Genomic DNA, 44255 nt, shown 5'->3' on the forward strand with positions numbered 1-44255 from the left:
ACTGTAGCATAAATCGGGCAACGCTGAGGAGCGACCCAACGCTTGCTGCGGCTTATACGATGAATGGCGAGCCTTGTTGTTCGCCTTTTTTCTTTTCATCGGTAAGTTCTTGCGGATAAACCTTGGGAGTCTGAGGGCAGAGCCCTCAGGGCTTTTATGCAACAAACCTGTCTGCAAAGTATATCATTATCTGGCTATACGCCATTGCCCAGTCCCTTGAAGGCTGCGTCCACTTCTTCGTAATTTCTTTTGCTGAAAGGAATACCACCTTCCGAATCGAGTCATCGGTGGGGAAAATGGATTTTGCTTTCGTAAACTTCCGCACCATTCTGTGATATGCTTCCACTGCGTTTGTCGTATAAATCAAATGCCTGATCTGTTCGGGATAGCTGAAAAAAGTGGTAAGTTCTGCCCAATTAGTATCCCAGGACCGCAAGATGGATGGGTACTTCTTATCCCATTTTTCCCTGAATTCCTCTTTTGCATACTCGGCATCGTCAAGATTCACTGCTCCGTAGATTTTCTTCAGATCTGCGCATATCTGCTTCCTGTCCTTGTACTGCACAAACTTGGTTGAATTTCGTATTTGATGAACAATACACAATTGCTGCTTAGCCTTTGGAAATACTGCATTTATCGCTTCACCGAGCCCTCTCAAATTATCATGGCAGGCAATGAAGATGTCCTGCACACCGCGCTTTTTCAGGTCAGAACAGATTGACGCGTAAAAGCTTGCACTCTCGTTTTCGCTAATCCAGATGCCCAAAATATCCTTCTGACCGTTCATATCTATACCCAAAACTGAATAGACACATTTGTTGATGATCTGGTTGTCCTTGCGGCTTTTGAACATTATCCCATCAAAGTATACGATCGGATATAGCAATTCCAACGGCCGGTTCTGCCATTCGTTTACTTCCGGTAGAATTTTATCTGTTATTTTGGAAATCAGCGTCTGCGGTATCTCTGCCCCGTAAATCTCCCTCAAATTGTCCTCGATGTCGCGCTGGCTCATCCCTTTGGAATACATCGCCATGATTTTCTGTTCGATTTCATCCGTCCTGGTCTGCCGCTTTTCGAGGACTTTCGGGTCAAACTCGCCGTTGCGGTCGCGGGGCACGGCAATTTCACTTTCGCCGTAATCGCTGATGATGGTCTTGTGATTGTAGCCGTTACGGCTATTTCCGGAATTGTTTCCTTCGATACTGTTTTTTTCATAGCCCAGGTGTTCCTCCATCTCAGATTCCAGCATCTGTTCGATTGTACCGGCGAACAACCTTTTAAGTTTTGACTGAATATCACCTGTACTTTGGCAGTCCTGCATCAGCAGACTAACCAATTCCATTTCCTTGTCCGTGAGAATGTTCTTTGACTGTCTCATTTTCATAACCTCCGTTTTGTTTGTTATGGAGATTATTGACATTTACACGGATTAATATTCAGCCTCGATTAGATAAATTATTATAAAGTAAACTTATTGTGGGCGGTTATCTCAAAAGAGGTAGCTGCCTTTCTTACGTATCGAGTAGGCATAATATTAATAATTAGAAACCTCCAATATCAACCCCATTGCATAAAATCCGACCACTTATGCCAAATGCCTTTCAGCCCGCATTGTGGGCTGATGTAATCCGAGGGGAGGTCGCTTGCGACCATCCCTCTTTAACCTGCTATAATTTTCGACCCCATGGTCCACACTAAAATCGGTAGCATAACTCCAGTGGTTCACGAAATGGTGGAATAAGAAACGGAATCGAAGAATACTCTTATCAAAGATAAGTCTCATTCTGAAGAATGTTAATAGCAAAAGGGCTTAAAAGACTTTCTTTTCAGCGTAAGCATGCGAATAAAGGTTGTCGGAAAGCCGTGTGCGGGAAATCCACACGCCTAGTTCTGTGGGGTCTGGGCTGCGAATTGCGCAGCCCTTCTACCCGGAGCGGGTGAGAAATATCACCCGTCTACTCTATCAGCACCAGAATCAATATGGGAATTCAGCACAATTTGTTCGGAAAAGTATCGAAACAAACAGTCGCCAAATTGCCCTCAAATTCCTTCTCAATCTGTGCATGGGTATTTACCCTACGCTGCTTGAAAATGGAAAGCAGAGGTAACACGTCGCTGACAGGGGTAAGGATTTTCAACCAAAGAACTGATGTAAAAATCAGCTCAATCAGCAGAGAACAGAGCTGGGGCTAACGGCGTACATAACAATCCATAATACTTTGGGCTGAGAAACTGAAAAAGCATGGAATAATCAAGGTTCTAACAGATAAAAAACATCTGTTAAGACCTTTTTTTATTTTCGGTTGTTAAATCCCATTTATAATTTCCATATTATGTGAGGAAGCACAAAAAGCCTCAACAAAATAAAGAGTAAAAAAGGAGAGCCCGTATGGAACAGCTTAGAAGCGTTATCGAAATGCTGAAAAAAATCAATTCCAAAAACAGTTCAGTCCTGGACTCATGTAAGGAAGAAAAATTGCAGAAGGATATCGAATATGAGAATCTTTTTCAGTCTTACTGGTCGTCCAATCTCAGAGTCAGCAATGTTGTAGTGCTGTTGGAAGCCATTGAAAAAGAACTGTCGGCCATAAAATTGTAAAAAAAATTAAAAAATTTTTAAAATCAGTTGTAAAGTGCTTTTTATTTTTACCATATATAGTGTAAGAGAAAAAACCACAATATATTGATCAATATTTATATATTAATCAATATGTATTGTATTCCCTGAAAATCACACAGGTATGGCTAAAAAAATTAAAAGGGTAGGATCAAATGAATATTACAGAATACGACTTGAGCAAGACAACCAGGGAAGCTGTCATACCGTTTTATTCAAGCCTGGAGTATATAGAAGAAGAACTGAAGCGGCTGGACCTGAAACTTATATTATATATCCAGAGCTGCCTGGATGCCGGTACTATAAACTCCGATATGCCGGAACTCACATCCGAAGATGAAATATTTACTTTACTGAAGGGTTTCAGCACCTATGGCAGTGATAAGGAACAAATTGAAAACCAAATCAGTCAGCTGGACATACTGATTGCCGAAAGGTTGGAAGCCGGAAGGGAGCAGGGCAGACACATCTCTCTTCAATACCTTTCATGGATATACGGACTTGGAGAATTTGAGCAATTTTGCATAATTGCCTGCCTGGCGCCTGAAGTCGATCAAAAATACCAAAAGGTATACGGTTTCCTGCAAAATGATATGACAGAAAAAAAGCCCACCATTGATATGCTGGTCCAAATATTCCAGCTTGAGGAACAGGAAAGAAATCTTATCCGGAGTGTATTTGATATTCAGGCGCCGCTTGCCGGATATCTTATGGAACTGCACAATGAGCTGTCGGACAGTTGGATACCCTTGATCACCAGGCATTTGAAACTGGATGACTGGGTTGTAAACTATCTGCTTGATATTAACATACCGGATGCCCAGCTTGTACAAGTGGCGGAATTTATTATGCCGGCCGGCAAATGTAAGTATGGCACATCTCCTGCAGTAGAAAACAGTTTTTCGTCCGAACTGGGAGATAGAATAATCAGGTTTGTTGACTATTACCGGGATACGGGCAGAGAAGGACTTAATAAGGTTTTTTATTTCTATGGCCCCCAGGGGGTAGGGAAAACAGAACAGGTTATTGCTATCTGCGACCGCCTGGGACTGCCGCTGATTATGGTGGATGTGGAGAGAATGCTGCTGGCAGATGGCTTTGAGGAATTATTCAGGCGGCTGGAGCGTCAGGCAAGGGTGAGCAATGCAGCCATATGTCTGAAGAATGCCGATCTCCTGCTGAAAGAGGCAAATCATCAGAGCAAACAGAACAGACTCCTTCAAAGGCTTCAAAGTCTTATACCTTTGACCTTCATTCTGGGACATGCTCCATGGAATCCGACAGATACAAGCAATACCGCTGCCTTTGCAGGAATCGAGTTTCCGTATCCCAACGGGACAGAAAGAAGGAACTGCTGGGAACAGCAGAGCCGGGAATATAATTTGGATGATGATGTCGATCTGGATAAATTTTCGGAAAATTTCAGGTTCACCCAGGGTCAGATCAAAACGGCGCTCAGGCTTGGCGAAAGCAGCTCGGTATGGAACCTGGCCGAAAATGGAAGGATTGGGAGAGAAGAACTGTACAATTCCTGTTATGCCCAATCCAATAAGAAACTTGGCACCCTGGCCACTAAAATAAAAGCGCTTTACACCATGGAAATGCTGGTACTGCCCGAGGAACAAATGGAACAGATGCAGGAGATATGCAACCAGGTGAAATACCGTTCACTGGTATATGAAAAATGGGGGTTTGAGAAAAGGTTATCTCTTGGAAAAGGTTTGAATATTATGTTTTCCGGGCCTCCGGGCAGCGGCAAAACAATGGCGGCAGAAGTAATAGCAAATGAAATCAGGCTTGAAATTTACAAAATCGATGTATCACAGGTAGTCAGCAAATACATAGGTGAAACCGAAAAAAATCTTGAAGAGATATTTAAAGAAGCTGAAACTTCAAATGCCATACTGTTTTTTGATGAAGCCGACGCACTTTTTGGAAAACGTTCGGAGGTAAAGGATGCCCACGACAGATATGCAAATGTGGAGATCGGTTATCTGCTGCAAAGGATGGAAGAGTATGACGGAATTGTAATTCTGGCCACTAATTTGAATCAAAATATTGATGAAGCATTCCTGCGGAGACTGCATTTCAATGTGAACTTTCCCTTCCCTGACAGGGAACAGAGGAAACTTATCTGGCAGGGTATATTTCCTGCAGCGGCTCCGGTAGACAGGGATCTGGACTATGACTTCCTGGCAGAAAAATTTGTACTGGCAGGGGGGAATATAAAAAATATTGCATTGAACGCTGCTTTTTATGCAGCCCATGCATCGGGCAGCATAGGCATAAAGGATATAATGCTGGCTGCCAAACGGGAATACAAAAAGCTGGGCAAGACATTTTTAATGTCGGATTACGCCCCATATTATCAACTGATTGAGGTGAAGAAATAATGCCTGTGGAATCGCGCACAGTAATAAGAGATGTCAGTGCAAGCTTAAAAGCTTTGATCAAGGCAAATGTACCCGAACTGAATGATGACAGCTATATCAGTTTTGGTTCGCCAAGTGACATAGATTCATCAAATATCTGCCTCTCGATGTGTTTATATTATCTTACCGAAAGCCCAAGTATGAGAAACAGTGAAAAAGAATCTCTGGCAGACACAATTTTGTTTTATAATCCACCCGCGTATCTGGACCTTTTTTACTTAATGACACCTTATGCAAAAGACAGGGATACCGAACTTCTCATACTTGGAAAACTGTTTCAATTGTTTCACGAACATGCAGTACTAAGCGGAGACGACTTAAAAGGAAATCTGGCGGCTTGCGGAAACGAGAAAATAAGAATTTCCTACAATAATCTGTCATTACAGGATATTAAGCAGCTATGGGAGGTTTTTCCCGGAAAACCTGCAAAGCTCAGTTTGTCCTATTTGATTTCTCCGGTCAAACTGCCGTCCGAAAAGATAATTACAATACCAAGAGTTCTTGAAAAAGATCTCAATGTTCACAAAATTTAAGTTTTATAGGCCTTAATAAAAACGGGCCATAAAAATCAGTTATAACAAGGAGGACTTGAAATGCCAAATTATTTATCACCAGGGGTTTATGTAGAGGAAGTTTCCAGCGGAGTAAAACCGATAGCCGGTGTTGGAACAGCGGTAGGTGCTTTTATTGGACTTGCCGAGAGAGGCGTAATCGGCAAAGCAATACTTGTAACCAACTGGAGCCAGTATGTAAGTGAGTTTGGAGGCTTCATACCAAATGCTTACCTGGCATATGCAGTTTACAATTTCTTTGCTGAGGGAGGCACATCCTGCTACGTTGTAAGAGCAGCTTCATCCGATGTCAAAAATGCGGTTAAAGTGGTAACGGATACCGAAGGTGACAATCTTCTGGAAATAAGTGCACGTTCCGAAGGAGACTGGGGCAACAGACTTTCCTTCACCATCGAAGAACCGTCAAATGGACAGCCGGCAGGTTTCAAACTGACCATCAAGTATACCGAGCTCAGTTCATTTAACGATGAATATGTTGGTGAGGAGGTAGAGGGAGAGATAGTCGAGATCTTTGACAATCTGCTGATATTCAACTGCGAGGATAAGATCAATGATGTTTCATCTTTTATAAAAATACGCCCGCTGGTTGACCTTACAATTCTGGAAAACCGTGATAAGAAACCGCAACTTACAACTGAGTTCGTGGATCTGGAAGAAGGAAAGAACGGAATATCCTCAGTTGAATACCTTGACCCAATAAATCAAAAAATTGGAATCCATGCTTTTGATATTATTGATGAAATCAATATTTTAGCTGCTCCTGATGTGGCAGATCTGGCCGGTAGCCGCAATATTATTCTGGAGATGCTGAACTATTGCAGATTGAGAAAGGATTGCTTCTTTGTTGCAGATGCTCCTCACGGGCTGACACCGCAAGAAGTCAAGAACTTCAAGGAAGGTGTGTCGGAAAGATTTGCCGGTAATGCCTTTAACAGCTCTTATGGCGCTTTGTATTATCCCTGGGTCTATATCAATGATCCGCTCACAGGGAAGAAAAAGCTTATTCCCCCATCGGGATCAATAGTGGGAACCTATGCATACGTTGACTCTTCAAGAGGCGTTCATAAGGCTCCGGCAGGAACAACCGACGGTTATCTTGACACTGTTGTAGGGGTGGAAAAAATTATAACAAAGGGAGAGCAGGAACTTCTGAATCCTATAGGAATAAATGTTATCCGCTCCCTGCCGGAAGGTATCTGCATCTGGGGTGCAAGAACACTTTCTTCCGACTCGGAATGGAGATACATAAATATCAGACGTCTGATGATGTACATTGAGGAATCGGTAGACAAGGGAAGCCAGTGGGTAGTTTTCGAACCAAATGAACCATCTCTGTGGGGAAAAGTAAAGAGAAATCTTTCAGCCTTCCTGACCAGGGTATGGAGAGACGGCGCATTATATGGATCAACACCTGAAGAGGCATTCTTTGTGAAGGTAGACGAGGAAAACAACCCTCCTGCCGTAAGAGATGCAGGCCAGCTGGTAATTGAAGTGGGTGTGGCTCCTGTTAAACCGGCAGAATTCGTAATAATCAAAGTCAGCCAAAAGACGCTGGCCAAATAACAACCAGAGAGGAGATTAAACCATGGCTACAGGCAAGAGAATAGATCCATACAGGAATTTTAGATTCAGAGTCGTTATAGACGGTATTCAGGTAGCTGCATTTTCAGATGCCACAATACCGGACACATCGACAGAAGCTGTTGAATACAGGGAGGGGACAGATGCACCTCACTCCAGAAAACTGTCCGGTCTCGCCAAATTCGGAAATGTAACTCTTAAAAGAGGACTTACAGATTCAATGGAGTTGTACAACTGGCGTAAAGCGGTTGTTCAAAAAGGTGCTCTCAACAACAGAAAGAGCCTATCCGTCATACTTGTGGATGAAGAAGGCAATGAAAAGGCACAGTGGGACGTCGTCGAGGCATGGCCTATCAAATATGATGTCAGTGCATTCAGCGCAAAGGGCAACGAAGTCAGTGTCGAATCAATTGAATTGGCTCATGAAGGAATTACCAGAGTCAAATAAAAGGAATTATTTCTAAGAAGCTATATGCAGTTTTGTGTTTATTGAAATGATAACATACTCGCAAAAGTTTATACAATGAGGTAGCAGGTCATATTCAATAACTATTTTATCAAGCTTCTTTTGCCCCTAAAATTGAAAGGCTTGGTTCAAATGTTTTGCAAGCCCTCCACATCAACCCTGGAGGGCAGGCAAAATACCTATAATTCTTATTAATAAAGTGAGGTTGCTCAAATGGATTTTTTACAGACCGAATTTAATTTTACCCTGCCCAAAGGATATGTGGATGAGACAGGTACGGTACATAAACAGGGAATTATGAGGCTTGCGACAGCAGCTGATGAGATCATGCCGCTGCGGGATGCCAGAGTGCAGCAAAATCCGGCATACTTGTCCATAATACTGCTCTCCAGAGTTGTGACAAGCCTGGGTTCGCTTAAGATGATAACACCAAGAGTGATTGAGGAATTATATACGTCGGATTTCTCCTATTTACAGGAGTTGTATAACAGAATCAACCAGAACGGTGCAAATGTTATCAAAACCCAATGTCCCAAATGCGATCACAGTTTTGAGATAGAGGCTGAGACGCTGGGGGAATAACCGGCTACCCTCTCGACCGCCTCTACGAGGAGGTAGCCTTTTTGTCCTATTACCTGCACTGGGATTACAAAACGGTAATGGGCCTGGAACACTTTGAGAGAGAACGTTGGTGCAGGGAAGTCAGCCAGATTAACAAGAAACTCAATGGAGATGAAAATGAAAAAGATTTCTTCGGAGTATAGGAATATCGAATTTTCTTGAGGTTTAGGAGGTTACCATGGAATATAAAATGGTTAACGTTGAGCAAAGAAGGAACTGGGTTCCTGGAAGCAGGAAGGATCCTTACCTCGCCTTTAACTTTGTAGTTGAAATAGACGGGGTCACCGTCGGCGGTTTTACTGATGTTTCGGGTCTGAGCATCGAGACCCAGGTTGAACGGAAAACCTTCGGAGGCGAAAATCATAAGGAATATGCGTTTCTGACACAGACAAAATACAGTGACATAACTCTGAAGCATGGGGTAACAAGTGATGATTACCTGTGGAACTGGTACCAGCAGGTAATAAACGGTGTAATAACCAGAAGGAACGGTTCCATCTGCCTGCTTGATTATTCTGGCAATCCAAGCATCTGGTGGGATTTCCTGGACGCATGCCCCATAAAGTGGGAGGGACCTGCTTTCAGTGCAGGCAGCAGTACTGTCGCCGCTGAAAGTATTGTATTGACGCATAATGGAATTCAGATGCACAGATAAAAAAAACATGTTATACGGCCTCCGTCAGGAAAAGTATGCTTGCATACACGGATTGTAAGGTTGCATACATGGATTGTAAGGGTTGGTAAACATGCTGAAAATAAAGAAATTAAAGCCGGCGGGAAGCATACCTGCATCATTAAACAAGCAAATTGATAAATATTTTGCACATAAAATATTTGAAAAATACGGGATCAACAGGTTCAGGAAGCAATTCGGCAGTTTAGTTTTCAAGATGGGTACAAGGGATTATGAAAAAACCAGTCCAATAAAAATGGAAAGTATATCCGGAGTGGTCAATAATCACAGTTGGTACTTAAATGAATATAAACCCATTATAAATATTCAAGTCGGGAGAGAGCCGGTTTATTTGAAAACAATTAAGGAAAAACCGGTACCCATTTATATATATTCGGAAAAGCTAATGAATAAGCCCGCTTTTCCGGGCGAGCAAACCGGAGGAGAAAGACTTCCGGACAGGACAGTATATATTAAAAATACCGGTCGGGCTCAAAGTGTTAAAACTTCAGAGCATACAAGGGAAGCTTCACATTACCGCACCGTAAATATTTACACTGGCCGGCCGGCAGCCGATGAGAATACCTTACCGGATTACAAAATATTGCCAGGCAGCAGCATATTGCAATATAATACGACAACTCTGCAGAGAAATTCATACCTGCATACCGGAATAAGGAATTTTAACGGCGGCACAAAGGCATATTACACAAACATACCTGCCGGGCTCAAGCCTTTTCAAAATGAAAAAGCAGCACCATTTACACACCGGGAACCGCCGGTACAAAGGTACGGCACAGAAAACGGCAAAGATACTCCGGATGAATATAAAAGCACAGTTGAGCCTTTGTTTTTCAAACAATGGGAAATGCCGCACCAAAATGTTAAACCTTATCATCAAATATTTAACTATACGAAGTTCAATAATATAACAGAGTTTTCAAACCATTACAGGATCAATAAAAACACACTGCTGCAAACTGAAGAGACATACAGTAGAGTGATCCGGGCCGGGTATGAGCGTCTGAGCCGTACTGATATCCGGAAGGACACGGTTTTGAAAGAGTTATATTACAGCGCGGTGCCGTTAACAAGGGTCTGGGGAAAGCAGGACCCGGAAGCGGCCCACAGGCAGGCTCATATGCCGACACAAAAAAATACGCCCGGGTTTTTACCCGAAAGTAAAAATTCCGGTTTGATACTATATAAACCCAAAATGGAAAAACCTGCTGCGGCAGAAAATCAGTTTGCCGGGGATATACTGCCGGGAAGGAATGAAGTATATACAAAGGCCCTGACCGCCTCTTCATACGGCAAAAGGACCAATATTGACAGTCCTGAGGAAATAAATCAGCTTGCCGAGAAAGTATACGGACTGATAGAGAAGAGGCTGGGAATTCAAAAAGATCGGAGGGGTATTAGATAATGGCACAAAAGGCACAAATAATTCCATTGGATTTGGCCGGTGCAGGTCCAATTACGGTAATGTTCAACCCAAATGAATACACTGTTTCCTTTGAAGGAAAGTATACCGGGGAAAATGACAAAAAGCAGTTCATACGTACAGAAACTCCGGAGTTTAAGGTATCACTGTTTTATGATACCTATGAAAGGCGGAGGGATGTAAAGCTTGAGACCGCAAAGATCACCTCTCTGCTGGATCCCAAAGTACCCGGCAAAAGCACAAAAAAACCTCCCGTATGCCTGTTTATATGGGGAAAGTTTACATACCGGGGTGTTCTCAGCAAAATTGATCAGAAGTTTACAATGTTTTTAGAAGACGGAACTCCTGTGAGATCACTGCTGGATGTCACATTCATATCTGATGAACCCGAAAAGAAGGTGGAGATAGCAGAAGGCAGGGAGGCCTGCAGAAAGCTGTGGATAGTCAAGAGTGGTGACAGGCTGGACCTGATTGCCAATGAAGCACTGAAAGATCCCATGAAATGGCGCATAATCGCCGAGGTCAACAAAATAATAAATCCGCTTGGTTTCCCCGATAAGAACGATTTCGGAAGGACTCTGGTTATACCGGATTAAGGTGATGGATTATGGGCAGTGTTGCAAACTATAAAATAAAGTTAAACGGTACTGATTTTCCAGGGGACCTGATGAATGCGGTAGAAGCGGTAACTGTAGAGGATGAGATAAACCTGCCTGCAATGTTTTCCATCAAGCTGAACATGGTAGACAGCAATAATGGAAAATGGCGCGGCATAGATCTGAAAACCTTCAAACCCGGAGATAAAATAGTCGTATCAATGGGGCTTGACAGGGTGGAAACCATGGTCAGCGGTGAAATCACATCACTGGAACTAAACCTGTGCAGCCACTCGATTTTGGAAATAAGGGGTTATGATATGCTTCACAGGCTTAGAATGGGTACCAGAAACAAGGTTTTCACAAAGAAAAAAGACAGTGATATAGCGGGAGAGATAGCAAAGGAGCACGGATTATCCCCCCAGGTGGACGATTCAAAAACTGTTTACCCATATGTTTTTCAAAACAATCTCAGCAATTACGAGTTCTTGTTGAAGAGGGCTGCATATCTGGATTACGAGTTATATGCCGACGATAAGAAAATGTATTTTGTAAAATCACGGGCGGCAAAAGCGCCTGAACTTCCGGACTTTACTTATAGGAAGGATTTTGAGGAATTGACGCTGGAGCTGAAGACATTGACACGCGGAAGCCAGGTGGTGGTCCGGGGCTGGGATATAAAAGAAAAGAAGGAAATGGAAGCAACGGCCAAAAAGGGCGATGAAACTACAAAAATGGATGGAAAGGAATCGGGCTTTGATATTTCGTCAAAAGCCATCGAAGAGTCGCCGGTAGCTGTCTGGGTTGAAAATCTCATTGATCTGAGCGAGGCGCAGAGTGCTGCAAAAGCGGCCTATAACAGCCTCCTGAAAGAATTTATATCGGGACATGGCAAGTGCTATGGCAATCCTCTGGTAAGGGCCGGAAAGTCGGTTAAGATTTTGGGAATAGATGAGCGATTCAGCGGAAGCTATTATATTGTTTCAACTATTCATAACATAGATAAAACGGGATATATGACTACATTCAAAGTAAAGAGGACTGGAATATGAGTGAGGGCATTAGTATTTCAAATTTTACTGATTATATAAAAAGTGAAGAGAAGATTTTTGGCGTGATGATCGGCGTCGTTGTTAAGAATGACTCGGCCAATGATTCCGACAAGCCCGGGCCCGGCCTTGTAAAGGTCAAGATACCTCTATTGGGCATGCAGGAATCAAACTGGGCAAGAATTGTTTCATTCATGGCCGGAAAAGAGAGAGGTGCTTTTTTCCTTCCGGAAGTAGAGGATGAAGTTCTGGTGGCATTCGAAAACGGAGATGTTAACCGGCCCTTCATAATAGGTGCCCTATGGAATGGAAAAGACGCTCCGCCCGATACCAACAGCGACGGAAAAAACAACACCAGAGTGATCAAATCACGGAACGGGCATATTTTGCAGTTTTCAGACAAGCAGAACGAGGAAAAGATAACGCTGAAATCCTGCAAGGGACATATCCTTGAGCTGGATGACAAAAATGGTGAAGAGAATATAAAGGTTATTGACAAGTCAGGCAATAACAAAATTGTTATCAGCACAAAGGATAACAAAATAACCGTAAACTCTGACAAGGACATTGAGTTTTCGGCCAAGGGCAAATTTTCTGTAAGCGCAAAGGAAATTGAAATGAAATCTTCGGCTGCAACAAAGTTTGAAGCTTCTTCTTCAATGGACGTAAAAGCATCGGCAAATATGACTATCAAGGGAGCTACGGTAAATATCAATTAGCTTAAAAGGATAAATTTTAGTTACTGACAGACGAAAGGAGGGGTATTTATGGGACAACCGGCGGCAAAGCAGGGGGATCAGGTTACGGCAACAGACATACATATTGTGATGATACCGGTAGGTTCCGGTAAAGTACCGGTCCCTTTGCCCCATCCATTTACGGGGATTATAGACGGAGCCCTGAGCAGTAATGTGAACATAATGGGGAAACCCGCTGCTACGGTGGACTCTACTGCAACCAATACACCATCGCACGTCCCCAATGGCGACAGCTTTCAGAGGTCCCCCAGCAATAAGGGGACAATAAAAATGGGAAGCGCCACTGTAAAAATAAACGGGAAAATGGCGGCCAGAAACGGGGACACCGCCATGACCTGCAATGATCCCTCCGATCTGCCGGTAGGGAAGGTAATTGCGGCAGGAACGGTACTCATAGGAGGTTAACGTATGAAGCTTATTTTTCTTTATATCCTTTTACAGGTTAAGCGATAAATTAATAAATATGGGAGGTTATTATGGAGGTTATAGATTTTTTAGGGAAGGGCCTGAAATATCCCTTTTCCGTAAAGAAAGCCAAAATGCGTACTTCGGAAGGCGAAGAATCAATAAAAGAATCTATTATGCTCATACTGGGTACCGCCAGGGGAGAACGGGTAATGAGGCCGGATTTCGGGTGCAGGCTGAATGAGATGGTGTTTGCCTCCAACGATTTGAATACTGCAACATTGATTCAGACTTACGTGGAGGAAGCACTCCTCAACTGGGAGCCCAGAATAGAAGTACAATCTGTAACGGCCACCATGAGCCGCCAGGAACCGGTAATAGAAATCAATATTGAGTATATTATCAAATCCAGTAATAGCAAGGGAAATCTGGTATATCCATTTTATCTTGAAAGTGTGGGGAAATAATGACTACTATTTTACCAAAAATTGACCAACGCAGCCAGGAGGAACTGGCAAATGAAATAAGACGTCTGCTGCTGTATCATTGTCCGGAATTTGAAGATATAGAAGAAATCAAATCGGACAAGCAGGCAGATGCATTGATCAACATATTTGCAAATATGACGGGACATGTGATTGAAGCATTGAATAAAGCGCCTGAAAAGAATTTTACAGCCTTTCTCAATTTGATAGGAGTCAGCCCCATTTCTCCAAAGGTGGCTAAGGCGGCTCTGGTGTTCAAACTAAAGGAGGATTGGGAAAAAAACGGCTTTATTCCCGCAGGGACAAAGATTTCAGCGCAGCCGGAAAATCAGGAGGAAGTGGTTTTTGAAACTGAAGATGATCTGACAGTGATCCGTCCCGGTCTTGTGAAGGCAGCAGGCATAGATCCTTCAAAGGACAAATGGAGTGATTTGGATTTCCTGCTGTCGGCCGAAAACACCGGCGGTAAGGCAAAACTGTTCAGCGGAGAAACGCCTGTCCTGCACCGCGTCTACATAGGACACAATAACCTTTTAAATTTAAAGGATGCGGTAATCAACCTGAAAATGAATATCAAGCAGAACGGAAGTGTAAATACTCCGGCAGATATTGACTGGTTTTATTTTAATGAAAAGGGTGAAGCCGTCCCGTTAAAGGTAGAAACAGGCGTTCGGCAGTCGGCTTTTTCTGCCAGCGGGGATATATCTTTTTCGAAAGCCGAAGGAATTTCTCAAAAAACCATTTCCGGTTATGACAAAAGCAATGAAATGAAAGACTGGACATATTATTGGATATTTGCCGAATTGAAATCTCCTCTTCTGAATGCCGATTCCATTCCCGATATAGAGAGCTTCAAAATCAGTGCTGACATTCAGGTGACCGACTTAAGATCAAAGTCAGCTGTATTTAATTATGCTCCCATAGATCTGACCAAGGATTTTTATCCGTTTGGTGAACGGCCGTCATTTAATGATGCCTTTTATATATCCTGTAAAGATGCTTTTTCAAAAGAAAGTGCCAGAATAACCGTCAATTTGAAACTGTCGGAAGGGGTGGCCTCTCCTCAGGCCTCTGGCATAATTATTGCATTGGAACACTGGAATGGGATTAAGTGGACCCAATTCGGAAAAATTGGCAATACAGGAGAAAAGGGCAATGTTACCAGGGATGAAACCGAGGCATTCACCAAAAGCGGAAAGCTGGAATTCAAATGCCCCAAGATAGACCTGTACAATTTGAACGGTGAGGAGGACTACTGGATACGGTTCAGAATAATAGCCGGAAATTATGGGACCGACAGCACAATAAATTATGACACCAGGCCGGTTACAATACAAAACGAAGAAGTAAATCTCTCTCAGGTGGTGTATACCCAGGCCAGTTTTCTTCCCCCTTCAATCAAAGAAATATTATTTGACTATATATATACATCCAGGTCAGAATGCCCTCAGGCTGTAATTACCGAAAACAATTTCCTGTTTGTTGACAGAACAAATGAGTGTTCGGCCGAGGGGAAAACCTTTAAACTGTTTTCAACCTGTACTGATACTGATCCGGCTTTATACCTGGGATTTGACAGGGATATAAGCAATTTGCCGCTGTCATTGTTTTTCCCGCTGACCGGAGATCAGGTAGGGCATAATCCTGTGGTAGCCTGGGAGTACTGGAACGGCAGAAAATGGCTTACATTGAGTGTAAATGATGCTATCAGGGATTTTACAAGAAGAGAGATACAGCAATTGGTCATACCTGCCGACATAGAAAAGACTCCGCTTTTTGGAGCCAGGCAGTATTGGATACGTGCAAGGCTTGAAGAGGGTTATTTCGAATCACATCCTGAAATCAACACAATATATTCAAATGCCGTATGGGGGGCGAACGCAAGTACCCTTAAGGAGCAAATAATCGGTTCGAGCAACGGTGAACCCGATCAGATTTTCCAGTTTGCCCGTACACCGGTTTTACCGGGACAGGTGGTAAAAGTGCGTGAAACATTGGGACAAAGTGATCCGGTAATCTGGGAGGAAGTGCAGAGTTTTTCGCTTTCAGGACCGGACGGCAGGCATTATATGCTTGATTCCGGCAGCGGAACTCTTACTTTCGGAGACGGAAAAAGCGGTATGATACCGCCTGCAGGAAAGGAAAATATAATCTCTGACTACAGGTATGGCGGCGGGGCACGCGGAAACGTACAGGCAAATACCATTAAAAAGATGTGGGATAATTTTGCCGGAATAGATTCATTAACAAATCCCCTGGCTGCCGACGGAGGCTTTGACCAGGAGGAAACCGGGGAATCAAGAATACGTGGGCCCCACACTTTGAAAAGCTGGGACCGCGGAATAACCTGTGAAGATGTGGAATGGCTGGTGCGTGAAGCCGCCCCTCAGATTGCATTGGTTAAATGCTTTCCCACAATGGACCGGGAGCTGGATTTTACACCGGGTAAGGCAACGGTAATCGTGGTTCCGGAATATAATGATCCAAAACCCGTTCCAAGCCAGGAATTGCTTAATGAAATAGACAGATATCTCTCGGAAAGAATTGCAGCTGTCCTGAATACCGCCAATTACCCCCGCCTGGATGTAATAGGCCCGGATTATATACGTATAGGGGTTGAAGCAGCTGTAAAATACTTTAATTCCGAGTCGTCAAAAATGATAGAGGGACAGATTATCGATAATCTCAGAGAATTTTTAAATCCTCTGCGGGGCGGGCAGGAAAAAACAGGCTGGACCCTTGGAAAGAATTTGTATATATCCGAAGTTTGTTCAGTAATAAAGAATACACCCGGTGTTGATTACATTTCGGATATTACCGTTAAAGCTTCGGTCCAATGCTGCACGCTCAATCTGGAACAACTTAAGGACGGGCCGTATAAACCTGATATTCCATACCCCACATACAGCGCTGTTAAAAGTAAGGATAACAGGATAGTATTCGCTCTCGCACAGAAGCTGGAACCGGGCAAGCCCGTGAAGACTCTCCTGGTTAAAGGGTTCAGGGAGGGACATAAAATAGAACTGAAGTGCAGGAACTATCCCACTGAAAAGCTGGTTATAAAATCTGTTGACGGAGATGTCCTTGAGTGTATCACAGATGAGGGAGGTCCTTTAACATCCGACTACCCTGTAGGCAGTGATATTGAAGTAGCCGTAACACAGGATCTGACAATACGCTCCTTCATATTAAATGAAATAAAGGCCGGTCAGGAAACCTTCTTTATCAAAATGGCTGTTCCGGAACCCCGCGATATTGTTTATTTAAGCCGTAATGATGAATATACAAATACAGTGCCTCTGAAGATTACCGAGGTGCTGTCGGGGGATGTTTTCCTGGAAGAGGATGAAATTGTTTTCAGCGGTGTTCATCTTATAAACAAAAAGCCCGACCTTCAATTTCCCTATCTTTTAAACAGGGATACCGGAATAATTCATGATGTCAGCAATATAACCGACCAGTGCCACATAACGGAAATTCTTAAAGAGGACAGAAGGTACCTTGAAAAGGCAAGTGATGTGACAGGCGCGGAACCCTGCAGCTACTGCATGACTTCCCGGGATTGACAACCGGTAAATACATTTGATTTACAATAAAAAATAATGTGAAAGGAGGTAGACAAATGTCGCTGCCATTACAGAACCTGGACGACGTCACTTTTGAAGAACTGGTGAAGGAAGCGAAATCCCTGATTCCGGTATATACTTCCGAATGGACAAATCACAATCCCTCTGATCCCGGTATAACACTGGTTGAATTGTTTGCATGGTTATGTGAAATGATTATCTACCGTATTGATCAGATTCCGGAAAAAAACTATCTGCGCTTCCTCAAGCTGCTTGGAATACAGCTTGCCGAAGGTGAGGAACTGGCCTCGGGAATCCGGCGCGGAGTCCAGCAGCTTTCGGAATGCACCAGAGCCGTTACTGTTGAGGATTATGAAATGCTGGCATACAGGGCATTAATGGAGAAACCGGATATTAAGGAGAATTTTCCCGATATATCCGCAAGGACCATATGTCTTGCCAACAGGGATATGGAAAACAAAAAGGCCGAGGATGCCGAACAATTCGGACATGTTTCGGTAATTCTCATCGTGTCTACTCAGAATCAGTCTGATTTGATGAAGGAGACATATAATATCAAGCAGTATGTAAAACAGTACCTTTCGGAAAGAAAGGTTCTTACAAACCGTGTTCATGTGGTGGATCCCGATTATCAGGACATCAAAATAAACATGCTGGTAGCCGCCAGGGATAAAAAACTGGCCGATACCATCCGAAGTGTCATAGAAGAGCATATAGACCCCATACAGGGCGGTGAAGGAAAGAAAGGCTGGCCTCTTGGACGAAACCTCTATAAATCCGACTTATACTATCTTGTGGAGCGGATTCCGGGGATTGATCATGTAAAGCAGATAGAGCTGGAGGCTCCGGCTCTCAAACCTCACCAGCTCATTAAATTAAAAGAATTAAATATCGAGGTGGAAGCATGAGTTATGAGGAGTACAGCAAATATACCCAATACCTTCCCAGAATATTTCAGAAGGGAAATACCCAGACCGATGACACTTATTTTCTTGGCCGGTTTTTAAAAGCTTTTGAACAAATTCTGGCTGGAGGAACAGAAAGACAGGAAACTTTCGGTATAGAGGAATTGGTGGACAGATTCGACAAATATCTTGATCCGGCCCTGGCTCCTCCGCAGTTCCTGCAATGGCTTGCAGGATGGGTGGCTCTTGAGCTGGAGGATGCGGCGGAATTTTACGGGACAGAGGACAAGGAGCAGAAAGACTCCCTGCCCACCCAGCTGCTTCCGCTGGAGCAGACACGTTCAACCATAAACAGGGATATGATAAGTGCCATTGTCCAGCTGTATAAGAAGCGCGGAACCTGCAATGGCCTGCTGGAATACCTCCAGCTATACGCAGGAGATGAAACCACCATATCAATTGATGAATTTCAGGAAACCTCCAGAATAGGGAACTCCAGAGAGATCGGGCGGAATACCATGGTTGGCAGTTCATCACCCTGCTTCTTTTCAGTGAATGCAATAATTCCGGCCCACAGCAGGAGTATGCTGAACAATAAGGTGGCTTTGATGCGCAGGGTCATAGAAAGTGAAAAACCTTTTTATGCAAATTACAAGCTTAATGTTGAAATACCTTCAATGAGAATAGGAATTTACTCAAAAGTCGGAAGAGATACTCTTGTTGGAGGTATGATAGAAGATTAGGCAATCGGTAGGTTAAATAATTATGAATATCCGGAGGAAGTGGCAATGGGTAAAGAATTAAAAAGAATGCGCTATTTTGACGGACTCCTGCTGGAAGCAGAAGACTACAAGCTTGATCAGGAATATCAGATGAGGCTTCAGCAGCTGCATAACCGGTATCTGCATACCTGGGGTATTGTAGCCGGTCTTGAGGTTGAACCGTCGGTGAAGTATTTACAAGTGACCGTCAAGGAAGGAATCGCCATAAATCAGACGGTGACGGCAAATGGTGAAAGTACCAGCCAGTATATTTATATAACGGACAATCACCCCGACAGGGCTATAGACTTATCAGATTATAGCTCGGGAGAAGATTTGTATATTTATGTAAGTTACGAAGAAGAGTTTTTGGACAAGGATGATCTGGAAAAAGGCAAGGGTAAAGAAATACACATATCGGAACGGGGACGTATCAAAATTGCCAAGGCCAAACCGCCTGATCAGATGGCAAATGTAATTCTGGCCAGAGTATGCATGCAATGGATTGACAATAAAAAATACCTGGGGAAGGACTGTATATTTGATTCGGAGTCAGACGGCACTCCGCTGAGAAGATACGCCGGTCCTGCGGGCAGTGTACTGGCTATAGAGAAAATAATATTCAAATTGAGTGAAGATATAGCCGGAATGCCATCTATTAAAGCCCTGGACAGGGGCAGTGCAGGCATAGGGCTTGAGGTTAACGCACCAAAGGCAAATTTTACCGGCTCGGTCAACGTTATGGGTGATCTCATAGTCAACGGAAAGCTGCAAAATGATGATGCCAAGGAAAATGAACTTCTGGTTTCAAATTGCTTTGTCCAGGTTAACAGCAAGCCCTCCGAGGGTGAATGGACAAGACAGGATGGCGGACTGGAGGTCTACAGAGGTGATTCCACCGATTACCCTGATGCAAGGCTGGTGTGGTCGGAATCCGAAAAACACTGGAAGATCGGGTATGGTGACAATATCTGGGATATAGCCTACGGACCCATATGGGAAAGGCTGATAAAAAATGATATGGCGGATGACCTCCACAGGCATTCGGTACTGAGCTATGAGGGAGGAAATGCGCTGGAATCGGACAATTCCGGGAACCTGTCAGTCAAAGGGAATCTCTGCCTTAACGATAAGAACATCTTGCTGAGAGCCTCTGATAATACGGCTCACGGCCTGGGCTGGTTCGGCAGCGACAAGCTGTTTGCCGGGATAAATGTGGACGGCCCGGTTTTGTATGGCTTGAAGGGCGGAATACTTGGAACCTCTGATGGCGGGCAAAAGCCGGTAATATCCTGGAACAGCCAGGGAAACGTGGGCATAGACACTCAAAGTCCCACGGATGACAAACTTGAGGTCACCGGAAGTGTACGGATATTGAGCCAGTCCAACCCTCTGAGGTTCACATCCATGTGGTCGGGGCTGCCGGACAATAATAAAAACTGTGCCGAGATAAGCAATGATACAAATTATCATAAGGCTCTGATAATAGCAGGAAACCAGTCGGCCGGACAGACCAGAAAAGTAGCCATATGGGACAGGCTGGATGTAAACGGCTTTTTATATGTGAACGGCAACATGCAGCTGTCACAGGTGCTGACTCCCAGTGCGGGAAACGGCAAAAACGGTATTATATTCCCAAGTGACCCCGGAGGAGGCTCGGGCGATACCGCATGGTTGAAATATTATGCCAGGAGCGGTGAAGCCTGCACTCTTGAAATAGGTATTTCCAATGATGCAAACGACAATATTGCTCTGATGCCATCGGGAAATGTGGGTATCGGCACCCTGAATCCGGGGGATAAATTGGATGTAAACGGTTGGATGAGGGTCCTGAGCGGGTCCAATCCGCTGCGTTTCACCTCTTCCTGGAGCGGATTTCCGGATCAGGCGGCGAATCAGGCAGAAATAAGCAATGATACCTCAAATTACAAATCTCTGATGATTGTGGGCAACAGGTCAAGCGGAACCAGAAAGGTATCCATATGGGACAAATTGGACGTTAACGGCAATCTCCTGGTCAATGGCGATGTCCAGTCCATATGTGCAATCATCCCCAGTGTCGGAAAAGGGGATAATAACGGAATAACCTTCCCCAAGGACTATTACGGAGGTACCGGGGATGCGGCCTGGATCAAATATTATTCGGATACCAGCCGCGGCGGCGGAGAGAACATGACCCTTGAAATAGGAATTTCAAATGATCCCGGGACAGGCGGATATTATGGCGGAGGAGACCGTATAAGGCTCTATGCCAGCGGAGGAGTTTATGTGGATGGTTATTTCTATTACAGTTCCTCCCGCAATCTGAAGGAAAATATTTCAAACCTTCAAACAAAAAAAGCCAAGGAGATTCTTGAGGGAATGAATCCTGTGAGCTTCAATTTCAAGGGGGATCACGAAAAAACAACATTGGGCTTTATAGCTGAGGAAATGCCAAATGCAGTGGCTGCCAAAGATCAGAAGGCCATCAGCCCCATGGAAATCATCGCTGTTCTCACAAGTGTGGTAAAGGATCAAAGGAAGGCTATAACCAAACTGCAGCAGGATCTGGAACAGATAGCTGCCCAGAAAAACTAATAAAAAGGAGGACTTACGGATGAAAGAACAAATCGAGTTGAGAATCAATGAACTGAAAGCTGAGCTGGAGGCCGGACAAAAGGTGATGGAAGAATTGGAAAATCAACGTTCCAATATTACATACACACTGCTTCGTATAAACGGAGCAATACAGGTGCTTGAGGAGATGGTGCACAAAGAAGAGGCCTCTGCTTCCTGATAAATGGCTTTATGCAGAGTATTTTGCAGTATTATGAGTATCCGGAGGAAGAGGCAAATGGGAAAAGAATTAAAAAGAATGAACTACTTTGACGGACTCCTTTTAAAAGCAGAAGACTATGGCCAGGATAAAGATTATATACGAAGGCTTCAGGGATTCCATAACCGCTATCTTCACACCTGGGGAATAATATGCGGTCTTGAAGTCAGGCCGGTAATCGACAGCAGCATGGAGGTACTTGTTACAGAGGGAGCTGCACTGGATTTAGTTGATGAGAAAAGCGGGGCCGACGTCAAAGAGAGTACAAGCAGGCAAATACTGATATATGAGGGGCACCCGGACAATCCCCTTGATCTTTCCGAATATGATGCAGGTGACAATATATATATATCCGTCAGCTACTGCGAAACAGGAGCCGACAGGGATAATGAAAAAGGTCAGGGCGAGGAGATCCATATATGGGAACGGGGGCAGCTCAGTCATAGCAGCACAAAGCCGGCCGACATCAAAAAAAATGTCCTGCTGGCAAGGGTGGTACCCAAAATTGTGCGGAAGGAAACTGAAAACAGTGATGGTTCAAGTATCGTATATGATGAAGTGATTATAGACAGTACATGTATTTTTGATACCGATACCGACGGCACTCCCCTGCGGGTGTATGCAGGACCCTATGCACGTGTACTTGAACTTAAAAAGTTTATATTCAAATTTGGTGACAAGATAGACGGTGTGCCTTTTGTAAATGCAGCAGAACAGGTTACCTCAAGCGAAAGCCAGCTGGATATGGTTTCAAAAATGGTAAATTTCAGCGGAGAAGTTGAAATAGACAAGGATCTGTGGTTTCAGGGACAGCTGGTTTCCAAAAAGGACGGCAAACCCACGCCGGAATTTGAAACAGAGGAAAACATCCTGCAGGTTAACAGTATAAACGTGGATAAACCTGAGTTATGGACTAAGAGAGACGGAGGCCTTGAGGTTTTCCGCGGGGGAAGCGCAGACGAGCCGGATGCCAGGATAGTATGGTCTGACGAGGAGGAGCGGTGGCTGGCCGGAACAGGTCTCGACCTGAGCCCTATAGCCCATGGAGCCGACTGGGATAAAATGATAAATAAGTCCTTTGCTGATAAACACGGCCACAGCAGGCTGTTCTCATCAAAGGGAGCGGTTCTGGAGGTGGAAAGTTCTGGAGCCGTATCCAGCAAAGCCGGTTTATCAATTCCGCAAAAAATATTGATTTCTCCCGGTAATTCCATTGAGGCGCTGGCATGGTACGGCAAGGGAAGAACATATTCAGGCATGGAAGTGGACGGACCTGCATTATCGGGCTTTAAGGGAGGTCTGCTGGGTACGGCGGAAAATGGGCAAAAGGCGGTCCTGTCATGGAATTCAAATAAAAACGTCGGCATAGGCACAGTCAATCCTGGTGCCGATATGCTGGACGTGGCAGGAAGCGTCAGACTGCTGAGCAAGTCAAACCCTGTAAGGTTTACTTCGGAATGGACGGCTTTCCCTGATCTTACAACAAATCAGGCCGAAATATGCAACGATACCACATACCATAAGGCTCTGATGATAGTTGGAAACCAATCGGCCGGACAGGGCAGGAAGGTTGCCATATGGGACAGGCTGGATGTGGCAGGACTACTTTATGTTAACGGAAGCATGCAGCTCTCACAGGCTCTGAATGTAACAGCAGGATCAGGAAGCAACAACGGTATTGTATTTCCGAATGACCCCGGAGGAGGTTCGGGAGATTCGGCATGGATCAAGTATTATCCCAGATCGGGAGAAGCCTGTACCCTGGAAATCGGTGTCTCCAACGACGCAGATGATAATATTTCCATAATATCGGCAGGCGGGACCGGAATAGGAACTACAGCGCCTAATGACAGCCTGGACTCATATGGTTATACACGCATAATGAGCAATTCCAATCCTCTGCGATTTACATCGGTATGGAGCGGTTTCACGGAATTGTCTTCAAAAAATGCTGAAATATCCAATGATACGGGCACCTATAAAACTCTGATGATAGTGGGAAACAGGTCGGCCGGACAGGAAAGGAAAGTATCGGTTTGGGACCGGCTGGACGTCAACGGCTCTCTTAAAGTTACAGGAAATCTTGCAGCGAAGGGTGCTATCATACCCGGGGTAGGAAACTGTGACGTCAAGGGTTTAATGTGGCCAAGGGACCCATACGGAGGCAGCGGAGATGCTGCCTGGATAAGGTATTATTCGGACGCACTCCGGGGCGGGGGCGAAAATATGACCCTCGAAATAGGAATAGCCAATGATACCAATTTACAGTCATATACAACCACTGAATTTGTAAGTACCTGTCCTTACAGCTGGGTGAAAAATCCCTGCGGTTACTACAGGACTATCAGCTATACCTATTATGGAACGGGCGGAGACAGACTGCGTCTGTATGCAAGCGGAGGTACGTATGTGGACGGCAATCTGTACTATACCTCCACAAGGGAATACAAGGAGAATATTAAAGAATTGTCAAAGAGCTCGGCACAGTCCGCACTTAACAATCTTCAACCGGTTGAGTTCAATTTCAAGGGTGATTCCAGAAGAACCACCATGGGCTTCATTGCGGAAGAAGTACCCGAGGTGTTTGCGGCCAGCGACAAAAAGGCTGTAAGTCCTGTTGAGATCCTTGCAGTTCTGGTAAGTGAAGTCAAAGAGCAGGAGAAAATTCTGAACAAGTTAAAGAAAAAGGTTGCAGCCCTTAAGGGTTCGTAAAAAGAACCTTGTAATTCCAATAAATTTAAAATCCCAAAGGTAAAATAAATTATTAAATCTATTACGAATTGGAGGAGTTGAAAAATGAAAGAACAGCTTGAGGAACGTCTAAAGGAATTGAAAAACGAATTTGAAAACGGAAAAAAGGTTCTGGAGGAACTGGATGCGAAACGCGCCAATCTGACACAGACACTTTTGAGAATAAGCGGAGCAATACAGGCTTTGGAGGACCTGATGCCTAAAGAGGAGGTAAGTAATTAGCTGAAACACAAGGTGCGGGTTTCATAAATTTGAGAATTCGGAGGAACGAAAAATGTCAAACCAAATCAAGCGTATGAAGTATTTTAACGGTTTGTTGCTGAAAGAAGAAGACCTTGCTCTTGAGCAGGAATACCACATGAAACTTCAGCGTCTTCATAACAGATTTTTTCACGACTGGGGAGTTGTAGACGGGCTGGCCGTCAACCCGGTGGGTGGCTATCCCAAGGTCACTGTATCACAGGGGCTTGCGCTCAATAGAATAGCAAAGGATGATACAAATGAGAAGTTCAGCCAGGAAATCTGGATTTGTGACGGCCATCCTGACAACCCTGTTGATTTATCGGAGTATGATGTAAATACCGATATATATATTACGGCAGTATATGAAGAGGCTGATGCCGACAAAGACAGTAAAAAGGGCGGAGACAAGGAAATACACATATGGGAGCGCGGCAGGATAAAACACAGCAGCAAGCCGCCTGTCGATCCCAGCAGGGAAATCGTTTTAGCCAGAGTAAGACTGATTCCTTCCAGTTCGGGCGGAAAGGTAATAGGCGAAGTGTCCGAAAAAGAATCCGACGGTATAACCCAGGTCCGTAAATATGCCGTTACTCAGGGTACGGCACAGGAATTTGCAAAAATATACATAGGCGAAAAGGACAAACTGAACCTGCCCAGCATAGGTGGATTAATTGACCGGACACTGGGGCAGAATGACGGCCTTGAAGTACGTTCACCCTATACCAAGTTTTCCGGAAAGGTTATCAGCGGTGAGTTGAAAACAAACGGTAATGCCAGCGTTAACGGCGTTTTCACGGTTAATGCAAACAACAGTGAAGTTTTTAAGGTTGATTCCAGCGGAGCGGTTAAAATTGCAAAAAATGCAGCCGTAACAGGAACCCTTTCAGCTGCCGGGGGTTTGAGTGTGAACGGAGAGAATACAACATTAAATACAACAAATGTTGTTATGACCGGAAATATGCTAACTGTTAACAAGTACACTCCCAACCAGGATGAAACCGAACCCAGGATGCAGAGCAGCGGGGTGGAGGTATTCAGGGGCGGGACCATACCAAATGCAAAGCTTTTGTGGGATGAGAACAAGGGGACCTGGAGAGCGGGGACCGATGCCGGCGGAAATGAAGCGGAAAGCGGAATATATGATCTGGCTTATGGCCCTGATTGGGATAAGATGCATGACGGCTCAAATGCCGACACCCTCCACAAGCATGGTACTATCAGCGATCCGGATGATAATCCCGTCCTGACTGCAGACGACAGTGGAAATGTAAATATTAAGAATAAAGTTATAGTCAACGGAAGTGTGGTAGCAAAGAGCGGTATTGAAGTCCCCAGTGAGAAGGACAATGCCAAGCTGGTGTGGAATGAAACCGACAAGCACTGGCAGATAGGACTTGGAGCCGACATGTACAACATTCCCTACGGACAGTCCTGGCAGGACCTGACCACGGGAACAAATGCAGATATGCTTCATAACCACAGTGAATTTTATAACAGTGACAGAACACTGGTAATGGGTGCGACTCCCACAGGGGATGTGAAAGTCTATTCCGATCTCTCAGTGGCAAAGAATCTCATTGTAGAAGGAGAACTGATTGCTTTAAAGGGAAAGCAATACCAGGAGATTGAACAGATTGTAACAAAAAACGTCATACTGGTAAACAAGCCTGACGATAATCAGACACCTTTTTTTGAAGGTGGTTTGGAGGTATACCGCGGAGACGAATTGCCAAATGCAAGACTTATATGGGACGAAGGCAGCGACAGCTGGAAGATTGGTACAGGCAGCAGCATGACGGTCATACCCAGCGGCATTGAACTGGAATATCTGACGCACGGTCAAAATGCCGATCAGCTGCACAGGCACGGGAGCCTTGTAGACGAAGAGGATGCTGCGGTAGTTTATATAGACAGTGACGGAAACACCAAAATAGGCAGTGATCTGACTGTAACCGGCGATATTTCCGTCGGGAGCAATGCTTCAATAAAGGGTGATGTCTCCCTCGAGGGTTCGATTGTAGTAAAAGGGGATCTTCAGGTTGACGGGACCAAGACCGTTAAGAACGTAAAGACAATTGAAGTTGATGACAATGTAATTGTAGTAAACAAATACACCGGAAGAAGTCAGCCCATAAGTAATGAGGGAGGGCTGGAGGTCTACCGGGGATCCGACCCCAATGCTAAAATTGTCTGGAATGAGGCAGAGAAAAAGTGGAAGATCGGCACCGGGGACAATATGAAGGATTTGCCATATGGGGATAAATGGGATTCACTCACCAAAATGTCTTCAGCCGATACGCTCCATACCCACAGCGTAGTAAGTGACAAAAAAGGTACCCCTGTGATAAATGTAAACTCCAGCGGTGACATCAGTATAAACAAGAATACAAAAGTTACCGGAACACTGGCTGTCAGCGGTCCGATGACCATATCGGGCGATCTTGAAGTATTGGGAAACCTGAGCTCGGTAGACAATGTAATTAAAAAGATAGACAGTGAAGTTGACGGCAATACATTGATTCTGAACAAGTTTACCGGAGAAAATCCTCCGCTGAATGAGAGCGGCATAGAAATATTCCGCGGTGAAGCAAAACCAAAGGCCAGGATGATCTGGGATGAAAATGCAGGAATCTGGAAAATGGGTCTGGGAGAAGATTTGAGGGAAGTTCCCTCGGGAAAGGCATGGGAGAAGCTCACAGCAAAGAAGAATGCAGACTCCCTGCACAGCCACGGCCAGATCTATAATGAAAAAGGAGATATACTTGCCTTAAGTACACGGGTTTCGGGAAATATAGATGTTGCCCATGACCTCACAGTAGGTCAGGATCTGGCTGTACTTGGAAATCTGGAGGTTAAAGGCGGCCTGACCCGGATAAGCAGTTCAAACATAGAAATAATCGGCAATTCCCTTATTCTGAACAGGTTTGATACAGGGGAGCTGAAAAAGGTTGACAGTACGATTTCAGTTTACAGGGGGGTTACTGAGAACAGCGCCATACTGGCCTGGGATGAAACCAACGGCAACTGGAAGATCGGTATGGCCAACAGTCCGAAGCTCTTAAGGATAAGCCAGGATGGGAGTATACATTCCGCTTCGGCAATCATTGACGATGAGATAAATGCGGGAAGTGCATATATAAATGGCAGCCTTAGGGTTAAAGACGGTATACAGATCGACAGGGGAGAAGAACCCGACCCCGTTATCAAATGGATCACAGATACAAATCAATGGATTATAGGAGTCGGTCAGGAAGGTTTTATATGCGCCGACAGCACCGGTAAAGTCGGTATTGGAAACCAGGCGCCCAAAGAGAGACTTGATGTTTCAGGGAATGCAATTGTAAACGGTAATATGGAGGTTACAGGTGATTCCAACGTTACCGGGATTTTAACGGCCGGAAGTGCTGAAATTACCGGAAGTCTTCAGGTTATGGGCGATTTTTCCCTTAAAATGGACGATCTTTCCCTTAAAAAGGGGATAGAAGTAGACAGGAATACTGAGGTATTAAAGCGCGATCCGGCCAGAATTGTATGGGATGAGGATACACAGGGCTGGTATTACGGTGTGGGCGATGATCTGAAGGAGATATCATCCGGTGATTCCCGACAACAAAATAATCTTTATGCCAAGGACAATCAAACAGTTTCTGTCAAGTCGGACCAGTATGGGAATGTTTCCATAGGCACTCAGGACCCAAAGGCAAGACTGGATGTATCGGGGGATACAATCATTAATGGTAAAATAACCGTTAAAAATACTGTGGAAACATCCGGCAGTGCTGTGTTCGGAGGAAAGGTCACGGCAAGGGAATGCTATGAAGTGTACAGAGCTCCGGGTGAAGAGATCGCAAAATTATACTGGAATGAAGACAGCGATACCTGGCAGGCAGGTTTGGAGAACAGTCTCAAGAACATATCACTGGCAGGACATACTCATAACAGCTTGTATTCGGGAAGTTCGGCTGCAGTGAATGTTGACGGCAGCGGAAATGTTGCGATAGGAAAATCAGCGGCAGATGCAAAACTTGATGTCAGCGGGAACATAAAGGCCGTAGGGATAGCAGCCTCGGGTTCAATAACCGCGGAGGCAACTTTAAAGGGTGCCAATGCCGATATCAGCGGTGTTATGAAGTCCGTTGACGGAATGATAACAAAAAATCTGACAGTCGGCGGAAATCTTACTGTAAACGGTGAGGTTGTTACAGTCAATGCCACCAATCTTGATGTGGAAGACAATATTATAACAATAAATAAATATGATCCACAGAAAGACCCGGCAGATAAGGATGCCGGAATAGAAGCCTTCAGGGGCGGAACAGCACCCAGCGCACTTCTCATATGGAATGAGAGGGAGGATGTCTGGCAGGCCGGCACTGCAACTGATATGAAGACATTGGGCTTCAAGGACCATCAGCATGACGAGCTCACTGCCATAACGGAAGTTATGACTGTAAAAGACAGCAAGATCGGGATCGGTACGGCTTCTCCCTCTGAAAAGCTGGAGGTGTCCGGAAATGCTAAAATCAGTGCAAAGGTAACGGCTGGAGAATTCTATACTACCGGTAAAACCTCAGCAGCAGAATTCTACACAACCGGTAAAATTTCCGGAGCCGAAGCGGCTATCTCGGGTATTCTCGGGGCAGCTACATTGAATGCGGGAAATGTCAATGTCAGCGGAGCGCTCAATGTCAACAGCGGTATTGAATTGACCCGTGCAGGCAACGAAAAGAAAGCGCAGATCCTCTGGAGCGAAACAGATAAAAAATGGAGGGCCGGCATAGACGGGGACATGAACAGCATTTCCCTTGAAGGGCATACCCATCCTGAAATCATCAGCATTACCGGTGTTATGACAGTTAAGGGCGGAAATATGGGAATCGGCAACACCAACCCCCTTAAAAAGCTGGATGTGACCGGAGATGCGGGTATAAGCGGAAAAGTGACAGCAGCCAGCGCAGATATAAGCGGAGCTCTCTCGGCAGGAAGTCTTAGTACAGGAACTGCCACAGCAGCAACTATTACAGCGACAAGCCTGACTGCAACCAATCTGACGGTAAACAACGGCAAGCTGAAAGCCGCCGCAGCCGACATAACAGGTATTCTTACACTGAGCAGCGGAATTGAAACTGCTGATACCGTAAAAGGTAAAATCAGCTGGGACAGCACCGGTAAGATATGGATGGCAGGGGCAGCCGACGATATGAAGCCTGTGGAGTTTGTAGGACATAAACACCCGGTTCTCTATTCCGATAACGGAAGTGAAGCCATCAGGATAACTCCTACAGGAGATGTAGGTATCGGCAAGACCCCGGATGACGGAATAAAACTGGATATCGAAGGTGTTATACAGGCAAGTAATATCACAGCAGCAGGTGTTGCCCAGACTTCTTCGGCGGTTTACAAGGAGAATATCGAGGAGCTGCCTGTAAAAACAGCCCTGGAATTGCTGAAAAAGCTGAATCCGGTTACTTTCGACTACAAGAATAACTATCTGAAGAAACATAATATCGGGTTTATTGCCGAAGATGTGCCGGGAATATTTACGACTTCGGACTCCCAGGCTATTTCAATAATGGATATAGTAGCGGTGCTGACCTCGGTAGTTAAAAAACAGCAGACCGAAATGACTGCCGTGAAGAAACAACTGAATACGTTGCAAAAGCAGGTTGCCCAATTAACAGGTGCCTGATATATCATTCCATTGAATTGAAACAAGGAAGCCCGTGATTTTTGTCACGGGCCTCCTTGTGAATTTAATAGGGGTAAAACCAACCACGATATGGGGTTTATACGAATTTTGGATAATTTCTTATTTGTCTTCACTGAAGGTTATACTCAAGGTAACTTCCTTACCGTCTCTTGAAACTACGGCACTCACAGTATCACCGGCTTTATGGTTTTTTTTGACGGCATCCAGGTCGGCCATGGATTCTATCTTTGAACCGTCAAGTTTTACAAGGACATCCCCTTTATGGATACCGGCAGCTTCGGCAGCTCCTCCCTGTGTGACTTCGGAGATATAAACTCCGACGGGCAGATCATACATTCTGGAGATTTCGGCTGTGACCTCCTGGGCGGATATTCCGATCAATGGCTTTCCTTTTACATATCCATAGGTCTTTAACTGATCAACTATGGGTTTCGCAGTGTTCATAGGGATTGCAAAGCCCAGTCCTTCAATGCCTTCAACTGAAATTTTTGCTGAATTTATTCCGATTACCTGTCCTTTTTTATTTACAAGGGCACCACCGCTGTTGCCCGGATTTATAGCTGCATCAGTCTGAATAAGGGTCAAGCTGTTATCTCCTGTTTTCAGCTGCCTGTTCAGGGCACTTATAACTCCATAGGTGACTGAACCGGCAAATTCCATACCCAGCGGATTGCCTATGGCAACTGCTGGATCTCCAACTTCGACCTCTGACGAATCACCCAGCTCTGCGGCAGGAAGGTTTGTCAGATCAATTTTTATAACCGCAAGATCATTTTCACTGTCACCGCCGATAAATTTGGCCTTTGCTTCCCTTTTATCCGGCAGATAAACGGTCAGTGCAGTATTGGCAGCACCATTCTTGGGGTCGGCGTATTGTACCACATGATAGTTTGTTATTATATAGCCGTCCTCTGTAAAAATAATTCCTGAACCTTCAGAGTCGGAGGTTGAGGACCTGCTGCTGTAAAAAGGTGACTGCCTTGTATTTGGAACCGACATTTTAATTCCCACTATTGACGGTCCGACTTTTTTTGCTATCTGTGCCACGGTCAGTTCACCCGTGCCCGTGCTGAACAAATTTGTGGCCTTTACATTGTCAGTTGCTGTGGAAAGCTTTGTAGGCGATGAACCTCCATCACTCGAGGTTTGGGTGACGGCAGCTTGTTTTAGAGAGTTTACCTGGCTGTCCAGCTGCCGGGAGAAATTCGAATACATAACACCGCCCACTGCAAAGCTGGTTACCAGTGAGGTTACCAGAACCAGCGAAAGATAAGTAATAAATCTGCCGCTCCGTTTTTTTCTGGGCTGAACCACTATTTCCTTGTAATATCCCTGATTATCATAATTAAAGTTATATTGACTTTGGCTGTTCCAGTCATCGTTGTTAAAATTATTATTCATAACCGACTCCCTTCCGCGTCTGTTGGACGCTTATAAGTATTTAATAATAAAGCATATGTTTTTTTGTGAATTACCTTATGCTTATATGATAGCTATTAATTATGTATATTTTACGAAGAATTAATTAATAATTTGTTATAAAATTTAGAACAAATTGTTAACGAATGGCAGAGGAAGCGAGCAATGGTATTTTTCCGGCAAAATAAATAGAGCAGGTAATGTATCACCTGCCCTCTGTATCTTTCTTCAATTCACCGCTTTCCGGACAATATTTCTCATTGACAAAGGTGAAATCACAAGGTATTTCTTCACTGAAAATTTCAAATAATGATTTACTGGCATTTGCATCAACATCAACAAGCACGTGCTCTTCAAGTACTGCGATAACCTTGCCGTAGCCGATAAACTTATCATCGCGGGTTATGGCTATCAGATCGTCCTGCAGAATAAATTCCTTCCTTTCACACTGAATTATCATAAATTCACCTGGCGATTAATATTAAACTCACTTTCTTATGGGAATAAACGTTTCAAATCGTGGAGAGAATTGCTGCGAAGTATGAAAGTGGCATTATTATTTATACCCTCCAGGAGGCATATTTATACCGGTTGAAGAGGTTAATTTCACTATAAAAACCAGTAAAAAAGTATGCAAAATTTTCAAAATTACCTATCTAATATTCGTTTTCCAGATATATAATTAAATATTAGAAATGATTTTCATTTGCTCATTTTGCAACAGCAGCTTTTCCGGCTTGTATGCACATATAATTGAAGATAACAATGATAAAAAAATAATGGAGGCATATATGGGATTTGTTGAATTTAAAAATGTGTTCAAGCGGTATAAAATGGGGCAGGTTACCATTAATGCCGCAAATGGAATAAACTTTGAGATAAACAGGGGAGAATTTGTAGTTATAGTCGGCCCGAGCGGTGCGGGAAAAACCACCGTACTCAATATTCTCGGAGGGATGGATACCTGTGATGAAGGTGAGATAATTGTTGACGGACAGAGGATAAATGAATATAAGCCCAGACAGCTCATAACCTACAGAAGGTACAAGATAGGTTTCGTATTCCAGTTTTACAACCTTATCCAGAACCTTACTGCAAAAGAAAATGTTGAACTGGCTTCACAGATCTGCAAGGATCCCATGGATGCCGGGCAGATTCTGGTTGAAGTGGGCCTGGGAGACAGACTGGTCAATTTTCCTGCCCAGCTTTCAGGCGGAGAGCAGCAGCGCGTCGCCATAGCCAGGGCGCTTGCCAAGAAACCCAAGCTGCTCTTGTGCGATGAACCCACGGGAGCACTGGATTATACTACCGGAAAGAGTATTCTCAAGCTGCTGCAGGATACTTGCAGGCAGAATGGAATGACAGTTATAGTAATTACCCACAATCTGGCTATAGCACCTATGGCAGACAGGATAATAAAAATAAAAAACAGCAGGGTGGAGAGTATGGTTTTAAATGACAATCCTGTCAATGTTGAGGATATAGAATGGTAACAAGTATACAAAAGTATTCAGATGGAGTCCGGAGGCTGATGTCCACCTGGAATATGGAGGTTATATGAAAAACGCTCATCTAAAAGATACATTCAGAGAAATGTGGAGGACAAGAAGCAGGTTTATAGCCATATTTGCAATAATCGCACTGGGTACCGGTTTCTTTGCGGGAGTCAAGGTCACATGTCCCGACATGCAGCTGACGGCCGACAAGTATTTTGAAGAATACAAACTGATGGATCTCAGGCTGGTATCTACATATGGATTTAATAAAGAGGATGTCGAGACGGTGAAAAACAGTCCTGCCGTCAGGGAGATGATGCCTGCTTACAGCATTGATGCAATAATAAAGGCCGGTAATGAGGACAAAGTTGCCAAGCTGCATTCCATTCCCCTGGATAAGCTGAAGCAGGAAACCGGGGGATATCTTAACAGGTATAGGGTAATAGAGGGAAGACTGCCCGAAAGGCCGGGGGAGTGTGCAGTTGAAAAAGGTAAAATCGGGGGTGTAAATATTGCTGTCGGAGAAGAAATCTCTCTGAATTCCGGCAGGGAGGACAGGGCAATAACGGATTACCTGAAGCAGTCAACTTATAAGGTTGTGGGGCATGTTGAAACGCCTTATTACCTGACTTTCGAAAAGGGGACCTCAAGTCTTGGAAACGGAACGGTGGCACTGTATGCCATCATTCCTGAAGAGGACTTTAATATGGAGGTTTACACAGATTTAAATATTACGCTGCAGAGTACAAAGGGGCTTTCAGCCTTCGGTGATGCTTACAGGGAAGCGGTGAAAACAGACAGGGAAAAGTTTGAGGATATTGCCGAAGACCGTGAGGAACAGCGCTACAATGAAGTCTACAGTGAGGCGGTGCAAAAGCTTGAGGTTTCCAAGAAGGAGCTGGCTGAAGGTGAAAAGGAACAGCAGGTAAAATTGGCCGGAGCACTGGATGACCTTAAAAAAGGTGAGGCTGCTATAAAAAGCGGAAAGCTTGAGCTTGAAAGCCAGAGGAAAATATACAATCAGATGGTTACAGCTTCAGAAGCCGGGCTTGAACAGGCTGAAAACAGGCTCCAAAGCGGAGATACAGGATATTCTGAAAATTTGAAGCTATTTGAACAAAACAAGGATGGAATGCCCGCACCTCAAGCAGCTGCAATTGAAGCAGGATTGAAAAATACCAGACTGGAACTCGATGCGGGAGCGAAGGAACTTGTTAAACAAAGAGCACTTTTTGAAAAACAAAAAAGAGAAGGTGGCGAAAAACTAAAAGAGGCGGCGCTGAAGCTGGAACAGTCGGAGAAAAAGCTGGAAGAGGGACGTGCCGAATACGAAAAACAAAAGAATGAATCGGATAAGAAGCTTGAGACTGCAAGAAAAGAAATCGCCCAGGCAGAGCAGAAGGTCAAGGATATAAAGAAACCCCAGTGGTATATAACGGACAGAAATAATAATCCTGGTTACACTTCCTATTCCGAGGATACAAAGAGAATAGATGCCATAGCAAAAATATTTCCTGTTTTCTTCTTTTTCGTTGCGGCCTTTGTATGCCTGACAACAATGACAAGGATGGTTGAAGAGCAGAGAATTCAGATTGGAACTCTTAAAGCCCTGGGCTACAGTAGTTTTGCCATAGCATCCAAGTACCTTGTTTATGCTGCCATTGCAAGCATGACCGGAAGCACTGCAGGACTGTCCATTGGTCTCAAGCTGTTTCCGTTTGTCATAACCAATGCTTACAGCATGCTTTACCGGCTGCCGCCCACCATTATGCCCTTCAGAATTGATTACGCATTCTGGATAACCCTGGGAGCGCTGGCCTGCACTTCACTGGCGGTATATTCGGCCTGTTACAGGGAACTCACCGAACAGCCCTCCTCTTTAATGAGACCCAAAGCACCCAAAATGGGGAAAAGAGTGCTTCTGGAGAGAGTGCCCTTTATCTGGAACAGGCTGAATTTTTTCAGCAAAGTGACCATCAGGAATCTATTCAGGTACAAAAAGAGACTGTTTATGACGCTGCTGGGGGTGGCAGGCTGTACTGCACTGATGCTGGCGGGTTTCGGATTGAGGGACGCCATTTCCAGCATTGTTCCGAGGCAGTATGGTGAGGTTTTCAAATTCAATGCAATGATTATTATAGATGAAAATGCAAAAGAACAGGATAAACTGGAGGTGGTCAACACTCTGCGGGCCAACAGCAATGTGGAGAAAATGCTGAGTGTCCGCCTTAAAAATTTTGATGCGGGCTATCAGGAGGACTGGCAGAAGATCAATCTCATAATACCCGAGGATAATGAAAAATTGAGCCAGTTCATTTCGGTTCACAGCATGCAGGGTAAAGAACCTCTCAAGCTTACCGACGACGGTGCCGTAATAGGGGAAAAGCTTGCAAAGGTATTGAAGCTTAAGGTTGGAGACAGGATGACAATAAAGGACGGGGACTTTAAGAGTGTAGAGGTGAAGATTGCAGCTATCAATGAAAATTACACATTGCATTATGTATATATGACCAGGACTCTGTACCAAAAGGAATTTGGAGAAAAACCGGTATTTAACAGCATTCTGGTAAAGGAGAAAAACGTATCCCCGGAAGCGGATGATGAGATAAGCTCCCAGCTTGTCAGCAAGGCGGCAGTAATTCAAATGAACTTCAACAGGACCAATGAACAGAATTTCAGCGATATGGTGGGGAATTTGAACAGCATAGTACTTGTAATGATCATTTCTGCCGGAGCCCTCGCTTTTGTGGTATTATACAATCTGACAAACATAAATATAACTGAAAGGGTCAGAGAAATAGCAAGTATCAAGGTATTGGGGTTCTATGACCTGGAGGTGTCGGAATATGTGTTCCGGGAAAATATTATTCTGACACTTGTAAATATCAGCATAGGCCTCCTGGGAGGAATTGTCCTGAACAGATTTGTGCTGGAAACCGCGGAAATTGATGTTGTAATGTTTGGAAGGGAAATATACTGGTACAGTTACCTTATGGCAGCAGTGCTCACTGTGGTCTTTGCAGTTTTGGTCAATCTTGTAATGCACTATAAGCTGAAGAGGATCAGTATGACAGAATCCTTGAAATCGGTTGAATAAAGCGCCCATATGGACGCTTTATTCACACATTTACACATATATACTACAAGTGATGGCGCACTGTATAGCCCAATCAGGTTTAATCTATCGCAAGTATCTTATAAGTACCCGGGCGCAGGAACACTTTGAAATAGGTTACACCATTACCCGGAATTCTTTCGGCTTTTGCTCCCAGTTTGTGCCTGTTGGTGGAAATCTGGCGGAGCAGTGCATTTTCCCTGTGAACTGCGATAGTAACTTCTGTGTTTGTTTCTCTGAAGGATTCAATTATAAAGGTATTGTTGTCATATAAAAACAGGCCTATTTGAGAAGGTGCTTCAATATGAAGAGGCAGTTCCCTTGATGCCGTCTCCCTTATAACATTAAGTACTCCTGCCGGATAGCTGTAAATATCCCCCGGGTTATCAGGTATTGTCAGAACATGGAGCTTGCCTTTACTGTATTTGTTCTCAAGCAGAACAGGATGGTTATTAAAGTTGTCCACTCCTACTGCTCTTGGCCAGGTGTCATTGGTTTTGAAATCTATATGGGGGATTATAATTTCCCTGTCCGAAGGATAATAGTCTTTAAAGGAGCAGGTCTCGGTTGTGGCGGCATAGGCCTTGATCAACGCCTTCCTGTCTGTGAAGTGAATTTCGGCTATGTCGGACAGCTGGCTGTTAAGTGCCCTCAAAAGACCCGACGTAATGATAACCTGTCCCCCGGCTGCCAGGCTGGACTTGATTTTGCTTACAATAGAGGGATCCTTTTTGGCACTTTCGGTGAGCAAAAGGAGTTTGCTGTCCGAGGGATATACTGGAGTGGGCTGTAAAGGCAGCCCCAGCATTCCCAGGTAGCCATGGATGAAATCTTCACCGCCGGATTTAAAAGGCTTGTAGCAGGGAATACCCACAGGTTCTCCCAACTCTCCAACAAACCTGTCCAGCTCACTGAAAACATGTCCCGCAACGGGAACGCATATGCGGTAGTCGGTTGCCAGAAGGCCGGCGCAGAAAAGGGTGATTTCTCTTGCCCTGGCAAAAACGGTCATATTCAGCTGCTCCATATACGCGTTCAGGGAACAGTCGAAGGTATCAAACCAGCCCCCGAGATTTTTTCCCGGATTGATGCTCTCGAAATATCTCATTATAAAATAGCCCAGATATCTTTGAAGGACCTGCTGCGTATACTGTGAATCCCTGGTTTCGGTTCCGGTATAAAAAGAGTCAAAAATATCGACCTGATCCCCGGGGGTATAACCTGTAAACTGGTGGTGATCATACCAGTTGGGATACTTTATGATCATATTTATAGAAGGATTTATTTGTTTTGCCGTATTCATGATTTCTTTGGATACTTCGGCCATCTGTGCCGTTCTGAAATCGGACCAGCTGCTGCTGCCCTTGGTTTCAATGCACAAATCACACTTGCAGTTGGTAAAATAAAAATCATCAAGAATGATCTCATCAAAAATACCTGCAGTGTAGGCCACTATATCGCATAATTGCTTTCTCTGCTGAGGGTCACTGTAGCAGAAGGAGCGGAAATCCCAGATGATATCGCATTTTTGGGTAGTGGTGATGGCGCCTGAAACTTTTACTCCCCTTTTGTTGAAAAAATTCTTGCAGGCCAACATGTCCTCCTTTGACAGATATGTACTGCCGCGGTAGGTTTCCAGATAAACCTTGTCAACATCAATGTGCTTTGAAAAGAACTCATAGCACTCCTCCAGCAAATTATCCCTGTTGAGTATTTCCAGATCATGCGCATTAAAGAAAATGGACACCGAAAAATTTTTGTAGGACATAAAACCCTCCCATAAGCCTTATACGGCAAAATATAAAATATTTACAGCTTTTCGAAAAAAGGTATTTTATGAGATTGATTTTAAATAATATTCAGACAAATTTCTCGCCAAAGTTTGCTGGTTACTACTCAATTATTGCTTTTTTGAAGTCGGAGGGTGAACAGCCTCTTACCTGTTTAAAGACACGGTTAAAAGTTTTAATGCTGTTAAAGCCCGAATCGAAGGCTATCTCAAGAATAGAATCCGATGAATTTATTAACCGGTTGGCGGCTTTCGATACCTTATAATTGTTTAAATATTTCCAAAAGGTCATGCCGGTGGTATCCTTGAAGAATCTGGTGAAATGGTACTTGCTGAAATTAACATATTTCGCGGCCTCCGACAGGCTGATTTCCCTGTGCAGGTTCTTGTCGATATACTTTGTTACCTCTTCCAGCAGCTCCAGCTTTTTTATCTGCTTATTCTTATCGGCAGGACAGAGCTTTTCGTTTGGAATATGTCTGATCATTCCCGCAGCCAGTTCACACAGCCTTGCAGCCACAAAAAATTCAAAGCCGGGCTCCTTGTTTTTGATTTCGTTATTAATATCCAAAATATTGCGTTCAAAATATTCATGAACCTGGGAGCCTTTGCTTCCTCCGGAGGTATCACAGGTTATTAAGGGCTCTGTCAGCCTCCTGCCCGAGATACTGTGAGCGATTTCTTCAAACAGCGACAAATCAAAATGTATTATTATTCTGTCGCATTTTTGGGGCTGCTTCAGAAAGTAGTGTATCTCACCCATGTTAATGATGAGGATATCCCTGTTGTGCAAGGTATAGACAGAATTGTTCAAACCAATATTAAGTTCCTCTCCCAGAACATAAACTATTTCAACTCTTTCATGCCAGTGAGGAGGAAAAACCTGTACGTCGGTATTAAAGACGTTGACAGGCAAGTGTCCGGTATACTTGTTTATGGTTGTTTGATGGCGGGCTTCCATAAAACCTCTCCTCCTAAAAATAACAGTCTATTTAAATATTATAAATGATTATGTATTGTATTTCCATTCACCAATGTAAAGGGTTTCCATATTATATACCAGCACTATTTTTATAACGGATTTTTTCAAATGCCAATATGTTTTGCAGCAAGGTGGAGTTGGTTTGAAAGATTTTGGAGGTCAATATGTATTATACCGAAAGATTTGATCAACTGGGTAATGACACTAATATAATTGCGGAAGCCTACGGGGATGTCAACGGGGACAACATAAGGGACTATGTTTATCTAACCGGTACCAGGACGCCTAACAGCGGCTATATTCAAAACATCACACTTGTAATACGGGACGGCAGAACCGGGATCAAGCAGAGAGCCAGGTTGAAATCCGATTCGGGCTATTCTCCTGCGGTTACCTTACAGGATTTCACCGGAGATAAAATAAAGGATATCATGATTGGTATAGCTTCCGGAGGAAGCGGAGGCATAATGTTTTATTATGTGTTTTCCGATGTAAACAACCGGCTTGCACAGCTTTTTGACTATGAGGAGTATAACCTGCGCTACAGCTATAAAGTTGAATTTGCAGATTACTATAAGGTAAATGTTACAAACGTGGAGAAGAATGTAGTATTTGTAATAGACATAACCTATAAAGGAAAGGAATATCTCGATGAGATATATACTCCGGAAGGCATTCTGAAACAGCCTGTGGAAGGCTGGGTTGATCCGCTGGGAGGTCTGTATCCCATTGACTTTGACGGCAACGGAGTTTATGAATTACTTGGATATCAGAGTATAGCCGGCAGGTATCATGCGGATTCCCTGGGCTATGTGCAAAGTGTGCTGAAATGGAACGGCAGAAAGTTTTATCTAATGGAGCAGTATGTAGGCGTATTCGGGGGAAGCCCGGAATAGGAGCGGATTTCATGCAGTTCAGCAGGTTTTGGGGGTGAAAATTATACAATAATATCTTTTTTGCAATATAAAATTTTTTATAATTTTCACATATACATATAAGCTGTATTCATATAAAATTTGTATTGTGAAAACAATCCATTCTGGCTGGTGGATTTGATCTGCCGGCTGGTCTTAAAATATATTCCTCCTGAAAATTGTAGGTCCTTGTGTTGATTATGACACGAGGATTTTTGTTTTAATTTATTATTTATTTAACATTACCCGCGTTTGGGGTTATAATGATTATTAAAGCCTGCCATATTTCCATAATTAAGAACATTTATTCGCCTTGTAGCGGATGAGGTGTGAAGAGAATTTCATTATTATTTTGTGGCCGCTATTGCGGCTCATGGAGGTTAGCTTGAAAGACTTCACTTGCGTTCGTCTTGCAAAACTAACCTGTGAATTTATGGCCGTGCGAAATATTCAAAGTATTTTAGCAATACTTTGAAAGCGCACATGGCCAATTAACCTCCTTTATTCGCCACATTGCGATAAAGGATATAGGTTTTCATTACATTTTGTGGCCGCAATGACGGCTCAAAGCCATAACATGGCTTAGGAGGTTAATATGTTTATTGATAAAAAAAGTCCTGTGCCTGCTTATTTTCAGCTGAAAAATATCATTCTTGATAAAATAAAATCCGGTGAATATCCTGCAGGCAGCCTGATACCTTCCGAGAGAGAGCTTTCCGAGAGTCTTGGCATAAGCCGTATGACAGCCAGACAGGCAATAAATCAGCTGGCTGCTGAAAATTATCTCGTCCGTGAAAAGGGCAAGGGAACCTTTGTCAACAAGATCAAGTTTGAGCAGCGAAACATTATGAGTTTTTCGGAAACCGTAAAAAGGCTGGGAATGGTTCCTAAAACCCGTGTATTGGAATTTTCGGAGGAGAAAGAATATTATGATGTGAAACTTGCCCTTGATCTGAAGCCGGAACAAAAGCTATACCGGATCAAAAGATTAAGACTTGCTGATGATACTCCCATTGCAGTCGAAGAAGTGTTTATTCCCGAGGGGCTCTGTCCTGACATAAACAGGCTGGATCTCACCAAGTCACTTTATGACCAGCTTAAAAATATCTATTCTATTGAAATAAGTCATATAGATAATAATATTGAAGCCATAAAGGCGGACAGGGAGAACAGGAAGCTGCTGATGCTGGAGGCGGGTATACCTGTACTTAACATATCGGGGATAAGTTATACCAGAGAGGGCAGAAAGCTCTTCTTCGAAAGAGATGTTTACCGTGCGGACAAATACAAATACAGTGTACGTATCCATATGAATCATGAGTAGACTGAACCGGTAAGCCAGTCTTGTTTTACATGCAAACGGAAGCCATAATAACACCGGGAAAAATTTTTCAGCAAATGGTTATTTAGCATTGCAATTTATAAAAGGCTGATATACAATATAGGTATAGTGGTATATACAACTATACCTATAATAATTAAATGAGGTGTTAACATGACTAAAATGTGGGAAGAAATAATGGAACAGCCCCTGGTTCTGAAAAAAACCATCGAAACTAACAGCCGTGTCATTGATGAGCTGATACAAGAACTTAAAACAAGGGAAATTTCTACTGTAATAATAGCTGCAAGAGGGACCTCGGATCACGCTGCGGTATATGCCAAATACGCAATTGAAACTCTTGTGGGCATTCCGGTTTCATTGGCAGCACCTTCGGTTTTCACAATGTACAATAAAAGTATTAATATGAAAAACTGTTTTGTCATAGGAATTTCACAGTCCGGAAAGGCAGCAGACGCAATTGAGGTTGTAAAGTCGGCAGCCGAACAGGGAGCGGTTACCATGAGTGTAACGAATTTTGTTGATTCACCGCTGGCCGAAGCATCAAAGTTTCATTTGTTCTGTGACACAGGGGTCGAGAAAAGCGTAGCGGCCACAAAGACATTTACCTCTACGGTTTACCTTTTAATCAACTTTATAGCAAAATGGGCACGGAATGCCGAACTGCTGGAAGAATTAAAAAGTGTTCCCGACATCATGAACCGGTTATTCCAAAAGACCGACTGTCTGGATGAAGTAGTGACCAGGTACAGATTTATGAAGGAATGTTTTGTGCTGGCAAGAGGGATCAACTATTCCATTGCTCTGGAGGCTGCCCTTAAAATACAGGAAACTACTTATATACGCGCTAAGGCCTTTGCTGTTTCGGACTTTCAACACGGCCCCTTTGCCATGCTGGAGAGGGATATGCCCGTGATAATTTATGCGCCGGAGGGACCTTCATTCAAGGATATTACAGAAATAGTCAAGAAGGTGAAGGACAGCGGAGCTGATATTCTGGTTATTTCAAATAATAGGGAATTAAGGGCTATGGGCGACAGCAGTATTGAAATTCCGGAGAATTTAAGTGATTACGTCTCGCCTCTTATAAATGTGGCAGTGGCGCAAATGTTCGCCGGCAAGCTTTCAGTGCTTAAGGGATTAAATCCTGACAGCCCGAGAGGTTTGAACAAAGTTACAATTACACGATAAATTCTGTTAAGCTTTGTTAGGAGGATGTATATGAAACTAAATAATAAAAATGCCGAATGGTTTATTCCCGATGGGGAAAATATTGAAACTGCACTTGCAAGAACCACTCATCTGGCTATCTCGGCACACCAGGATGACATTGAGATAATGGCCTATGACGGTATAGTCAAGTGCTTTGGAAACGATAAAAAATGGTTTGGCGCAGTGGTGGTCACCAACGGTGCAGGCAGTGCCCGGAATGGCATTTATTCGGATTACACCGATGAAGAGATGCAAAAGATCAGGAAGGTTGAGCAGAAAAAAGCTGCATATGTAGGTGAGTATTCTGCGCTGGCTCTTTTGGATTACACAAGCGCACAGGTGAAGTCGGCCGGTTCCAGAGAAGTCATTGAGGAATTAAAAGCCATTATAGCACAGGCCGGAGCAGAGGTCATATATACACATAACCTGGCCGACAAACACGATACGCATTTGGGCGTCGTCACAAAAGTAATTCATGCAATCCGTGAATTGCCAAAGGAGCAGAGACCCAAAAAATTGTACGGCTGTGAAGTCTGGAGAAATCTTGACTGGGTATTGGATTCACAGAAGGTGGTATTTGACGTAGCACAGCATCCAAACCTGTCGGCCGCCCTGGTAGGTGTATTCGATTCACAGATTGCAGGGGGGAAACGGTATGATCTCGCCACTTCGGGAAGAAGACTTGCCAATGCCACTTATGCGGAATCCCACAGTGTGGACCAGTCCGATGCCCTGAGCTATGCCATAGACCTGACTCCTCTCATAGAGGATGACAATATGTCAATCATAGAATTCATAACGAACTATATCAGAGGTTTTGAGGAAGATGTGGCAGCCAAGCTGGGAAAGGTGCTGCAGCCCTAAAAAACCGCTTAAATTAAATGCGTTGTGCGAATTAGTTGATCAATTCCGCAAGTAAAATTGTTTCTGATTATACCGATACTTCCATACTGACTTCAAGCAATGATGCACACAAAGCGCTCTCCATTGCTTGAAGTTGTACTTGTGTACCGGTTGATCCAATTAAATCTATCCTTAAAGCAAAATAGAATTTCAATCAGCACAAGGGTTTATTATTACTTTGCATGCAACTTGCCGCTATTTGTTATACCCAAGCAATACAGGGCACAAACCGGGTAATTACCTCCAATGTTTGCCTTTTGGACAGTCCAAAAAAAATATAAATTTCTATTGACATAAAGGACAGTTGTTATGTATAATGTAAAAGCACGTTAACGAACGGCAGACATAAATGGCGGCGTAGCTCAGTTGGCCAGAGCATCCGGTTCATACCCGGCAGGTCGTAGGTTCAAATCCCACCGCCGCTACCATCTCAAGCGATAGGTACTATCGCTTATTTTATGGCCCATTGGTCAAGTGGTTAAGACACCGCCCTTTCACGGCGATAACAGGGGTTCGAGTCCCCTATGGGTCACCAAATTGAATAGATTCCATAGAATCATGAAAAGATTATGCGGGACTCGAACCCGAGAGGGCGCGAACGCGGCAGAA

General features: G+C 44.0%; 33 protein-coding genes and 2 tRNA genes. 30 read left to right on the forward strand and 5 right to left on the reverse strand.

All coding sequences use genetic code 11. From position 1 onward, the window contains the following. Nucleotides 1-154: 154 nt before the first annotated feature. Nucleotides 155-1345: an IS256 family transposase gene (locus tag T344_RS0116940; RefSeq protein ID WP_117407520.1), complete on the reverse strand. Its 1191-nt coding sequence runs from the start codon at nt 1343-1345 to the stop codon at nt 155-157. A 1047-nt stretch (nt 1346-2392) separates the two neighbouring features. Between T344_RS0116940 and T344_RS0116945 the strand changes: the two genes are divergently transcribed. The 22 genes from T344_RS0116945 to T344_RS0117050 all read left to right on the forward strand — a co-directional run bounded on the left by T344_RS0116945 (nt 2393) and on the right by T344_RS0117050 (nt 30453). Continuing rightward, on the forward strand, nt 2393-2602 hold the full coding sequence (locus T344_RS0116945; protein WP_004627619.1) for a hypothetical protein: 210 nt from the start codon (nt 2393-2395) through the stop codon (nt 2600-2602). Nucleotides 2603-2775: 173 nt separating this feature from the next. After that, a complete protein-coding gene (locus T344_RS0116950) occupies nt 2776-5013 on the forward strand; it encodes an AAA family ATPase (protein WP_027629700.1) in 2238 nt (745 codons plus the stop codon). Beyond that, entirely contained in the window at nt 5013-5585 is a 573-nt protein-coding gene (locus T344_RS0116955; RefSeq protein WP_004627530.1) for a Pvc16 family protein, read from the forward strand. Before T344_RS0116950 ends, T344_RS0116955 begins: the two co-directional genes overlap by 1 nt. 60 nt (nt 5586-5645) lie before the next feature. Next, the gene (locus tag T344_RS0116960) at nt 5646-7187 is read left to right on the forward strand and encodes a phage tail sheath family protein (protein WP_027629701.1); all 1542 of its coding nucleotides are present in this window, start codon (nt 5646-5648) and stop codon (nt 7185-7187) included. A gap of 22 nt (nt 7188-7209) precedes the next feature. Continuing rightward, the gene (locus T344_RS0116965; RefSeq protein WP_004627763.1) at nt 7210-7653 is read left to right on the forward strand and encodes a phage tail protein; all 444 of its coding nucleotides are present in this window, start codon (nt 7210-7212) and stop codon (nt 7651-7653) included. A gap of 231 nt (nt 7654-7884) precedes the next feature. Then, nucleotides 7885-8253 (forward strand): hypothetical protein, encoded by a 369-nt coding sequence (locus T344_RS0116970; protein ID WP_004627776.1) that lies wholly within the window; start codon nt 7885-7887, stop codon nt 8251-8253. Next, nucleotides 8250-8435: a DUF6760 family protein gene (locus T344_RS31260; RefSeq protein ID WP_004627588.1), complete on the forward strand. Its 186-nt coding sequence runs from the start codon at nt 8250-8252 to the stop codon at nt 8433-8435. Before T344_RS0116970 ends, T344_RS31260 begins: the two co-directional genes overlap by 4 nt. 35 nt (nt 8436-8470) lie before the next feature. Beyond that, nucleotides 8471-8947, forward strand: a complete 477-nt coding sequence (locus T344_RS0116980; RefSeq protein ID WP_051571978.1) for a phage tail protein — start codon at nt 8471-8473, stop codon at nt 8945-8947. 91 nt (nt 8948-9038) lie between these two features. After that, nucleotides 9039-10391: a hypothetical protein gene (locus T344_RS0116985; protein ID WP_027629703.1), complete on the forward strand. Its 1353-nt coding sequence runs from the start codon at nt 9039-9041 to the stop codon at nt 10389-10391. Further along, complete coding sequence (locus tag T344_RS0116990) at nt 10391-11005, forward strand: CIS tube protein (RefSeq protein ID WP_004627734.1); 615 nt, start codon at nt 10391-10393, stop codon at nt 11003-11005. Before T344_RS0116985 ends, T344_RS0116990 begins: the two co-directional genes overlap by 1 nt. 11 nt (nt 11006-11016) lie before the next feature. After that, on the forward strand, nt 11017-12057 hold the full coding sequence (locus tag T344_RS0116995; RefSeq protein ID WP_027629704.1) for a phage late control D family protein: 1041 nt from the start codon (nt 11017-11019) through the stop codon (nt 12055-12057). Continuing rightward, nucleotides 12054-12773: a phage baseplate assembly protein V gene (locus T344_RS0117000; protein ID WP_004627705.1), complete on the forward strand. Its 720-nt coding sequence runs from the start codon at nt 12054-12056 to the stop codon at nt 12771-12773. Before T344_RS0116995 ends, T344_RS0117000 begins: the two co-directional genes overlap by 4 nt. Before the next feature lie 48 nt (nt 12774-12821). Continuing rightward, nucleotides 12822-13217, forward strand: coding sequence for a PAAR domain-containing protein (locus T344_RS0117005; protein WP_027629705.1), 396 nt, complete (start codon nt 12822-12824; stop codon nt 13215-13217). Nucleotides 13218-13288: 71 nt separating this feature from the next. Beyond that, complete coding sequence (locus T344_RS0117010) at nt 13289-13684, forward strand: GPW/gp25 family protein (protein WP_027629706.1); 396 nt, start codon at nt 13289-13291, stop codon at nt 13682-13684. Next, nucleotides 13684-17268 (forward strand): putative baseplate assembly protein, encoded by a 3585-nt coding sequence (locus T344_RS0117015; RefSeq protein WP_027629707.1) that lies wholly within the window; start codon nt 13684-13686, stop codon nt 17266-17268. Before T344_RS0117010 ends, T344_RS0117015 begins: the two co-directional genes overlap by 1 nt. A gap of 56 nt (nt 17269-17324) precedes the next feature. Continuing rightward, nucleotides 17325-18197: a baseplate J/gp47 family protein gene (locus T344_RS0117020; RefSeq protein ID WP_027629708.1), complete on the forward strand. Its 873-nt coding sequence runs from the start codon at nt 17325-17327 to the stop codon at nt 18195-18197. Continuing rightward, nucleotides 18194-18937: a tail protein gene (locus T344_RS0117025; RefSeq protein WP_027629709.1), complete on the forward strand. Its 744-nt coding sequence runs from the start codon at nt 18194-18196 to the stop codon at nt 18935-18937. The genes T344_RS0117020 and T344_RS0117025 overlap by 4 nt, the downstream gene beginning before the upstream one ends. Before the next feature lie 45 nt (nt 18938-18982). Continuing rightward, nucleotides 18983-21532 (forward strand): tail fiber domain-containing protein, encoded by a 2550-nt coding sequence (locus tag T344_RS0117030; protein WP_027629710.1) that lies wholly within the window; start codon nt 18983-18985, stop codon nt 21530-21532. 19 nt (nt 21533-21551) lie between these two features. After that, on the forward strand, nt 21552-21731 hold the full coding sequence (locus T344_RS0117035) for a hypothetical protein (protein WP_004627542.1): 180 nt from the start codon (nt 21552-21554) through the stop codon (nt 21729-21731). A 57-nt stretch (nt 21732-21788) separates the two neighbouring features. Continuing rightward, nucleotides 21789-24482: a tail fiber domain-containing protein gene (locus T344_RS0117040; RefSeq protein WP_027629711.1), complete on the forward strand. Its 2694-nt coding sequence runs from the start codon at nt 21789-21791 to the stop codon at nt 24480-24482. A gap of 84 nt (nt 24483-24566) precedes the next feature. Beyond that, complete coding sequence (locus T344_RS31265) at nt 24567-24743, forward strand: hypothetical protein (protein WP_169738705.1); 177 nt, start codon at nt 24567-24569, stop codon at nt 24741-24743. 52 nt (nt 24744-24795) lie between these two features. After that, complete coding sequence (locus T344_RS0117050; protein WP_027629712.1) at nt 24796-30453, forward strand: tail fiber domain-containing protein; 5658 nt, start codon at nt 24796-24798, stop codon at nt 30451-30453. Between the two features lie 120 nt (nt 30454-30573). Here the strand turns inward: T344_RS0117050 and T344_RS0117055 are convergent, their stop codons facing one another. Together T344_RS0117055 and T344_RS0117060 are read right to left on the reverse strand one after the other, a co-directional pair. After that, complete coding sequence (locus tag T344_RS0117055; RefSeq protein WP_027629713.1) at nt 30574-31875, reverse strand: S1C family serine protease; 1302 nt, start codon at nt 31873-31875, stop codon at nt 30574-30576. Between the two features lie 223 nt (nt 31876-32098). Further along, nucleotides 32099-32353: a hypothetical protein gene (locus tag T344_RS0117060; protein WP_027629714.1), complete on the reverse strand. Its 255-nt coding sequence runs from the start codon at nt 32351-32353 to the stop codon at nt 32099-32101. Nucleotides 32354-32684: 331 nt separating this feature from the next. On the opposite strand from T344_RS0117060, the gene T344_RS0117065 reads away from it, so the two are divergent. Then, the gene (locus T344_RS0117065) at nt 32685-33386 is read left to right on the forward strand and encodes an ABC transporter ATP-binding protein (RefSeq protein ID WP_027629715.1); all 702 of its coding nucleotides are present in this window, start codon (nt 32685-32687) and stop codon (nt 33384-33386) included. 64 nt (nt 33387-33450) lie between these two features. After that, on the forward strand, nt 33451-36486 hold the full coding sequence (locus T344_RS0117070; RefSeq protein ID WP_027629716.1) for an ABC transporter permease: 3036 nt from the start codon (nt 33451-33453) through the stop codon (nt 36484-36486). Nucleotides 36487-36565: 79 nt separating this feature from the next. Here the strand turns inward: T344_RS0117070 and T344_RS0117075 are convergent, their stop codons facing one another. Next, nucleotides 36566-38272: a hypothetical protein gene (locus T344_RS0117075; protein WP_027629717.1), complete on the reverse strand. Its 1707-nt coding sequence runs from the start codon at nt 38270-38272 to the stop codon at nt 36566-36568. Between the two features lie 124 nt (nt 38273-38396). Further along, nucleotides 38397-39254, reverse strand: a complete 858-nt coding sequence (locus tag T344_RS0117080) for a helix-turn-helix domain-containing protein (RefSeq protein WP_027629718.1) — start codon at nt 39252-39254, stop codon at nt 38397-38399. A 185-nt stretch (nt 39255-39439) separates the two neighbouring features. Here T344_RS0117080 and T344_RS0117085 point away from each other — a divergent pair, with 185 nt between their 5' ends. From T344_RS0117085 to T344_RS0117110, 6 genes are all read left to right on the forward strand, one after another. After that, the gene (locus T344_RS0117085; RefSeq protein WP_027629719.1) at nt 39440-40171 is read left to right on the forward strand and encodes a hypothetical protein; all 732 of its coding nucleotides are present in this window, start codon (nt 39440-39442) and stop codon (nt 40169-40171) included. Between the two features lie 613 nt (nt 40172-40784). Further along, the gene (locus tag T344_RS0117090) at nt 40785-41513 is read left to right on the forward strand and encodes a GntR family transcriptional regulator (RefSeq protein ID WP_027629720.1); all 729 of its coding nucleotides are present in this window, start codon (nt 40785-40787) and stop codon (nt 41511-41513) included. A gap of 171 nt (nt 41514-41684) precedes the next feature. Further along, the gene (locus tag T344_RS0117095; protein WP_027629721.1) at nt 41685-42722 is read left to right on the forward strand and encodes an SIS domain-containing protein; all 1038 of its coding nucleotides are present in this window, start codon (nt 41685-41687) and stop codon (nt 42720-42722) included. A 30-nt stretch (nt 42723-42752) separates the two neighbouring features. Then, nucleotides 42753-43607 (forward strand): PIG-L deacetylase family protein, encoded by an 855-nt coding sequence (locus T344_RS0117100; protein ID WP_027629722.1) that lies wholly within the window; start codon nt 42753-42755, stop codon nt 43605-43607. 390 nt (nt 43608-43997) lie between these two features. Beyond that, nucleotides 43998-44074 (forward strand) — tRNA-Met (locus T344_RS0117105). Nucleotides 44075-44106: 32 nt separating this feature from the next. Further along, nucleotides 44107-44181 (forward strand) — tRNA-Glu (locus T344_RS0117110). The last annotated feature ends 74 nt before the right edge of the window (nt 44182-44255 follow it).

Origin of the sequence: Ruminiclostridium cellobioparum DSM 1351 = ATCC 15832 (genome assembly GCF_000621505.1) — a bacterium.
In the GTDB taxonomy this organism is placed as follows: domain Bacteria; phylum Bacillota; class Clostridia; order Acetivibrionales; family DSM-1351; genus Ruminiclostridium; species Ruminiclostridium cellobioparum.

Excerpts from the sequence above, each read along its gene's own strand:
- T344_RS0117100 (WP_027629722.1), top strand. The coding sequence starts at position 42,753 with ATGAAACTAAATAATAAAAATGCCGAATGGTTTATTCCCGATGGGGAA.
- T344_RS0117090 (WP_027629720.1), top strand. The coding sequence starts at position 40,785 with ATGTTTATTGATAAAAAAAGTCCTGTGCCTGCTTATTTTCAGCTGAAA.
- T344_RS0116990 (WP_004627734.1), top strand. The coding sequence starts at position 10,391 with ATGGCACAAAAGGCACAAATAATTCCATTGGATTTGGCCGGTGCAGGT.
- T344_RS0116960 (WP_027629701.1), top strand. The coding sequence starts at position 5,646 with ATGCCAAATTATTTATCACCAGGGGTTTATGTAGAGGAAGTTTCCAGC.
- T344_RS0116980 (WP_051571978.1), top strand. The coding sequence starts at position 8,471 with ATGGAATATAAAATGGTTAACGTTGAGCAAAGAAGGAACTGGGTTCCT.
- T344_RS0117040 (WP_027629711.1), top strand. The coding sequence starts at position 21,789 with ATGGGAAAAGAATTAAAAAGAATGAACTACTTTGACGGACTCCTTTTA.
- T344_RS0117070 (WP_027629716.1), top strand. The coding sequence starts at position 33,451 with ATGAAAAACGCTCATCTAAAAGATACATTCAGAGAAATGTGGAGGACA.
- T344_RS0117020 (WP_027629708.1), top strand. The coding sequence starts at position 17,325 with ATGTCGCTGCCATTACAGAACCTGGACGACGTCACTTTTGAAGAACTG.
- T344_RS0116995 (WP_027629704.1), top strand. The coding sequence starts at position 11,017 with ATGGGCAGTGTTGCAAACTATAAAATAAAGTTAAACGGTACTGATTTT.
- T344_RS31265 (WP_169738705.1), top strand. The coding sequence starts at position 24,567 with ATGAAAGAACAGCTTGAGGAACGTCTAAAGGAATTGAAAAACGAATTT.
- T344_RS0117060 (WP_027629714.1), bottom strand. The coding sequence starts at position 32,353 with ATGATAATTCAGTGTGAAAGGAAGGAATTTATTCTGCAGGACGATCTG.
- T344_RS0116945 (WP_004627619.1), top strand. The coding sequence starts at position 2,393 with ATGGAACAGCTTAGAAGCGTTATCGAAATGCTGAAAAAAATCAATTCC.
- T344_RS0117075 (WP_027629717.1), bottom strand. The coding sequence starts at position 38,272 with ATGTCCTACAAAAATTTTTCGGTGTCCATTTTCTTTAATGCGCATGAT.
- T344_RS0117085 (WP_027629719.1), top strand. The coding sequence starts at position 39,440 with ATGTATTATACCGAAAGATTTGATCAACTGGGTAATGACACTAATATA.
- T344_RS0116940 (WP_117407520.1), bottom strand. The coding sequence starts at position 1,345 with ATGGAATTGGTTAGTCTGCTGATGCAGGACTGCCAAAGTACAGGTGAT.
- T344_RS0117065 (WP_027629715.1), top strand. The coding sequence starts at position 32,685 with ATGGGATTTGTTGAATTTAAAAATGTGTTCAAGCGGTATAAAATGGGG.
- T344_RS0116965 (WP_004627763.1), top strand. The coding sequence starts at position 7,210 with ATGGCTACAGGCAAGAGAATAGATCCATACAGGAATTTTAGATTCAGA.
- T344_RS0117035 (WP_004627542.1), top strand. The coding sequence starts at position 21,552 with ATGAAAGAACAAATCGAGTTGAGAATCAATGAACTGAAAGCTGAGCTG.
- T344_RS0116955 (WP_004627530.1), top strand. The coding sequence starts at position 5,013 with ATGCCTGTGGAATCGCGCACAGTAATAAGAGATGTCAGTGCAAGCTTA.
- T344_RS0117030 (WP_027629710.1), top strand. The coding sequence starts at position 18,983 with ATGGGTAAAGAATTAAAAAGAATGCGCTATTTTGACGGACTCCTGCTG.
- T344_RS0117015 (WP_027629707.1), top strand. The coding sequence starts at position 13,684 with ATGACTACTATTTTACCAAAAATTGACCAACGCAGCCAGGAGGAACTG.
- T344_RS0117010 (WP_027629706.1), top strand. The coding sequence starts at position 13,289 with ATGGAGGTTATAGATTTTTTAGGGAAGGGCCTGAAATATCCCTTTTCC.
- T344_RS0117055 (WP_027629713.1), bottom strand. The coding sequence starts at position 31,875 with ATGAATAATAATTTTAACAACGATGACTGGAACAGCCAAAGTCAATAT.
- T344_RS0117025 (WP_027629709.1), top strand. The coding sequence starts at position 18,194 with ATGAGTTATGAGGAGTACAGCAAATATACCCAATACCTTCCCAGAATA.
- T344_RS0117095 (WP_027629721.1), top strand. The coding sequence starts at position 41,685 with ATGACTAAAATGTGGGAAGAAATAATGGAACAGCCCCTGGTTCTGAAA.
- T344_RS0116950 (WP_027629700.1), top strand. The coding sequence starts at position 2,776 with ATGAATATTACAGAATACGACTTGAGCAAGACAACCAGGGAAGCTGTC.
- T344_RS0117050 (WP_027629712.1), top strand. The coding sequence starts at position 24,796 with ATGTCAAACCAAATCAAGCGTATGAAGTATTTTAACGGTTTGTTGCTG.
- T344_RS0117080 (WP_027629718.1), bottom strand. The coding sequence starts at position 39,254 with ATGGAAGCCCGCCATCAAACAACCATAAACAAGTATACCGGACACTTG.
- T344_RS0117000 (WP_004627705.1), top strand. The coding sequence starts at position 12,054 with ATGAGTGAGGGCATTAGTATTTCAAATTTTACTGATTATATAAAAAGT.
- T344_RS0117005 (WP_027629705.1), top strand. The coding sequence starts at position 12,822 with ATGGGACAACCGGCGGCAAAGCAGGGGGATCAGGTTACGGCAACAGAC.
- T344_RS0116970 (WP_004627776.1), top strand. The coding sequence starts at position 7,885 with ATGGATTTTTTACAGACCGAATTTAATTTTACCCTGCCCAAAGGATAT.
- T344_RS0116985 (WP_027629703.1), top strand. The coding sequence starts at position 9,039 with ATGCTGAAAATAAAGAAATTAAAGCCGGCGGGAAGCATACCTGCATCA.